55 protein-coding genes, 1 pseudogene and 1 riboswitch (1 of these 57 cut by a window edge) are annotated in these 57,046 nt (G+C 67.5%); of the genes and pseudogenes, 25 read left to right on the plus strand and 31 right to left on the minus strand.

Annotated elements, in window-relative coordinates; genetic code table 11:
• Window positions 1–216: 216 nt before the first annotated feature.
• Genes QH196_RS20895 through QH196_RS20925 form a run of 7 tightly spaced genes read right to left on the minus strand, consistent with a single transcriptional unit; the run spans window position 217 to window position 6,651 of the window.
• On the minus strand, window positions 217–600 hold the full coding sequence (locus tag QH196_RS20895) for a metal-sulfur cluster assembly factor (protein WP_280417500.1): 384 nt from the start codon (window positions 598–600) through the stop codon (window positions 217–219).
• On the minus strand, window positions 597–1,103 hold the full coding sequence (gene sufU / locus QH196_RS20900; RefSeq protein WP_280417501.1) for a Fe-S cluster assembly sulfur transfer protein SufU: 507 nt from the start codon (window positions 1,101–1,103) through the stop codon (window positions 597–599). The genes QH196_RS20895 and sufU overlap by 4 nt, the downstream gene beginning before the upstream one ends.
• A 3-nt stretch (window positions 1,104–1,106) precedes the next feature.
• A complete protein-coding gene (locus QH196_RS20905; RefSeq protein WP_280417502.1) occupies window positions 1,107–2,360 on the minus strand; it encodes a cysteine desulfurase in 1,254 nt (417 codons plus the stop codon).
• A 1-nt stretch (window position 2,361) separates the two neighbouring features.
• Window positions 2,362–3,132, minus strand: coding sequence for a Fe-S cluster assembly ATPase SufC (gene sufC, locus QH196_RS20910; RefSeq protein ID WP_280417503.1), 771 nt, complete (start codon window positions 3,130–3,132; stop codon window positions 2,362–2,364).
• Between the two features lie 41 nt (window positions 3,133–3,173).
• On the minus strand, window positions 3,174–4,352 hold the full coding sequence (sufD, locus tag QH196_RS20915) for a Fe-S cluster assembly protein SufD (protein WP_280417504.1): 1,179 nt from the start codon (window positions 4,350–4,352) through the stop codon (window positions 3,174–3,176).
• Window positions 4,352–5,788 carry a Fe-S cluster assembly protein SufB gene (gene sufB / locus QH196_RS20920; protein WP_280417505.1) on the minus strand — a complete coding sequence of 479 codons (1,437 nt, stop codon included), beginning with the start codon at window positions 5,786–5,788 and terminating at the stop codon, window positions 4,352–4,354. The genes sufD and sufB overlap by 1 nt, the downstream gene beginning before the upstream one ends.
• Window positions 5,785–6,651, minus strand: a complete 867-nt coding sequence (locus tag QH196_RS20925) for a helix-turn-helix transcriptional regulator (protein ID WP_280417506.1) — start codon at window positions 6,649–6,651, stop codon at window positions 5,785–5,787. The genes sufB and QH196_RS20925 overlap by 4 nt, the downstream gene beginning before the upstream one ends.
• Window positions 6,652–7,186: 535 nt before the next feature.
• On the opposite strand from QH196_RS20925, the gene mptB reads away from it, so the two are divergent.
• The 4 genes from mptB to QH196_RS20945 all read left to right on the plus strand — a co-directional run bounded on the left by mptB (window position 7,187) and on the right by QH196_RS20945 (window position 11,729).
• Entirely contained in the window at window positions 7,187–8,848 is a 1,662-nt protein-coding gene (gene mptB / locus QH196_RS20930) for a polyprenol phosphomannose-dependent alpha 1,6 mannosyltransferase MptB (protein ID WP_280417507.1), read from the plus strand.
• On the plus strand, window positions 8,845–9,780 hold the full coding sequence (locus QH196_RS20935) for an ABC transporter ATP-binding protein (protein WP_280417508.1): 936 nt from the start codon (window positions 8,845–8,847) through the stop codon (window positions 9,778–9,780). The genes mptB and QH196_RS20935 overlap by 4 nt, the downstream gene beginning before the upstream one ends.
• A 117-nt stretch (window positions 9,781–9,897) precedes the next feature.
• Window positions 9,898–10,689, plus strand: a complete 792-nt coding sequence (locus QH196_RS20940) for an ABC transporter permease (protein WP_280417509.1) — start codon at window positions 9,898–9,900, stop codon at window positions 10,687–10,689.
• Between the two features lie 65 nt (window positions 10,690–10,754).
• A complete protein-coding gene (locus QH196_RS20945; RefSeq protein WP_280417510.1) occupies window positions 10,755–11,729 on the plus strand; it encodes a COX15/CtaA family protein in 975 nt (324 codons plus the stop codon).
• Window positions 11,730–12,014: 285 nt separating this feature from the next.
• Here QH196_RS20945 and QH196_RS20950 read toward each other — a convergent pair whose 3' ends face one another.
• Window positions 12,015–13,244: a PucR family transcriptional regulator gene (locus tag QH196_RS20950; RefSeq protein ID WP_280417511.1), complete on the minus strand. Its 1,230-nt coding sequence runs from the start codon at window positions 13,242–13,244 to the stop codon at window positions 12,015–12,017.
• A 152-nt stretch (window positions 13,245–13,396) separates the two neighbouring features.
• On the minus strand, window positions 13,397–13,747 hold the full coding sequence (locus QH196_RS20955) for a hypothetical protein (protein WP_280417512.1): 351 nt from the start codon (window positions 13,745–13,747) through the stop codon (window positions 13,397–13,399).
• A gap of 104 nt (window positions 13,748–13,851) precedes the next feature.
• Between QH196_RS20955 and QH196_RS20960 the strand changes: the two genes are divergently transcribed.
• Window positions 13,852–14,817 carry a quinone oxidoreductase family protein gene (locus tag QH196_RS20960; RefSeq protein ID WP_280417513.1) on the plus strand — a complete coding sequence of 322 codons (966 nt, stop codon included), beginning with the start codon at window positions 13,852–13,854 and terminating at the stop codon, window positions 14,815–14,817.
• A 62-nt stretch (window positions 14,818–14,879) separates the two neighbouring features.
• Here the strand turns inward: QH196_RS20960 and QH196_RS20965 are convergent, their stop codons facing one another.
• A complete protein-coding gene (locus tag QH196_RS20965; protein WP_280417514.1) occupies window positions 14,880–15,485 on the minus strand; it encodes a TetR/AcrR family transcriptional regulator in 606 nt (201 codons plus the stop codon).
• 90 nt (window positions 15,486–15,575) lie between these two features.
• Here QH196_RS20965 and QH196_RS20970 point away from each other — a divergent pair, with 90 nt between their 5' ends.
• Window positions 15,576–17,009 carry an FAD-dependent monooxygenase gene (locus tag QH196_RS20970; RefSeq protein WP_280417515.1) on the plus strand — a complete coding sequence of 478 codons (1,434 nt, stop codon included), beginning with the start codon at window positions 15,576–15,578 and terminating at the stop codon, window positions 17,007–17,009.
• A 2-nt stretch (window positions 17,010–17,011) separates the two neighbouring features.
• On the opposite strand, the gene QH196_RS20975 is transcribed toward QH196_RS20970, so the two are convergent.
• Entirely contained in the window at window positions 17,012–17,908 is an 897-nt protein-coding gene (locus QH196_RS20975; RefSeq protein WP_280417559.1) for a heme o synthase, read from the minus strand.
• Window positions 17,909–18,395: 487 nt separating this feature from the next.
• Here QH196_RS20975 and tkt point away from each other — a divergent pair, with 487 nt between their 5' ends.
• Genes tkt through pgl form a run of 5 tightly spaced genes read left to right on the plus strand, consistent with a single transcriptional unit; the run spans window position 18,396 to window position 24,910 of the window.
• Window positions 18,396–20,537, plus strand: a complete 2,142-nt coding sequence (gene tkt, locus QH196_RS20980) for a transketolase (RefSeq protein WP_280417516.1) — start codon at window positions 18,396–18,398, stop codon at window positions 20,535–20,537.
• Window positions 20,538–20,543: 6 nt separating this feature from the next.
• Window positions 20,544–21,677: a transaldolase gene (gene tal / locus QH196_RS20985; RefSeq protein WP_280417517.1), complete on the plus strand. Its 1,134-nt coding sequence runs from the start codon at window positions 20,544–20,546 to the stop codon at window positions 21,675–21,677.
• Window positions 21,678–21,682: 5 nt separating this feature from the next.
• Window positions 21,683–23,257: a glucose-6-phosphate dehydrogenase gene (gene zwf / locus QH196_RS20990; protein ID WP_280417518.1), complete on the plus strand. Its 1,575-nt coding sequence runs from the start codon at window positions 21,683–21,685 to the stop codon at window positions 23,255–23,257.
• The gene (gene opcA / locus QH196_RS20995; RefSeq protein ID WP_280417519.1) at window positions 23,254–24,171 is read left to right on the plus strand and encodes a glucose-6-phosphate dehydrogenase assembly protein OpcA; all 918 of its coding nucleotides are present in this window, start codon (window positions 23,254–23,256) and stop codon (window positions 24,169–24,171) included. The genes zwf and opcA overlap by 4 nt, the downstream gene beginning before the upstream one ends.
• On the plus strand, window positions 24,155–24,910 hold the full coding sequence (gene pgl / locus QH196_RS21000) for a 6-phosphogluconolactonase (RefSeq protein ID WP_280417520.1): 756 nt from the start codon (window positions 24,155–24,157) through the stop codon (window positions 24,908–24,910). The genes opcA and pgl overlap by 17 nt, the downstream gene beginning before the upstream one ends.
• A gap of 310 nt (window positions 24,911–25,220) precedes the next feature.
• Here the strand turns inward: pgl and QH196_RS21005 are convergent, their stop codons facing one another.
• A complete protein-coding gene (locus QH196_RS21005) occupies window positions 25,221–26,429 on the minus strand; it encodes an FAD-dependent monooxygenase (protein ID WP_280417521.1) in 1,209 nt (402 codons plus the stop codon).
• A 152-nt stretch (window positions 26,430–26,581) separates the two neighbouring features.
• On the opposite strand from QH196_RS21005, the gene QH196_RS21010 reads away from it, so the two are divergent.
• Window positions 26,582–27,310: a TetR/AcrR family transcriptional regulator gene (locus tag QH196_RS21010; protein WP_280417522.1), complete on the plus strand. Its 729-nt coding sequence runs from the start codon at window positions 26,582–26,584 to the stop codon at window positions 27,308–27,310.
• 330 nt (window positions 27,311–27,640) lie between these two features.
• A complete protein-coding gene (locus QH196_RS21015) occupies window positions 27,641–28,021 on the plus strand; it encodes a hypothetical protein (protein ID WP_280417523.1) in 381 nt (126 codons plus the stop codon).
• Window positions 28,022–28,296: 275 nt separating this feature from the next.
• On the opposite strand, the gene QH196_RS21020 is transcribed toward QH196_RS21015, so the two are convergent.
• The 3 genes from QH196_RS21020 to QH196_RS21030 form a co-directional block, all read right to left on the minus strand.
• Window positions 28,297–29,334 carry an alpha/beta hydrolase family protein gene (locus tag QH196_RS21020; protein WP_280417560.1) on the minus strand — a complete coding sequence of 346 codons (1,038 nt, stop codon included), beginning with the start codon at window positions 29,332–29,334 and terminating at the stop codon, window positions 28,297–28,299.
• Window positions 29,280–29,423 (minus strand): hypothetical protein, encoded by a 144-nt coding sequence (locus QH196_RS21025; RefSeq protein ID WP_280417570.1) that lies wholly within the window; start codon window positions 29,421–29,423, stop codon window positions 29,280–29,282. Before QH196_RS21025 ends, QH196_RS21020 begins: the two co-directional genes overlap by 55 nt.
• A gap of 424 nt (window positions 29,424–29,847) precedes the next feature.
• The gene (locus QH196_RS21030) at window positions 29,848–30,354 is read right to left on the minus strand and encodes a carboxymuconolactone decarboxylase family protein (RefSeq protein ID WP_280417524.1); all 507 of its coding nucleotides are present in this window, start codon (window positions 30,352–30,354) and stop codon (window positions 29,848–29,850) included.
• Window positions 30,355–30,490: 136 nt separating this feature from the next.
• Here QH196_RS21030 and QH196_RS21035 point away from each other — a divergent pair, with 136 nt between their 5' ends.
• From QH196_RS21035 to QH196_RS32370, 5 genes and pseudogenes are all read left to right on the plus strand, one after another.
• Window positions 30,491–31,378, plus strand: coding sequence for a LysR family transcriptional regulator (locus QH196_RS21035; RefSeq protein ID WP_280417525.1), 888 nt, complete (start codon window positions 30,491–30,493; stop codon window positions 31,376–31,378).
• Between the two features lie 134 nt (window positions 31,379–31,512).
• Window positions 31,513–31,656 (plus strand): annotated as a pseudogene (locus QH196_RS21040) ((R)-hydratase); the annotation flags it as partial.
• Between the two features lie 229 nt (window positions 31,657–31,885).
• Window positions 31,886–31,966, plus strand: a riboswitch (ZMP/ZTP riboswitch).
• A 22-nt stretch (window positions 31,967–31,988) separates the two neighbouring features.
• The gene (locus QH196_RS21045; protein WP_280417526.1) at window positions 31,989–32,549 is read left to right on the plus strand and encodes a GNAT family N-acetyltransferase; all 561 of its coding nucleotides are present in this window, start codon (window positions 31,989–31,991) and stop codon (window positions 32,547–32,549) included.
• 63 nt (window positions 32,550–32,612) lie between these two features.
• Window positions 32,613–33,542 (plus strand): class I SAM-dependent methyltransferase, encoded by a 930-nt coding sequence (locus tag QH196_RS21050; RefSeq protein ID WP_280417527.1) that lies wholly within the window; start codon window positions 32,613–32,615, stop codon window positions 33,540–33,542.
• 59 nt (window positions 33,543–33,601) lie between these two features.
• On the plus strand, window positions 33,602–33,877 hold the full coding sequence (locus QH196_RS32370; RefSeq protein ID WP_348538096.1) for a MerR family DNA-binding transcriptional regulator: 276 nt from the start codon (window positions 33,602–33,604) through the stop codon (window positions 33,875–33,877).
• Here the strand turns inward: QH196_RS32370 and QH196_RS32375 are convergent.
• Window positions 33,766–34,047 carry a hypothetical protein gene (locus tag QH196_RS32375; protein ID WP_348538097.1) on the minus strand — a complete coding sequence of 94 codons (282 nt, stop codon included), beginning with the start codon at window positions 34,045–34,047 and terminating at the stop codon, window positions 33,766–33,768. The two genes, QH196_RS32370 and QH196_RS32375, sit on opposite strands and share 112 nt — an antisense overlap.
• Before the next feature lie 167 nt (window positions 34,048–34,214).
• Here QH196_RS32375 and QH196_RS21060 point away from each other — a divergent pair, with 167 nt between their 5' ends.
• Window positions 34,215–34,622, plus strand: a complete 408-nt coding sequence (locus QH196_RS21060) for a hypothetical protein (protein ID WP_280417528.1) — start codon at window positions 34,215–34,217, stop codon at window positions 34,620–34,622.
• 288 nt (window positions 34,623–34,910) lie between these two features.
• Here the strand turns inward: QH196_RS21060 and QH196_RS21065 are convergent, their stop codons facing one another.
• Window positions 34,911–35,711: an alpha/beta fold hydrolase gene (locus QH196_RS21065; RefSeq protein ID WP_280417529.1), complete on the minus strand. Its 801-nt coding sequence runs from the start codon at window positions 35,709–35,711 to the stop codon at window positions 34,911–34,913.
• A gap of 300 nt (window positions 35,712–36,011) precedes the next feature.
• Here QH196_RS21065 and QH196_RS21070 point away from each other — a divergent pair, with 300 nt between their 5' ends.
• Window positions 36,012–38,183: a thiamine pyrophosphate-dependent enzyme gene (locus QH196_RS21070; protein ID WP_432279525.1), complete on the plus strand. Its 2,172-nt coding sequence runs from the start codon at window positions 36,012–36,014 to the stop codon at window positions 38,181–38,183.
• Window positions 38,184–38,210: 27 nt separating this feature from the next.
• Here QH196_RS21070 and QH196_RS21075 read toward each other — a convergent pair whose 3' ends face one another.
• The 4 genes from QH196_RS21075 to QH196_RS21090 all read right to left on the minus strand — a co-directional run bounded on the left by QH196_RS21075 (window position 38,211) and on the right by QH196_RS21090 (window position 42,896).
• Window positions 38,211–39,170: a protocatechuate dioxygenase gene (locus QH196_RS21075; protein ID WP_280417530.1), complete on the minus strand. Its 960-nt coding sequence runs from the start codon at window positions 39,168–39,170 to the stop codon at window positions 38,211–38,213.
• Window positions 39,171–39,304: 134 nt separating this feature from the next.
• Window positions 39,305–40,252 carry a phosphotransferase gene (locus QH196_RS21080; RefSeq protein ID WP_280417531.1) on the minus strand — a complete coding sequence of 316 codons (948 nt, stop codon included), beginning with the start codon at window positions 40,250–40,252 and terminating at the stop codon, window positions 39,305–39,307.
• Window positions 40,249–42,030, minus strand: coding sequence for an APC family permease (locus tag QH196_RS21085; protein ID WP_280417532.1), 1,782 nt, complete (start codon window positions 42,028–42,030; stop codon window positions 40,249–40,251). Before QH196_RS21085 ends, QH196_RS21080 begins: the two co-directional genes overlap by 4 nt.
• A 266-nt stretch (window positions 42,031–42,296) precedes the next feature.
• Window positions 42,297–42,896, minus strand: a complete 600-nt coding sequence (locus tag QH196_RS21090) for a TetR/AcrR family transcriptional regulator (RefSeq protein WP_280417533.1) — start codon at window positions 42,894–42,896, stop codon at window positions 42,297–42,299.
• Window positions 42,897–42,966: 70 nt separating this feature from the next.
• Here QH196_RS21090 and QH196_RS21095 point away from each other — a divergent pair, with 70 nt between their 5' ends.
• Window positions 42,967–43,794 (plus strand): class I SAM-dependent methyltransferase, encoded by an 828-nt coding sequence (locus tag QH196_RS21095; RefSeq protein ID WP_280417534.1) that lies wholly within the window; start codon window positions 42,967–42,969, stop codon window positions 43,792–43,794.
• Between the two features lie 79 nt (window positions 43,795–43,873).
• On the opposite strand, the gene QH196_RS21100 is transcribed toward QH196_RS21095, so the two are convergent.
• Complete coding sequence (locus QH196_RS21100) at window positions 43,874–44,542, minus strand: HAD family hydrolase (protein ID WP_280417535.1); 669 nt, start codon at window positions 44,540–44,542, stop codon at window positions 43,874–43,876.
• A gap of 90 nt (window positions 44,543–44,632) precedes the next feature.
• Window positions 44,633–45,556, minus strand: a complete 924-nt coding sequence (locus QH196_RS21105) for an alpha/beta fold hydrolase (RefSeq protein ID WP_432279527.1) — start codon at window positions 45,554–45,556, stop codon at window positions 44,633–44,635.
• Between the two features lie 96 nt (window positions 45,557–45,652).
• Here QH196_RS21105 and QH196_RS21110 point away from each other — a divergent pair, with 96 nt between their 5' ends.
• Entirely contained in the window at window positions 45,653–46,501 is an 849-nt protein-coding gene (locus QH196_RS21110) for an SDR family NAD(P)-dependent oxidoreductase (RefSeq protein WP_280417537.1), read from the plus strand.
• Window positions 46,502–46,504: 3 nt separating this feature from the next.
• Here the strand turns inward: QH196_RS21110 and secG are convergent, their stop codons facing one another.
• The gene (secG, locus tag QH196_RS21115; RefSeq protein WP_280417538.1) at window positions 46,505–46,738 is read right to left on the minus strand and encodes a preprotein translocase subunit SecG; all 234 of its coding nucleotides are present in this window, start codon (window positions 46,736–46,738) and stop codon (window positions 46,505–46,507) included.
• 14 nt (window positions 46,739–46,752) lie between these two features.
• Entirely contained in the window at window positions 46,753–48,360 is a 1,608-nt protein-coding gene (locus tag QH196_RS21120; protein ID WP_280417539.1) for an MFS transporter, read from the minus strand.
• 52 nt (window positions 48,361–48,412) lie between these two features.
• Here QH196_RS21120 and QH196_RS21125 point away from each other — a divergent pair, with 52 nt between their 5' ends.
• Entirely contained in the window at window positions 48,413–49,210 is a 798-nt protein-coding gene (locus tag QH196_RS21125) for an META domain-containing protein (protein WP_280417540.1), read from the plus strand.
• Window positions 49,211–49,282: 72 nt separating this feature from the next.
• Here the strand turns inward: QH196_RS21125 and QH196_RS21130 are convergent, their stop codons facing one another.
• Both QH196_RS21130 and QH196_RS21135 read right to left on the minus strand, forming a co-directional pair.
• A complete protein-coding gene (locus QH196_RS21130) occupies window positions 49,283–49,576 on the minus strand; it encodes a hypothetical protein (RefSeq protein ID WP_280417541.1) in 294 nt (97 codons plus the stop codon).
• Between the two features lie 140 nt (window positions 49,577–49,716).
• Window positions 49,717–50,310 (minus strand): TetR/AcrR family transcriptional regulator, encoded by a 594-nt coding sequence (locus tag QH196_RS21135; RefSeq protein WP_280417542.1) that lies wholly within the window; start codon window positions 50,308–50,310, stop codon window positions 49,717–49,719.
• Window positions 50,311–50,594: 284 nt separating this feature from the next.
• Between QH196_RS21135 and QH196_RS21140 the strand changes: the two genes are divergently transcribed.
• Window positions 50,595–52,223 carry an MFS transporter gene (locus QH196_RS21140; protein ID WP_280417543.1) on the plus strand — a complete coding sequence of 543 codons (1,629 nt, stop codon included), beginning with the start codon at window positions 50,595–50,597 and terminating at the stop codon, window positions 52,221–52,223.
• Here QH196_RS21140 and tpiA read toward each other — a convergent pair.
• The 3 genes from tpiA to gap are packed head-to-tail and all read right to left on the minus strand — an operon-like array spanning window position 52,165 to window position 55,200.
• Window positions 52,165–52,950: a triose-phosphate isomerase gene (tpiA, locus tag QH196_RS21145; RefSeq protein ID WP_280417544.1), complete on the minus strand. Its 786-nt coding sequence runs from the start codon at window positions 52,948–52,950 to the stop codon at window positions 52,165–52,167. The two genes, QH196_RS21140 and tpiA, sit on opposite strands and share 59 nt — an antisense overlap.
• Window positions 52,950–54,173 (minus strand): phosphoglycerate kinase, encoded by a 1,224-nt coding sequence (locus QH196_RS21150; protein WP_280417545.1) that lies wholly within the window; start codon window positions 54,171–54,173, stop codon window positions 52,950–52,952. Before QH196_RS21150 ends, tpiA begins: the two co-directional genes overlap by 1 nt.
• Window positions 54,174–54,180: 7 nt before the next feature.
• Entirely contained in the window at window positions 54,181–55,200 is a 1,020-nt protein-coding gene (gap, locus tag QH196_RS21155) for a type I glyceraldehyde-3-phosphate dehydrogenase (protein ID WP_280417546.1), read from the minus strand.
• A gap of 283 nt (window positions 55,201–55,483) precedes the next feature.
• Here gap and QH196_RS21160 point away from each other — a divergent pair, with 283 nt between their 5' ends.
• Complete coding sequence (locus tag QH196_RS21160) at window positions 55,484–56,092, plus strand: GNAT family N-acetyltransferase (RefSeq protein WP_280417547.1); 609 nt, start codon at window positions 55,484–55,486, stop codon at window positions 56,090–56,092.
• Between the two features lie 212 nt (window positions 56,093–56,304).
• Here QH196_RS21160 and whiA read toward each other — a convergent pair whose 3' ends face one another.
• Window positions 56,305–57,046, minus strand: the 3' portion of a protein-coding gene (gene whiA, locus QH196_RS21165; RefSeq protein ID WP_174375588.1) for a DNA-binding protein WhiA. Its footprint extends 236 nt past the window's final position; the window shows 742 of its 978 coding nt (coding positions 237–978); its start codon lies beyond the right edge, outside the window; it ends in the stop codon at window positions 56,305–56,307.

A 57,046-nucleotide genomic window follows, 5' to 3' on the forward strand; every position in this document is an offset into this window, starting at 1 on the left:
GGGTTCCGCCGCCGGGCGGTTGCCTCCGGCTTCCGGAGCGCCTTGCGGCTGCCCGGAGCCGCCGGGTTCTGCAATAGCGGGCCGCGCCGCGTCCGTCGGCTGCGATGGTCCCGCGGGCCCGCCGCCTACTCAGATGGTTTATCTCCTTTTGGCGGGGGCGCCCCTTGCGGCCGCCCCCCCGTTAATGCGGCGTCGCCGATGCTGTGCGAGGTCCGCCTAGACGGTGAAACCCAGCGCCCGCAACTGTTCCCGCCCGTCCTCGGTGATCTTGTCGGGACCCCACGGCGGCATCCAGACCCAGTTGATCTTCAGATCGTCGACCAGCCCGCTGCGCACCAGCGCATTACGCGACTGATCCTCGATGACATCGGTGAGCGGGCAGGCCGCAGAAGTCAGAGTCATATCTAGTACCGCGGTGCTCTCCTCGACCCGCATGCCGTACACCAGGCCCAGATCCACGACATTGATACCGAGCTCGGGATCGACCACATCGCGCATCGCCTCCTCGAGATCGGCGAGCTGCGCGAGATCCTCGGCCGACAGTTCGGCCTCGGTGGGTGCGGGATCCGCGGTGGATTCGGTGGCGGACGTTTCGGTCATGATGTTTCCCCGTTCCGTACTCGGTCGGTCTCCGGCGTCGCGGCGGCCGGGGCGACGGCATCGGCGGCACCGTCGATCCGGAGCACCGCATCCTTGAACGCCATCCAGCCCAGAAGAGCACATTTCACGCGGGCCGGATACTTGGCAACACCGGCGAAGGCGATCCCGTCGCCGATGACGTCCTCGTCGCCCTCGACGGTACCCCGGCTGCCGATCATCTCGTTGAACGAGTCGACGACACCCAGCGCCTCGCCCACCGGCAGGCCGATCACCTGATCGGTGAGCACCGAGATCGACGCCTGGCTGATCGAACAGCCCTGCCCGTCGTAGGACACGTCGGCGACATCCCCGGCATCGCCGAGATGCACCCGCAGGGTCACTTCGTCGCCACAGGTCGGGTTCACATGGTGCACCTCGGCGCCGTACGGCTCCCGCAACCCGCGATTGTGCGGGTGCTTGTAGTGATCCAGGATCACTTCCTGGTACATCTGTTCCATACGCATGTTCTAGGCAACCCCGAAGAAGCTCTGGGCCTTCCGCACCGCGGCGACCAGTTTCTCCACCTCGTCCACGGTGTTGTACAGCGCGAACGAGGCCCGCGCGGTCGCGGCGATACCGAAGCGCCGGTGCAGCGGCCAGGCGCAGTGATGGCCGACCCGGATGGCGACGCCCTCGTCGTCCAGGATCTGGCCCAGATCGTGCGCGTGGATACCGTCGGCGACGAAGGCCACCGCACCACCGCGGTCGACGTTGTCGGTCGGCCCGACGATCCGGATCCCCGGCACCGCGCCCAGGCCTTCCAGCGCCGCCTCGACCAGGGTGTGCTCGTGCGCGGCCACCGCATCCATGCCGATTTCCCGCAGATAGCGCACCGCGGCCCCGAGCCCGACCACCTGCGAGGTCATCGGCACCCCGGCCTCGAACCGCTGCGGCGGGGGCGCGTAAGTGGTCTCCTCCATGGTGACCGTTTCGATCATCGAACCGCCGGTGATGAACGGCGGGGTCTCGGTGAGCAGATCCCGTTTCCCGTACAGCACACCCACACCCGACGGACCGAGCATCTTGTGCCCGGAGAACGCGGCGAAGTCCACGTCCGGGGCATGGAAATCCACCGGCGCGTGCGGTACCGACTGGCAGGCGTCCAGCACCACCAGCGCACCGACGGCGCGGGCCCGGCGGACAAGCTCGGCGACCGGCGCCACCGCCCCGGTGACATTGGACTGGTGAGTGAAGGCCACGACCTTGGTAGCCGGCGAGAGTTCCAGCGACGACAGATCGATCCGGCCGTCCTCGGTCACCCCGTACCAGCGCAGGGTCGCGCCGGTCCGCCGCGCCAGCTCCTGCCACGGCACCAGATTCGCGTGGTGTTCGAGTTCGGTGATCACGATCTCGTCACCGGGACCCACGTGGTACGGAAACCGCGCGTCGGCGAAGGAGTACGTCACCAGATTCAGCGATTCGGTGGCGTTCTTGGTGAACACGATCTCGTCGGCCTCGGCGCCGACAAACCCGGCGATCTCCGCGCGGGCCGCCTCGTAGGCGTCGGTGGCCTCCTCGGACAGCTGATGCGCGCCCCGGTGCACCGCCGAATTGCTTTCGAGCAGGAAATCGCGTTCGGCGTCCAGCACCGCCAGCGGCCGCTGCGAGGTGGCACCGGAATCCAGGTACACCAGCGGCTTCCCGTCCCGGACCGTACGGTTCAGGATCGGGAAGTCGGCCCGGATCCGGGCGACGTCGAAGGCGGGGAGGGTCGCTGTCATATCACGCTCCGGCGGTGGCGGTCTGAGTGAATTTCACATAACCGTTGGCATCCAGTTCCTCGGCCAGTTCCGCGCCGCCCTCGGCGACGATGCGGCCGCCCACGAAGACGTGCACGAACTGCGGCTGGATATAGCGCAGGATGCGGGTGTAGTGGGTGATCAGCAGAACGCCGCCGTTCTCCCGCTCCTTGTAGCGGTTGACGCCCTCGGAGACGATACGCAGCGCGTCCACGTCCAGGCCCGAATCGGTTTCGTCGAGGATGGCGATCTTCGGCTTGAGCAGGCCCAGCTGCAGGATCTCGTGCCGCTTCTTCTCACCGCCGGAGAAGCCCTCGTTCACACTGCGGTCGGCGAAGGCGGCGTCGATATCGAGTTCGTTCATCGACTCCTTCACCTCCTTCACCCAGTGCCGCAGCTTCGGCGCCTCGCCGCGCACCGAGGTGGCGGCGGTCCGCAGGAAGTTGGACATGGAGACCCCGGGAACCTCGACGGGGTACTGCATCGCCAGGAACAGGCCGGCGCGCGCCCGCTCGTCCACCGACATCTCCAGCACGTCCTCACCGTCGAGGGTGATCGAACCGCTGGTGACGGTGTACTTGGGATGTCCGGCGATCGCATAGGACAGGGTCGACTTACCCGAGCCGTTCGGACCCATGATGGCGTGCGTCTCACCGGATTTCACGGTGAGGTTCACGCCCTTGAGGATCTTGACGGTATCGCCGTCCGGGGTGGCGACCTCGGCGTGCAGGTCCTTGATTTCCAGGGTGGTCATCGGTTTCTGAATTCCTTCGGTGGCTGTGGCTGGGTGGTCGGTCAGGCGCCGATGGCGGCGAGTTCGGCCTCGATGGCCGCCTCCAGCCGCTCGGCGACCTCGGGGACCCCGATCTTCTGGATGATCTCGTGGAAGAAACCGCGCACCACGAGACGACGCGCGGCCTCTTCCGGAATACCGCGCGCCCGTAGATAGAACAGCTGCTCGTCGTCGAAGCGGCCGGTCGCCGATGCGTGCCCGGCGCCGACGATCTCGCCGGTTTCGATCTCCAGATTCGGCACCGAATCGGCGCGCGCCCCGTCGGTGAGCACGAGATTGCGGTTGATCTCGAAGGTGTCGGTGCCCTCGGCGGCAGCACGGATCAGCACATCGCCGACCCATACTGTGCGGGCGTCGCCCTTGCGCGAATCGGGGTCGCCCTGCAGCGCGCCCTTGTACAACACGTTCGATTTGCAGTGCGGTTCCGCGTGATCGACCAGCAGACGCTGTTCGAAATGCTGGCCGGCGTCGGCAAAGTAGAGGCCGAGCAGTTCGGCGTCACCACCCGGGCCCGCATAGCGGACGGTGCCGGTGAGCCGGACCAGATCGCCGCCGAGCGTGACCGCGGTATGCCGTAGAACGGCATCGCGACCGAGATTCGCGTGGTGGGCGGTGGCGTGTACGACATCGTCGGCCCAATCCTGCACCGCGACGACGGTGAGCTTGGCGCTGTCGCCGAGGACGAATTCGACGTTCTCGGCGTAGGTCCCGCTACCACGCTGGTCGATAACGACCGTCGCGACGGCGAATTCGGCCAGCCGCACCTGCAGATGCCCGTAGGCCGTCTTTCCCTCGCCGGGGCCGGTGATCCGCACGACGACAGGGTCGGCGACCTCGGTCTCCTTGCCCACCGAGACGATCGTGGCCTGTGCGAACCCGGAGTACGCCTGAGCCGCGACCCGATCGGCAGGGGTACCGCCGGCACCCAGCCGGGTATCGTCGCGACCCACGGTCTCCACGGTCACGCCGGGGGCGTCGGTCACCTCGACACGAGCCTGTCCGTCCGCGGTGGCGGTGCCGTTGTGCAGCCCACGTAGCCGGCGCAGCGGGGTGAACCGCCACGCCTCGTCCTTACCGGAGGGGATCTCGAAGGCGTTCACATCGAAGGACGTGAACACCTCGCCCTTGTTGATCGCCGGTGTACGAGCCTCCGCGGCCTCGGCAACGTTATCGACGGCCATCAGCCGACGGCTCCTTCCATCTGCAGTTCGATCAGGCGGTTGAGCTCGAGCGCGTACTCCATCGGGAGTTCCTTGGCGATGGGCTCGACGAACCCGCGCACCACCATCGCCATGGCCTCGTCCTCGGTGAGACCGCGGCTCATCAGGTAGAACAGCTGGTCCTCCGACACCTTCGAGACGGTCGCCTCATGCCCCATGGTCACGTCGTCCTCGCGGATATCGACATAGGGGTAGGTATCGGAACGGCTCACGGTATCGACGAGCAGCGCATCGCATTTCACCGTCGACTTCGACCCGTGCGCGCCCTTGTTGACCTGGACCAGGCCGCGGTAGGAGGCCCGGCCACCGCCGCGCGCCACCGACTTGGAGACGATGGTCGAGGAGGTGTGCGGCGCCAGGTGCACCATCTTGGCGCCCGTGTCCTGATGCTGGCCCTCGCCGGCGAACGCCACCGAGAGCACCTCGCCCTTGGCGTGCTCGCCGGTCATCCACACGGCCGGGTACTTCATGGTGACCTTGGAGCCGATATTGCCGTCGATCCACTCCATGGTCGCGCCGGCCTCGGCCTTGGCCCGCTTGGTGACCAGGTTGTAGACGTTGTTCGACCAGTTCTGGATGGTGGTGTAGCGGCAGCGGCCGCCCTTCTTCACGATGATCTCGACCACGGCCGAGTGCAGCGAATCCGATTTGTAGATCGGCGCGGTGCAGCCCTCGACGTAGTGCACGTAGGCATCCTCGTCGACGATGATCAGCGTGCGCTCGAACTGGCCCATGTTCTCGGTGTTGATCCGGAAGTAGGCCTGCAGCGGGATATCGACGTGCACGCCCGGCGGGACGTAGATGAACGAACCACCCGACCACACCGCGGTGTTCAGCGCGGAGAACTTGTTGTCACCGGCCGGGATGACGGTGCCGAAGTACTCGCGGAAGATCTCCGGGTGCTCCTTCAGCGCCGTATCGGTGTCGAGGAAGATGACGCCCTGCTGTTCCAGGTCCTCGCGGATCTGGTGGTAGACGACTTCGCTCTCGTACTGCGCGGCGACACCCGAGACCAGCCGCTGCTTCTCCGCCTCCGGGATGCCCAGCTTGTCGTAGGTGTTCTTGATGTCCTCGGGGAGATCTTCCCAGGTCTCGGCCTGCTTCTCGGTCGAGCGCACGAAGTATTTGATGTTGTCGAAGTCGATACCGTCGAGGTTGGATCCCCAGTGCGGCATCGGCTTGCGATCGAAGATGCGCAGCGCCTTGAGCCGGTTCTCCAGCATCCAGGAGGGTTCGCTCTTCTTGTCCGAGATATCGCGTACGACCTCTTCGGACAGACCACGCTGCGCACTGGCGCCCGCCACGTCCGAGTCGGCCCAGCCGTAGCCGTAGTTACCCAGTGAGGCGATGGCCTCCTCCTGGGTCAGCTGCGGCACCTGGTCGGTGGTGGTCGTCATTCGGCACTCCTTCCGGAGTCGTTCGTTACGTCCGTTGCGGGCTGTGCAACGGTTGATGGTGAAGCGTTGTTCGGTTGGGAGCCGCCCGTCCGGTCCGGCAGGACGGTGAGCGGGACATGCGTGGTGCAGGCGCAGTCGCCGTTGGCGATGGTCGCCAGCCGCTGCACATGCGTGCCGAGCACTTCCCGGAAGGCCTCGAGCTCGGCCTCGCAGAGCTCGGGGAATTCCTCGGCCACATGCGATACCGGGCAGTGGTGCTGGCAGATCTGCACACCCGCACCCACTCGCCGGGTACTCGCGGCGAACCCGGCATCCGAGAGTGCCGTGGCGATCTCGTCGGCCTTGGCCACTGTTTCGGACCGAACGGTATCGTCTCCGGTCGCGCCGGGATCGGCCGCCTGTCCCTTCCGCTGGGCGGGCAGGGGATCGATGCCGTCGACCAGGGTGCGTGCCCGTTTCCGGGCGAAGGCCGTCACGGCATCCTCGCCACCGATCTCACGCAGCTGCCGGATGGCCGCACCGGCGAGATCGTCGTACGCATGCCCGAGCATGCTGCGCCCGGCGGCGGTGAGCTGGTACTGCTTGGCCGGACGTCCACGCCCCTTCTGCTGCCACGGCGCCGACCGGCCCGCCCGCGCCTGACCGGATTCGATGAGCGCGTCCAGATGGCGCCGCACACCGGCGGGAGCCAGCCCCAGCGCGGCACCGATCGCGGTCGCGGTGATCGGGCCCTCCTCGAGCAGCAATTGGATGATCGCCGCCCGGGTCTGCCCCTCGCCGCCGATCACGGGCGCGCCGACGGACCCGGTACCGGCCCGGTGACCAGCCCTTTCGTCCACATTCGGCAAACCCACAGTTTTCACAACATCAGTGTGGCGGAATTCGTTCCCGAAATCTAATAAGGGTCCCCTGACCAGGGGGGCCGTGGTAGGGCCACCCGTCCCGGCGGGAAACCGGAAACCCCTGTTCCACCGAGAAAGTCCCGTTCGCCCGGACCGGACCGAATACCTACAGTGATCTGCTTCACTCCGCCTTCGAGGCGACCGCGAACCGGATCCCGCCCGCCCGGTAACTGTCCGGCTGCACAGGGCAGGCACTCGGCCACGAACGAGACGGGACCCGCATCCGCGAACCGATACGACTCCACGTCCTGCCCGGTGCCGACCCGGGAGGTTACCCACCGCAGAGCGGACCATATGCGATAACTGAGCGGTTTCCGGACGCGGCACCGAAGAGGCCGGCGGCGGCCTCCCCGGCACGAGCCCGCCGATTCGGCACACCGTGTGCCGCGACCCGGGGTCCACCGCGGACTCCGGCGAACTAGTCTCGGTGGCCGTGGCAGGACAGGCAGGCGCCCCGGGCGCATCGGCATCGCTCCGGCAGCGTGCGCTGCACCTGATGCGACGCGCTCTAGGGCTGGATGTCAAAGCCTCGGATCACACCATCGCCGTCCTGCACAGCGACGAATCCTCCGAGGCACCGGGACTCGACCGCCGGGAACTGCGGCAACTGGACCGGATCCGGTTGATGGGCACCACCGGCACCGTGCTGATGGCGATCAGCGCCCTCGGTATCGGCGCACAACCCGTGCACCAGAACCCCACGTCCGGCATGCGGGTGCTGGGTATCTTCGCGCGGGCGCACACCGGATCGCTGGCGATGTGCATGGTCGGGACGGTCACGGTCGTCCTGGCCTGGTTACTGCTCGGCCGGTTCGCCATCGGCGGCCTCGGCGGCTCACCACTGCGCCGGATCACCCGTCGTCAGCTCGACCGCACTCTGCTCGTATGGATCATCCCGCTCTGCGTCGCACCACCGATGTTCAGCAACGATGTGTACTCGTATCTCGCGCAGAGCGAGATCACCGCACGCGGGATCGATCCCTATGTGGAGGGCCCGGTCGCGGGCCTCGGCATCGACAATGTCCTCACCAACAATGTCCCGAACATCTGGCGCGAAACCCCGGCACCGTACGGCCCGCTGTTCCTGTGGATAGGTCACGGTATCGCCGAGATCACCGGCGACAACATCCTCGCCGGGGTCTGGGTACACCGGCTGCTGGCGCTGGCGGGGGTCGCGCTGATCGTCTGGGCGCTACCGCGCCTGTCGGTGCGCTGCGGGGTGGCACCGGTGAGCGCCCTCTGGCTGGGGGTGGCCAACCCGCTGGTGCTCTTCCACCTCATCGGCGGGGTGCACAACGACGCGCTGATGCTCGGGCTGATGCTGGCCGGGCTGGAACTCATGTTGCGCGCCATCCACGGCATACCGGGTGACGGGGGGCCACCGCCGTTGGACGCGCGCGGCTGGGCGTTGCTGATCGGCGGTGCGATCACCGTCAGCCTGTCCTCGTCGGTCAAGATCACCTCGATCATCGTGCTCGGGTTCGCGGGTATGGCGCTGGCGCGGCGCTGGGGTCCGGGGATACGACCGGTCATCAAAGCCGCGGCGACACTCGGGGTCGTCGCCGCGCTGACAACGCTGGTGATCAGCACGGCCAGCGGTCTCGGATTCGGCTGGCTCGATACGGTCAGCGTGGCCAACGCGGTACGCAGCTGGATGTCACTGCCGACGGCACTGGGGATCATCACCGGCTTCGGCGGTGTGCTGCTGGGATTGGGCGACCACACCACGGCCCTGCTGAGCATCACCCGGCCCATCGCCGGGGTGATCGCGGCCTACATCACCGTGCGTATGCTCGTCGCGACCTGGACCGGCCGCATCCATCCCGTGGGCTCGCTGGGCGTATCGCTGGGTGCGATCGTGCTGCTGTTCCCGGTGGTCCAGCCGTGGTATCTGCTGTGGGCGATCGTGCCCATGGCGGCCTGGGCCACCAAACCGGTGTTCCGGGTTCCGGCCATCGGTATCTCCGCGGTGGTCAGCGTGATCCTCATGCCGCGCGGCGCCGACCTCGAGGTTTTCCAGATCGTCGGATCCGCGGTCGCAACGGTGATCGTGTCCGTGCTGTTCATCGTGGTTACCCGCAACGCCTTGCCGTGGCGCGCTCAGCAGGGGGTGTCGGCCCCGTCACAGCCGGCCGGGGCATACGGTGTGACCTCGTGACGACCGCTTCCCGTGTACCCGCCGTCCAGGTGGACCACGTCGCCAAACACTACGGCGAAACCGTCGCAGTGGACGGTATCGGTTTCACCGTCGAGCCGGCGCAGGTATTCGCCCTGCTCGGCCCGAACGGGGCCGGCAAGACCACCACGGTGGAGATGTGCGAGGGATTCGTCCGCCCGGACGCGGGCTCCGTCCGTGTCCTGGGGCTGGATCCGCACACCGAGTCCGAGCGGCTGCGGCCGCGGATCGGGGTGATGTTGCAGGGCGGCGGCGCGTATCCCGGGGCCCGCGCCGGCGAGATGCTGGATCTGGTCGCCTCGTATTCGGCGAATCCGCTCGACCCCGATTGGCTGCTGGGTGTGCTGGGATTGTCCGACAGCCGGCGTACCCCCTACCGGCGGCTGTCCGGCGGTCAGCAGCAGCGGCTCTCGCTGGCCTGTGCGCTCGTGGGCCGGCCCGAGATCGTCTTCCTGGACGAACCGACCGCGGGAATGGACGCGCAGGCCCGGATCATGGTGTGGGAACTGATCGACGCGCTGCGCCGCGACGGGGTCAGCGTGCTGCTCACCACCCACCTGATGGATGAGGCCGAAGAACTGGCCGACCATCTGGTGATCATCGACCACGGGCGGATCGTCGCCTCCGGCACACCCGCGGAGGTCACCGCGCACGGCGCGGCCGGGCAGTTGCGATTCGCCGCCCCGCCGCGGCTGGACCTGGAGCTGCTGCAGCGTGCGCTGCCGGAGGGGTTCGCCCCCACCGAAACCAGTCCCGGTTCCTATCTCGTGGAGGGCGAGATCAACCCGCAGGTGCTGGCGACGGTGACCGCCTGGTGTGCCCGGGTGAACGTCCTCGCTACCGATATCCGCATCGACCAGCGCCGGCTGGAAGATGTTTTCCTGGAACTCACCGGACGGGACCTGCGCGCATGATGCGGTTGAATCTCCGCCTCCGCCGACCGTATCCGTCGGGTTCGAAGGAGATCTGGTGATGCGATACCTCCGCTCCGGCCGCCGCGCACCGCATGTATCACCGTCAAAGGAGGCCTGGTGACCAAACCGGATCTCTCGGCCAACCGGTTCGAACCGGGTATTTTCGCCCCCGCGCCCCAACCGGCACCGCGGGCGGCCATGTTGTTCGCGCAGACCCGCCTCGACCTCGTACTGCTGCTGCGCAACGGCGAGCAGCTGCTGCTCACCATGTTCATCCCGATCACGCTGCTGGTGGGACTGGCGCTGCTGCCGTTCGGCGATATGGGCCCGGACAAGATCGACAAGATCGTGCCCGCCGTGATGATGGTGGCCGTGATGTCGACCGCCTTCACCGGACAGGCCATCGCCGTCGGATTCGACCGGCGCTACGGGGCGCTCAAACGGCTGGGCGCCACTCCCCTGCCGCGGTGGGGCATCGTCGCCGGTAAGAGCGGCGCGGTCCTACTGGTGGTGATCCTGCAGGCGGTACTGCTCGGGGCGATCGGGGTCGCCCTCGGCTGGCGGCCCGGCCTCGCCGGGCTGGCACTCGGCGCGGTGCTGATCGCCCTGGGGACCGCCACGTTCGCGGCCATGGGGCTGCTGCTCGGCGGCACGCTCAAAGCCGAAATCGTGCTCGCACTGGCCAATATCCTCTGGTTTGTCATGCTGGGTATCGCCAGCGTGGTCTTCGCCTCCGAAGAGCTGCCCGAGATCGTGCACACCCTGGTCCGGCTGGTGCCCTCGGGGGCGCTGGCGGTCGCCCTGGAACACGCGCTCAGCGGTAGTGTCGACTGGCTCGGCGTGGTGGTGCTGCTCGTCTGGGGAATCGTCGCCGGGCTCCTGGCCGCCCGCTGGTTCCGCTTCGAATGAGTGACCACGACAACTTGTAGTAGTCCGGCTGCGGCCGTCGCAGTACCGCCCGCTACCATCGTGACGTGCTCTATCGCGCATTCCTGCGAGTCGTGGACCGGCTCCCACTGCCCTCCCGGCGCGTCCAGCTGCTGATCGCCCTCTCGGTACTCGGCACCCAGGCCGGGATCGCGGTGACCGGTGCCATCGTGCGGGTCACCGCCTCCGGGCTCGGCTGCCCCACCTGGCCGCAGTGCTTCCCCGGCAGCTTCACCCCGGTCGGGGTTTCCGAGGTGGCGGTGTTGCATCAGGTGGTGGAGTTCGGCAACCGGCTGCTCACCTTCGTCGTCACACTGTGCGCCGCGCTCATCGTGCTCGCGGTCACCCGGGCCCGGCGGCGCCGAGAGGTCCTGATCTATGCGTGGCTGATGCCGGCCGGCACGGTGCTGCAGGCGATCATCGGCGGTATCACCGTGCTGTCCGGGTTGCTGTGGTGGACGGTCGCCCTGCATCTGCTCGCCTCGATGCTCATGGTGTGGGTGGCCGCGGTGATGTACGCCAAGGTCGCCGCCCCCGACGATGGAGTCGATACGGTCCGCGCGCCCGCGCCGCTGCGCTGGCTCACCGTGCTCAGCGGTATCGCCCTGGCCGGTGTGCTCGTCGCGGGCACCCTGGTCACCGCCGCCGGACCACATGCCGGCGACAAGAGCATCGAACGCCCGGTGGCCCGGCTCGAAATCGAGATCACCACACTGGTACATCTGCACTCGCAACTGCTGATCGGCTATCTGGCCCTGCTGATCGGCCTCGGCTTCGGCCTGTACGCCACCGGTATCACCGCACCGGTCCGCAATCGTTTCTTCGTGCTGATCGGGTTGGTCCTGGCGCAATCGCTGGTCGGGGTCGTGCAGTACTTCACCGATGTCCCCGCGGCGCTCGTGGCGATCCATGTGGGCGGCGCGGCGCTGTGCACCGCCGCCACCGCGACCCTGTGGGCATCGCTACATACACGTGAGCGCCTCCCCGTCGGCGCGCCCGAACCCGACACTCAACCCGCCTGAACCTTCGGCGGGGCACACGTGCCCTGCTGTAGCGGTGCGGACCGGTCGGCCCCGCAACCGGCAAGCACACGGCTGGATATCGAGGAAACATCAGACCGGTCGGATACTGTCCCGGTGCGGACCCGGTCCCGAGCCGGGAGCTCATCTACACCACGGCACTGTCAGCCGGCCGATTCCGGTCTCACCGGAGACCGGCGATCGTCCATCGGCCGAGCGCAACGACCGGCGCACAGTGACCCGTCCGCTTTCCAGCGCACTCGGCTGCCGGACAACGGGGGCGTCTTGTCATTCGCTGGGGCGCCTCTGATAACTGCGCGCGACCAGAGCCGAGGTCAGGTACCACAGGCCGTTGGGTATGGCCGGGTCGTAACCGGTGAGCAACCGGACCCGTTTGAGGCGGTAGTCGAGGGTGTTGGTGTGCATATGCATGAGCCGGGCGGTGCGCTGGCGGTTGAAATTGTTGGCGATGTGCTGACGCAGCGTTTCCAGTAGTTCGGGATGCTCGTCCAACGGGTCCAGGATGGCGCTGAGATGTTCCCGCGCCGGACCGGGCCGGGTGATCTGGAATTCCAGCGCCAGATCCGAGAACCGGTGCAGCCCACCGCCGGTGGTGATCCGCGAGACGATATCCAGGAGTTCGTGCGCGCGGTCGGTCGCACCGGGGATATCGGCGGTCTCCGCGGTGACGACGGTGGCGGTGACCGGTACCTGAGCGGCCTGCGACAGCCGGGCGATCAGTTCGTCGAGAGCGTCCTCGGGGAACATATGCGCCGGCAGCAGTACCGTGCCGCCGTCGATACTGAGCAACGACAGGGCCCGCTCACCGCAACTGCGCGCCAGTTCGGCCTGCACCCGGCGCAATTTCCGGCGCGCGACGATACGGCCGTCCACCCGCGGCGCGGATTCGTCCGGATGCGGCGGCAATCCCAGGGCCAGCACCTGATACGACGGCGCGATCTCGATCCCGCATTCCCGGGCCATGGTCGCGGTACTGTGCCCGCCGAGCAGTGCGGAGATCAGGGTGTGTACCGCGGTGTGGTGTTCGGCGACCACTCCGCGATATTCGCTCACATAGGCCAGCGCGACTTCCGAGGTGATCGTGTCGAGGATTTCCAGCATCCGGCGGGCGGTGGCGACCAGGGTTGCCGAATCCGCCGGGCCGGCGGTGGACATGATGTGGTCGAAACCGAGTTTGAAGCCCTCGTGGATGGCGTGGTTGATGGTGTCGACCGGAATACCCTCGCGCGCCCATTCGGCGGCGGCCTCACGCACCTGTTCGATCTCGTGCGGGAGTTCGCGGCCGTCGAGCCGGCCAAGGGTGAGTTCGAGGCATAGGCGGGTCACCGCGGTGACATCGCCCTGTAGCGCATCGCCGGGCAAGGTGCCGCAGGGCGCCACATTCTCGACGAAATGCCCGACCATCTGACGCGAGAGGGTCGACACATCGCGTAGATGGTTCGAAATCGGACGGCCGGACACCGTAAGTCGGGAACGGGTCGGACTACTGACCGTCATATCGGCTCCTTCTACCCCGGGCTGACGCTCGAAGCCCTAACGGTAGCGCGAAGCGGTTACTCGCCAGTAGTTTTTGGCCGGGAAACTGTCCGAGCTACCTGCCGCCCGGACCGGCGGCCTGTGAGGACACACAGAACCGCTGCCGCGACAACTCAGTTCTCGTTACGCGCCCGGGGGAACCGGGTCTGCTTCGCGACCCAGCCCGCCATCTTCTCCCAGTGCCCGGTGCGCGGCGTCGTCTTGGCCACCAGATCCCGCTCCCAGCCGTCGGCAGCGGTCAAACCGTCCACGGCCTCGATCACGGCCTGCGCCGTGGCCGTATCGGCGACCATCCGGTCACCCAGCACACCGTCGGCACCGACCAGCGTGATCCGGACGCCCCGGCGCCCGACCGGCTGCGGGACGGCCTCGGCCGAACCGCCGTGCGCGGCGACGAACTTACGCACCGAGCCGACGATTTCCTTCGGCGCGCGGACGGTGGCGGTTGCGGTATCTGCACTCATGTCCCGGAGTTTACCGGCGGGTAGTACTGCCCACCCGAGCCCGTTGCCGCCGTACCCACCGGACCCGCGTATTGCCCGCCCGGGCACCCGTGTAGAACTGGACCATGCGCGCCATCCAGGTGGACCGGCACGGCGGTCCGGAGGTCCTGACCCTCACCGAAGTTGCCGACCCGTCGCCCGGGCCGAATCAGCTACTGGTCGAGGTCGACGCCGTCGGTGTGAACTACATCGACACCTATTTCCGGACCGGCACCTACCCGAGACCGGTGCCGTACATTCCGGGGTCCGAGGGCACCGGCGTCGTCACCGAAATCGGCGCACAGGTCACCGCATTCGCCGTCGGCGACCAGGTGGCGTGGGCCGCCGGACCGAACAGTTACGCACCGCGCACGGTGGTGGACGAGGCGGTCGCGGTGGCGGTCCCCGAAGGGGTCGATCCGCCGGTCGCCGCCTCGGCGCTACTGCAGGGCATGACCGCGCACTATCTGATCGAATCGGTCTACCGGCCGGAACCGGGTGAGACCGTGCTGGTCCATGCGGGTGCGGGTGGAGTCGGGTTACTGCTCACCCAGCTGGCGGCGGCCCGCGATATCCGGGTGATCACCACGGTGTCCTCGGACGAGAAGGAGACCCTGTCCCGCGGCGCCGGGGCCTGGGAGGTCCTGCGCTACGGCGACGATCTCGCCGACCGGGTCCGCGAACTGACCGGCGGCACCGGCGTGGCCGCGGTCTACGACGGAGTGGGCGCGGCGACGTTCGACGCCAGCCTCGCCTCCTTGCGGGTCCGCGGCATGCTTGCCCTGTTCGGCGCGGCCAGCGGACCGGTACCGCCGGTCGATCTGCAGCGCTTGAACGCGGCGGGCTCGGTCTTCGTGACCCGACCCAATATCGCCCACTACACCCGCGATCGTGCCGAACTGGATTGGCGCGCGGGCGATATCTTCGAAGCCGTCGCCGACGGTTCGCTCACCGTCCGCATCGGCGCGACCTATCCGCTCGCCGAGGCCGCACAGGCCCACCGCGACCTGGAGAGCCGCAAGACCACGGGTTCGATCGTCCTTCTCCCCTGACCCGGACGCGGGCGTGGACAGTCGCGCCCGGCGGTGTGTCGACGGTTGGCCCCGGCGCGGTGTCAGTAGTCGCGCCCGGTCAGCCCTCGATAGACGAATCGGGTCAGCCCCTCCACAGCTTCGGCGTCGGACAGTTCGACCGAGCCCTCCTCGACCGCGGCGAACAGCGCCTGGGCGAGCAGGAAGAACATCGCCAGGCTGGCATCGGGAGTGCTGGGCAACCGCATCCCCTTCGCTACCAACCCGTCGAGGTGGTCGGCGATATCGAGCCGCTGTTCGGCACCGAACCGCGCCATCTCGCGGCCGAATTCCTCGTTCACCAGGGCAGCCTGGTTCACCGACCGCATCACGACGGCATGCTCCCGGGCGAAGCGCCAGTACCCGGCGAGGTGATAACGCACGGCCTCCGGGTCGCTGAAATCCGGGCTGTGGCCGGGCTGCAGGGCTTGTTCGTCGCCGGCTTCGCCCAGATCGGCCAGTAGCGCCCGGAGCAGCTGTTCCTTATCGGAGAAATGGTTGTAGAACGATCCCGCCGACCGTCCCGCGGCGGCGGTGATATCGGTGATCTTGGTGTTCAGATAGCCGCGCTCGGCGAAGACCTGCCGCGCGGCGGCCTTGAGCGCCTGTTCGGTTTCCTCCGCGCGTTCCCGCCGGCTCGTTCCCACCACCGCACCTCCTTGACACGGCAACCTACCAACCCGAATAATGAATTCATATTCAGTGAATCTTAATTCATCCAATGCTCGTCAGGAGTCTCCATGTCGCCTTCTGTCCTCATCGCCGGCGCCGGCCCGGCCGGCCTCACCCTCGCTATCGACCTCGCCCGCCGGAACATCCCGGTACGCATCGTCGACCGGGGCGCCGAGTTCCCGGTCGGCTCCCGCGGCGACGGTATCCAGCCCCGCACCCTCGAAGTGTTCGACGACCTCGGCGTCCTCGATGCCGTCCATTCCGCCGGAGCCCCACCCCCGGCATTCCGGGCCTACTTCGACGGGCTGCCCGTCGGTGAACGCCGGATGAGCGAGATCGTCGAGCCGAGCCCGGCCACGCCCTACCCCAACGGGTGGTTCCTCGGCCAGGCGCAGACCGAGGCGATCCTGCGCGAGCGATTGGCAGGGTTGGGGGTCCGGGTCGAGCTGGGCACCGCACTGGAGTCGTTCGACCAGGACTCCTCCGGTGTCACCGCACGCCTGTCGGCGGCGCACGGCACCGACATCGTGGAAACGGCGTACTTGGTCGGCGCCGACGGCGGAAGCAGCACAGTGCGCCGGTCGCTCGGTATCGCCTTCACCGGCACCACCGACGAATCGATCCGGATGCTGCTCGGCGATATCCGCGCCGACGCGCTCGACCACGATTTCGGCCACTGGTTCGCCACCGCCGACAGCCCCATGAACGGAATCGGCCTCTCACCGTTACCGGGTGGTGCACACTTCCAGTTCGCGGCGCCGCTGCCGGGCGACACGGATCCCACCCTGGAGAGTTTGCAGCGCCGGCTGGACCGTTTGACCGGCGAGCAACGCATTACCCTGACCGACCTCACCTGGGCCACCGTGTGGCGGCCCAATATCCGGCTGGCCGAACGGTTCCGGGTGGGGCGGGTATTCCTGATCGGTGATGCCGCCCATGTCCACCCACCGACCGGCGGCCAGGGGATGAACACCGGTATCCAGGACGCCTACAACCTGGGCTGGAAGCTCGGCGCCGCGCTGGACGGCGACGCGTCGCTGCTGGACACCTACGAACCGGAACGGCGGGCCGTGGCGGCCCGGGTTCTCGGGATCAGCACCGAACTGCTCGGCAAACTGATCGACGGCGCCGAGGACGCCATGAAACGCGGAGCGGACACCGACCAGCTCGGTATCACCTATCGCGACCCCGCCGATCCCCGCCGGATCGCGCCCGGTGACCGTGCGCCCGATGCCCCGCTGAAGAACGCCGCCGGGCAGGCGGTGCGCCTGTTCGACCTGTTCCGCGGCCCGCATGCGACGCTGCTGTGTTTCGGATCCGCCGGGCACCCGCCCGCCGGGCCGGGAACCCACCGGTACACCGTGGTCCGTCCCGGCGTGCCGGCCGGCGCCGACGAGCTGATCGATGTGGACGGTCACGCATACGCCGCCTACGACGCCGTCGACGGAACGCGGATCCTGGTGCGGCCGGACGGGTATCTCGGCACCGCGCCCGCCGCGTAGGGTCAGCCGAAGAAGACCTCGCCGAGGGTGGTCCAGCCGAGGACCGAATCGACGGCCAGACCGCAGAAGACCACGGCGAGGTAGTTGTTGGACTGCAGGAACAGGCGCAGCGGTTTCACCGATTCGCCGCGGCGGACACCCGAGTAGAGCTGGTGCGCCATGAGCAGGAACCAGGCCCCGGCGACCAATGCCACCGCCGCGTAGATCACGCCGGTCGCCGGGACCAATGCCAGGGTGGTGAGGACTGTGAGCCAGGTGTAGATGACGATCTGCTTGGTCACGGCCTGCTCGGTGGCCACCACAGGCAGCATCGGCACGCCGGCGGCCCGGTAGTCCTCCTTGTAGCGCATGGCCAGCGCCCAGGTATGCGGCGGTGTCCAGAAGAAGATCACACCGAACAGGGCCAGCGCGGGCCAGCCGATGGTGCCGGTCACCGCGGACCAGCCGACGAGCGCGGGCATACAGCCGGCGGCGCCGCCCCAGACGACGTTCTGCGCGGTGCGCCGTTTCAGGCCCAGGGTGTAGACGAAAACGTAGAAGAGGATCGTGGCGATCACCAGCAGACCGCTGAGCAGATTCGCCTGCCACCACAGCCACGCGAAGGAACCGATTCCCAGGGCGACGCCGAAGACGAAGGCATGCGAGGTGGGAACGGCATCGCGGGCCAGCGGACGTTTGGCGGTCCGCTTCATCACCTTGTCGATATCGGCGTCGGCCACGCAGTTCAGCGTGTTCGCGCTCGCCGCGCCCATCCAGCCGCCGAACAGGGTGGCCAGGATGAGCCGGATATCGACGTGTCCGCGGTCGGCCAGCAGCATGGTGGGAATGGTCGCCACCAGCAGCAGCTCGATCACGCGCGGTTTGGTGAGCGCGATATACGCCAGCGGGCGACGGGCGATCCGGGCGAGTTTCGCACTGCCGAGGACGCGGTCCGCAGGTGCCGGGGCGGAGTCGTGGGCGCCGCCGACCCCCGGGTCATGACCGATCCGCACTGTCTCTCCTCGCACACTGTCGAACGGGCGCAGCCGGATCCACCTCGCTCGCAGCCACACCGGCCGGAGCGGAGCCGGAGGCCGCTGCGCATCGCATCCGGTTCGCGGGCGAGCAGCGCGCGGCTGCGACGCGGCTACTACTACACACGATGGTAGACCCCGGACCGCGATGCCTTGCCGCGCGGCCCCTGCGACCCCGCCCACAGTCCCGGGCTACGCCCCGCGGGTACCCGGCGGGACCGGCGGGTCCTTCTTCGCCGGGGGCCGTGCGCAGGGGCGGCCGGACGCATCTAGGGTATGGGGTGTATGCGGCGCCGCCGTCACCGCGCCGTACCGGTTCGCCGCCCTGCCCGCCCCTTTTCGACGCCTCGAAAATGTCAGGAGAAACACGGTCGTGTCAGTGACAGACGACATCCGCGCCCTCACCCAGCCGAACCTGCCGGACGACTGGACCGATCTGGACACCAAGGCCGTCGATACGGTCCGTGTTCTGGCCGCCGACGCCGTACAGACCGCGGGCAACGGCCATCCGGGCACCGCGATGAGCCTGGCGCCGCTGGCGTACACGCTGTTCCAGCGCACCATGCGGCACGATCCCGCCGACCCGGAATGGGTCGGGCGCGACCGGTTCGTGCTGTCGTGCGGCCATTCCAGCCTCACCCTCTACATCCAGCTGTACCTGGCGGGTTTCGGGCTGGAACTCGACGATCTGAAGAATCTGCGCAAATGGGGTTCGCTGACGCCGGGACATCCGGAATACCGGCACACCAAGGGCGTCGAGATCACCACCGGTCCGCTGGGCCAGGGGCTGGCGTCGGCGGTGGGGATGGCGATGGCGGCCCGCCGTGAGCGCGGCCTGTTCGATCCGGAGGCCGCGACCGGCGCTAGCCCGTTCGACCATCACATCTACGTGATCGCCTCCGACGGCGATATGGAGGAGGGCGTCACATCCGAGGCCTCCTCGATCGCGGGCACCCAGCAGCTGGGGAACCTGGTGGTGATCTACGACGACAACAAGATCTCCATCGAGGACGACACCACCATCGCTTTCACCGAGGATGTGGCGGCCCGCTACGCGGCGTACGGCTGGCATGTCGAGGTGGTCGAGGGCGGCGAGGATGTCGTCGCGATCGAGGCGGCGCTGGCCGCGGCGAAGGCCGAGACCGGTAAGCCGTCGCTGATCCTGCTGCGCACCATCATCGGATATCCCGCGCCGAACAAGATGAACACCGGCGCGGCGCACGGTGCGGCGCTGGGCGCGGACGAGGTGGCCGCCGCCAAGCGCGCCCTGGGCTTCGATCCCGAGCAGACCTTCCAGGTCGACGACGATGTCATCGCGCATACCCGCAAGGCCGCCGAACGCGGCGCGAAAGCGCATGCCGACTGGACCGTCGAATTCGACGCCTGGGCCCAGCGGGTGCCGCAGGGCAAGGTGCTGTTCGACCGGCTGTTCAACGGTCAGCTGCCGGACGGCTGGACCGACGGCCTGCCCACCTGGGAGCCGGATGCCAAGGGCCTGGCCACCCGGAAGGCTTCGGCCAAGGTGCTCGCCGCCGTCGGCCCGGTACTGCCGGAGCTGTGGGGCGGTTCGGCCGACCTCGCCGAATCCAACAACACCACCATTCCGGAATCGATGAGCTTCGGTCCCGAATCCATCTCCACCGGAATGTGGAAGGCGAGCCCGTACGGCCGCACCCTGCACTTCGGTGTCCGCGAGCACGCGATGGGGTCGATCCTCAACGGTATCGCCCTGCACGGGCCCACCCGCCCCTACGGCGGCACCTTCCTGGTGTTCAGCGACTACATGCGCCCCGCGGTACGGCTGGCCGCGCTCATGCGGGTACCGGTGACCTACGTCTGGACCCACGATTCCATCGGTCTCGGCGAGGACGGCCCCACCCACCAGCCGATCGAGCATCTGGCCGCGCTGCGCGCCATCCCCGGCCTGTCGGTGGTGCGCCCGGGTGACGCCAACGAAACCGCCTACGCCTGGCGCGCGGTGATCGAGAAGCACAGCGGTAAGCACAATTCGCCGTTCGTCTCCAGCGATGCCGTGGGCACCGGTGGCCCGGCCGCGCTGGCCCTGACCCGCCAGGACCTGCCGGTGCTCGAGGGCACCAGCCTCGACGGCGTGTCCAAGGGCGGTTACATCCTCGCGGAGGCCTCCACCGGCGTTCCGCAGGTGATTCTGATCGGCACGGGCTCCGAGCTCCAGCTCGCCGTGGCCGCGCGCACTACCCTGGAGGAGCAGGGCATCGGCACCCGGGTGGTCTCGATGCCGTGTGTGGAATGGTTCGACGCGCAGGACAAGGCCTATCGCGACGAGGTGCTGCCCCCGGCAGTGGCCGCCCGGGTCGTGGTCGAAGCCGGTATCGCCATGCCGTGGCACCGGTTCACCGGCGACGCGGGCGAGATCGTGTCGATCGAGCATTTCGGCGCCTCGGCCGATTACAAGACCTTGTTCCGCGAGTTCGGCTTCACGCCGGAGGCTGTCGTGGCCGCTGCACAGCGCACGCTCGACAATGTGAAGGGATAAGGGTTCATGGCACAGAACGAGAACGTCGCCGCCCTGGCCGCGGCCGGGGTGTCGGTGTGGCTGGACGATCTGTCACGCGACCGGATCAACTCCGGCAACCTCGCCGAACTGATCGCCACCCGCGGGGTCGTCGGGGTCACCACCAACCCGACCATCTTCCAGGGTGCCCTCAGCAAGGGACACGCCTACGACGAGCAGGTCCGGGCGCTGGCCGCCCGGGGCGCCGATACCGACGCCGCCGTCCGCACCATCACCACCGACGATGTCCGCGCGGCCTGCGATGTGCTGGCCCCGGTCTTCGAGCAGACCGGCGGCGTGGACGGGCGGGTCTCCCTCGAGGTCGATCCGCGGCTGGCCTTCGACGCCGACAAAACGGTGGCCCAGGCGGTCGAACTGTGGAAGATCGTCGACCGGCCCAACCTGTTCATCAAGATCCCGGCCACCGAGGCCGGCCTGCCGGCCATCACCGCGGTCCTCGAGGAAGGCATCAGCGTCAACGTGACCCTGATCTTCTCGGTGCAGCGGTACCGCTCGGTGATGGGCGCCTATCTGGACGGGCTGCGTAAGGCCCGGGTCGCGGGGCACGATCTGGCCAAGATCCATTCGGTGGCTTCGTTCTTCGTCTCCCGGGTGGATACCGAGATCGATAAGCGGCTCGAGGCAATCGGTACGCCCGAGGCCCTGGCGCTACGCGGTAAGGCGGGCGTGGCCAACGCCCGGCTGGCCTACGCCGAATACCTGGATGTGTTCGGTTCCGCGGGTGACCACGCCTCGACCTACAACCATCTGGCCTCCGCCGGCGCGAACCGGCAGCGGCCGCTGTGGGCGTCGACCGGGGTGAAGAACCCCGAGTACCCCGACACCATGTACGTCACCGAACTGGTCGCCACGAATACGGTGAACACGCTGCCGGAGAAGACGCTCGAGGCCGTCGCCGATCACGGTCGGGTCCGCGGCGACACCGTCTCCGGGACCGCCGACGAGGCTGCCGGGGTATTCGAGCAGCTCCGCGAGGTGGGCATCGATCTCGACGATGTGTTCGCGGTCCTCGAACGCGAGGGCGTGGACAAATTCGAGAAGTCCTGGCAGGAACTGCTGGACGCCACCACAGCCGAACTGGCCGCCGCAGGAGGTAACTGACCCCGATGGCCGGCGCTCCGGAGAGCACAGGGACGGCATCCGGCACCCCGTGGCGTAATCCGCTGCGGGACAGCCGGGACAAACGGATACCGCGGATCGCGGGCCCGTGCAGCATGGTGATCTTCGGCGTCACCGGAGATCTCTCCCGGCGCAAACTCATGCCGGCCATCTACGACCTCGCGAACCGGGGGCTGCTGCCCCCGGGGTTCGCGCTGGTCGGTTTTGCACGCCGCGAGATGTCGGACCGGGATTTCGGCGATATCGTGCACGATGCGGTGCGCGCGCATTCGCGCACCCCGTTCCGCCAGGAGGTCTGGGATCATCTGGCGGAAGGGTTCCGCTTCGTGCAGGGCACCTTCGAAGACGACGCTGCCTTCGCGACACTCGCCGATACCCTGGCCCGGCTCGATGCCGAACGGGGTACTGGCGGCAATCACGCCTTCTACCTGTCGATCCCGCCCGATTCGTTCCCGGTCGTACTCGACCAGCTGCACCGGCACCGGCTCACCAGCCGGCATTCCGAGCAGGGCCCGGCGCCGTGGCGGCGGGTGGTGATCGAGAAACCGTTCGGGCACGATCTCGACAGCGCCCGCGAACTCAACGCCCTGGTGAACCGAGTGTTCCCCGAGGAAACCGTCTTCCGGATCGACCACTATCTCGGTAAGGAGACGGTGCAGAACATCCTGGCGTTGCGTTTCGCGAACCAGCTGTTCGATCCGATCTGGAACGCCAACTACGTCGACCACGTGCAGATCACCATGGCCGAAGATATCGGCCTCGGCGGCCGCGCCGGCTACTACGACGGCATCGGCGCCGCCCGCGATGTGATCCAGAACCATCTGCTGCAACTGCTCGCGCTCACCGCCATGGAGGAGCCGATCAGCTTCGAACCCCGGCAGCTGCAGATGGAGAAGATCAAGGTTCTTTCCGCCACGAAGCTCGTGGAACCACTCGACGAAACCACCGCCCGCGGCCAGTACGCGGCCGGCTGGCAGGGCGGGCAGGAAGTGGTGGGGTTGCTGGACGAGGAAGGTTTCGACCCGCAGTCGCGCACCGAAACCTATGCCGCGCTGACCCTCGAGGTCGATACCCGGCGCTGGGCCGGGGTCCCGTTCTATCTGCGGACCGGTAAACGCCTGGGCCGGCGGGTCACCGAGATCGCGGTGGTGTTCAAACGCGCCCCGCACCTGCCGTTCGACCAGACGATGACCGAGGAACTCGGCGAGAACGCACTCGTCATCCGCGTGCAGCCGGACGAGGGCATCACCATGCGCTTCGGTTCGAAGGTGCCCGGATCGTCCATGGAAGTACGCGATGTGAACATGGATTTCAGCTACGGCGAATCGTTCACCGAATCCTCCCCGGAAGCCTACGAACGTCTCATCCTCGACGTCCTGCTCGGTGAACCCTCCCTTTTCCCGGTCAATGCGGAGGTTGAATTGTCCTGGCGCATCCTCGATCCCGTGCTCGCCCATTGGGCAGCCGACGGGAAGCCCGAACAGTACGAGGCCGGGACCTGGGGCCCGGATTCCGCCGCCGAGATGCTGGCCCGCACGGGCCGGGAATGGCGGCGGCCGTGATCATCGATATCCCCGACACCACCACCGGCGCCGTCACCAAACGGCTGGTCCAGCTGCGTGAGAGCAATGGCGTGATCACCATGGGCCGGGTGCTGACCCTGGTCGTGTGCACGCTGGACAGTTCCGAAGCCGAAGGCGCCATCGACGCCGCCAACGACGCCAGCCGCGAACACCCCTGCCGGGTGGTCGTACTCGCCCGCGGGGACCGCTCGGCCGAAACCCGGCTGGACGCGCAGATCCGGGTCGGCGGGGATGCCGGTGCCGCGGAGGTGATCGTGCTGCGCTTGCAGGGGCAGCTGGTGAACCACGAAAGCAGCGTGGTGATCCCGTTCCTGCTGCCCGATACCCCCGTGGTGGCCTGGTGGCCGCGGGGCGCACCGGAATTCCCGTCGAAGGATTCGGTGGGCCGCCTGGCGGCGCGCCGGATCACCGACGCCACCTTCGCGCGCGACCCGCAGGCCACCATCAAGAAACGCCACGGTTCCTACGCCCCCGGCGATTCCGATCTCGCGTGGAGCCGGATCACCTACTGGCGGGCCCTGCTGGCGGCCGCGATGGACGAGGCCCCGCACGAACCGGTGCAATCGGTGACGGTCTCCGGACTGCGTGAAGAACCCGCGCTGGATATGCTCGCCGGCTGGCTCGCCCGGCGACTCGACTGTCCGGTGTACCGGAAAACCGGAGATCTGGTGGTCGAACTGCATCGCCCGACGGTGTCGATCGCCATCGCCCGCCCGCAGACCGGGGTCACCGCGACACTCACCCGCACCGGCGAACCCGAACAGCGAATTGCGCTGGCCCGCCGCGAGACCCGCGATTGCCTCGCCGAGGAACTGCGCCGTCTGGACGCCGACGAAATCTACGCCGAAGCCCTCGCCGGAATCGAAAGGGTGACCTATGACCACCAGCCGTGACGCCGCCCCCGCCGCCACCGTGGATGTGCATCCCGACAGCGACGCCCTGACCACCGCCGCCGCCAGGCGTTTCGTCGAGGTCCTCGTGGCGGCGCAGGCCGAACGCGGCACCGCATCGGTGGTGCTGACCGGCGGCGGTACCGGTATCACCCTGCTCGAGAAGGTTCGCGCCCAACCGGGCGAACTGGACTGGTCGAAACTCGATATCTTCTGGGGCGACGAACGTTTCGTCCCCGCGGGCGACCCCGAACGCAACGAACTACAGGCCCACCGGGCACTGCTCGACCACGTCCCCGTCGACCCCGCCCGCGTCCACACCGTGGCCACCTCCGACGGCGAATACCCGGACCCGGTCGAAGCAGCCGCCGAGTACGCCACCGCGGTCCGCGCCCACCTCGCCGCCTCCGGCGGTTTCGACCTGCATCTGCTCGGCATGGGCCCGGACGGTCATATCAATTCACTGTTCCCCGGGCACGCCGACACGATCGGCGAAGAGCGCGAGCCGGCCGTCGCGGTCACCGACTCCCCCAAACCACCCCCGGTCCGGGTCACCCTGACCTATCCGGCGATCCGGCGGTCACGGCACGTGGTCCTGGTGGTGTCGGGCGCGAACAAGGCCGACCCCGTCGCCGCCGCGCTGAACGGCGCCGACCCGCTCGAGATCCCCGCCGCGGGCGCCCACGGCACCGAATCCACCACCTGGATCCTCGACAAGGACGCGGCTGCCGCGATCCGCTGAACCAACCGATCGGGGGTGGCGGTGTTACGGCTCCACACCCGGAGGTTGCGGGACACCTGACCGGCATGCCACCTCGTCGGGCGGGAGCGCGGCGCCGGCACAGTATCGCTGCTGCGGAGCGAGCGGCGGTCGAGGTGGTCCGGTGGAGGCCGACTATCGGGCCGCACCCGACCACCGGCATGTGCTGATCACCGTCTGGGAAGCCTTCCTGCACCCACTGCGGCGGCGTGCGTCCGCTTCGCTCGAAGCACCGGTCCCGTTGCCCTCGAGCGGTCCGATCCTCGCAGGGGCCACTGGTCCCGGGGGTGCTTCACGTGCGTGGGCAGGAGTAGGCGCCGAGGTCGATGTCGTTGGCGGCTTCCCGGATCGGCTGCATGATCTTTTCTAGCATTCTGTGTTTGCCCGGCAGGTAGGGCATGGCCCGCATCATCGCCAGTTGCATACCGGCTTGTAGACGGGTCGGGGGTACGAGTTTGTCGACTACGTCGCGGGCCAGCTGCTGGTTGCGGTGAACGAATGGCCGCATCTTTTGTTCGTATCGTGGCAGGGCGGTGTGATGTGCCCCTTGGGCGGCGGCGAGTTCGCCGGCCAGTATGTAGGCACCGACCAGGGCGAGGCTGGTGCCTTGGCCGGAGGCAGGGGACGGGCTGTAGGCGGCGTCGCCCACCAGCGACACTCGGTGATCGGACCATGTGGGCATGCTGATCTGGGCGAGGGTGTCGAAATAGAAGTCGGTGGCGTCCGGCATGGCGTGCAGCAGTGTCGGGATTTCCCATCCATGCCCGGCGAAGGCATGTGTCAGTGCCCGGAACTGGGCAGGTGGGTCGTTGCGGCCGGGCTCGGGATCGGGGGCAGGGAAGAAGAATTGGGCGGTCGCGGCGGTATCGGGTTGCAGGCTGTAGACGTTGACGATGCGGCCGGCCGAAGTGCACGCCATCTCCCAGCGGTCCAGGCCCATGTGGTTGGGCACGCCGAAGACCGCGACAGTGAGCCCGAGCCGGTGGGTGAACTGGGATTCGGGGCCGAATACGAGCTCACGGACACGCGAGTGCAGGCCGTCGGCGCCTACGACCAGGTCGAAGGTGCGAGGTGCTGCCTGTTCGAAGCCGACATACACTCCGGTGTCGTCCTGGTCGATGGATTCGACGGTATCGCCGAAGAGGTATTCCACCTGCCCGCGTGTTGCGCGGTGCAGGATTTCGGCCAGGTCGCCACGCAGTATCTCGAGGTCTTCGGGATCGCGGAATCCGATGAGGTCGGGGCCCAGGACGGCCATCGGCCGGCCGGTTCGGGTCAACCAGGTCCCGCCGCGGATATCGGTGGCCCGGCGGCGCACGGAGTCCCCGAGTCCCATCCGGTCGATGACCTCGACGGCGGCGCCGCGCACGTCGACCTTGTAGCCGCCCGGCCGGAGCGCGGGGGCGCGCTCCACGACAGTGACGTCGAAGCCGTACCGGTGAAGCCAGTACGCCAATGCCGGACCGGCGATGCTCGCTCCGGAGATAAGGATTTTGCTCATCGACATCTGACTCCCGCCGGTTCTCTGTCACCCTGCCCGAGCCGCGAAACGACTCCGCAGCGTAACCCTCACACTTAATTGTGTGAGGCTCAAACTAATTTGCGTATGGTACACACAAAGTGGATGTCGGAGTCAACAACGAAAGGCCGGGCATGAGCGATGACGAGTTGCCGGCGAGCATCGAAGCGGCGTGGGGTCTGCAGGTCCGGCCCGGACCGGGACGCAGGCCCGGGCTGAGCCTGGATCGGATCGTCGACGCCGCCGTGGACCTCGCAACCCGCGAGGGCTTGGCATCGGTGTCGATGGTCCGGGTCTCCAAACAGCTCGATGTCTCGACGATGGCCCTGTACCGCTACGTCGGCGCCAAGGACGAACTACTGGACCTGATGCTGGACGCCGGTATCGGCCCACCCCCGGCTCCCGATGCGGAAACCGGCTGGCGGCAAGGCCTGTCCAGCTGGTCGTGGGCCTACCTGGCCGCACTGCGCCGAAACCCCTGGATGCTGCACATCCCTATCACCGCACCGCCGATCACTCCCAACCAGATCGCCTGGCTCGAAGAGGGTCTCACTCGCCTGCGCGACCATGCGATCGCCGAGAACGAGAAGGTGTCGGTGATCATGCTGCTGTCGGGCTTCGTCCGGAACTGGGCCGGCCTCACCCTCAGCTCGCACGCAGCCGACGACAAGCGTCCCCGAGTGGCCTACGGAACCGCTCTCGTCCGACTCGTCGACGAGAACCGTTTCCCGGCAATCAGTGCCGCCATCGCCGCCGGCGCCCTGGACGACAACTGGGACGATATCGACGCCGAATTCACCTTCGGACTCGGCCGGATCCTCGATGGGGTCGCCGCTCTGCGCAGTTCCCCGAAGCAAGACTAAAACCCGCCGCCCGCCGTTCGCCCAGCGCTCGACGAAGCGGCAGCGATGTCGAATACAGGTAACCGACGGCCTGTTCGACCGTCCACACACGCTCGAATCGGTAAATCCGCCGATCAACACTGCGAAACTGCGACCGACGCAATATCTCCTCGCGAGTCAGGTGGTCTGCGTCGTCCGCACGACTGGACGACTGGACCGGTGCCGCGAAGTCCGGAGGGTGGTGAGCTATCTGAACATTTGTCGCGGTCCGCTGATCGCCTCCCGCTGCCCGGAGCTCGGCGGCGAACTGCGCGATCCGCCGAGCCCAGTCGATCACCCAGGAGGAAAAGAATGTTCGCCCCACCCTCGATGCCGCCGAGCGCTCTCGCCCTCGTCGAGTCGGGACGGCTACCCGGGTCGTTGACCGAATACTTCGATCCTGCCCATCAGTCATCGAACGATCCCGGCAAGTGGGAGGAAGTCGCCTGGAGTGTCAACCTTCAGCTCGACAACCCGGCACTCGATCCCGAGGTGCGCGGACCCCTGGCGCTTCTGGGCGCCTATGCCTTCATCGAAACCTGTGACTACGAGTTCCTGGAGCTGGTGAAGCGCTCGGAGCTGGCGATGAAGCTACTCGATCGGGCCGAAGAGCATGGAATCGACGAAGAGGAGATCGCCCCCTTGTACAAGTGGGCCTACGACACATACGAGGCCGGCGCCGGCATCAGATGAAGAAACCCGGCGGACTCGCGCCGGGTGTCCGCCGCAGTGTCGCCCGGCGAGATGTCCAAAATGGGTCAATGCCGATTATGGACACTACGACTTTTACGACACGTTTCTTGAACAGTTGCCGATTTTGATCGACCTGGGCTTTCGTGCGCCGAAGACCGTTTCGGTCGGACTGTTCAAGAAACGATCAGTTGTTGCACAGCGCCGACAGACTGCACTGAGTGCCAGAACCTCTCCTCTTATCCGAGGAGGCCGCCCCTGGTGTCCAATAGATCAAGTCAGGGCCGAGGAAGTATTTCGGGTTGCATCAGGCCGGTGATGGTTCTGATGATGTCCGTTCCGACTCGTCCGAAGGCGGCGTCGAAGTAGGCGCGCAAATAATTGCGCTGCAGATCGATCGACCGGTCCGGGTCGATACTGCCCACAGTTCGCGTAGCTGCGTCCGCAGGGATCAAGCCGGCCGCGGCGAGCTGTGGCAGGATCGCTTGCTGGTCGCAGAAGGACATGTGCTCGGTGCCTTCCAAGCGCAGCGGGACCTTCAGCCCAGTGTTGTTCGGCCAACCCGGCTGCCAGCCCGGATCCTCGGACCACGGAAACCTGCCGCTGGCCAGCATCAGCAGCGGGCGGTCGACGCCGTCGTCGGCGACCGAACCAAGGATCGGACCGTCGAGGTCGACACCGGCGCGGATCCGGGGGTCGTCGTGGATCGCCTGGGCTGTGGTCGACCCACCGAGTGAATGGCCGAACATCCCGACCTTCGACAGATCCAGGTGGGCGGCCAGGGAAGTCGGAAGTACCTGTCGCCGATCAGATCCGCCGGCGAATTCGGCGAGCTGGTCCAGCACGAACCTTGTATCGGCTACCCGGGTCGGCAGCAGGAGGTCGCGCAGCACTTCCTGCGGAGAGTCCAGCGGCACCTCGGTCACTGCTTCCCGGCCGTCGGGGAAGTGCACCGAGAACGCTTCATGGGTGTGGTTGATGGCCACCACCGCGTAGCCGTGGCTGGCGAGGTCCTCGGCTTGGGTAGTGCTCCAGCCGGTGGTGTCGGTCATCCCCGGGGAATTCAGCAATATCGGAAACCGGCCGTGATCGGGCAGGGCGGGCGCGTCCCGGTAGCTGTGGCTGGGCGCGAGAGTCCAGCTCTCCTCGGGCACCCCGAGCTTATCGAGATAGGTGTGCTGCGCTTGCCGACCGCCGGGCGGCATCCACGGTGCCCGCGGCGCCGTGTGATCCGAGATAGCGGGGTACCAGATCTGGACCATCAACTCCCGGCGCTGATCTGGATGCCATGGATCAGCGCGCCCTGAATCGACCAGATGAACTCCCGTGACGCCCACCGGATATGACCCAGTGGGCGCTGGAAGCGTGAGCGCCACTGCTGTGGCCGGCGGCCCTGGATCGGCATGTGCCACACCCGCGCCACTTGTGACGACCGCCAGGACAGCAGACAATACGGTCCCGAATCGCCGTAACTTCATGCGCATCAATCCAAACCCCCGAACCAACTGCTGTTGGCCGGAACCCTACAAGATCGACGGCCGGTCCCCGACGGCGTAGCGGCACAGTGTCCACAAATAGGTGGTTGTTGGACGGACCTCTTGAGGTAATCATCGCTGACCAGCGATGATTACCTCCTCGGCTGTCCAAGAATGCATCGAATTATGGACAGTAAAAGCCGTGTAGGGGCGGAGGTGGTCCGGACGCGCGGATATGCCAGGACCACGTCAGCCGTGGGCTGTGCCAACCTCGATGCTCGAGGCTGTGCCGGCAGCGAGGGAGTCGAAACCTGCACTGGCGGTGGGTGGAAGGTCAAGCCCGCCGCGCGACCGCTACCGAGGCGTTGCCGGAGTCCACTGCCGTGCCGGTGATACGCCGGGCAGTGGTTTTCCGATCACCGCCAGTGGGACGTAGAAGTTCACCTCACCGATCACCATGGCGAGCGTGGCGATCTCCCGGTCGCTGTAGTGGGCTGAAACCTCCTCGTAAAGGGCATCGGTGACGCGTTCGCTCCCGGGCGAGGGCTGGAGCACCGCTTCGACCAAGGCCAGCGCGGCGCGCTCGGCCTCGGAGAAGTACGGCGAGGTCGGCCAGGTGGCCACCGCGGCGATCCGTTCCTCGGACTCGCCCTGCTTGCGCAATGCGCCGGTGTGCAGGATGGCGAGATAAGTACTCCCGACGATCTGCCCGGCGCGGAGCTGTACCAGTCCGACAGTGGCCGGTGCGATCGTGCCGTTACCGGTCACGCTGCGCAAGGCGGCGGCGGTCTGACCCATCTCCGGGACGAGCTGCACCGGATTCGGCATCCGCGAGACCCGCACCTGCTCCGCAGTTGTCATTGTCATTGTCCTTCCATCCTTCGACAGCCGATGGCGAAGCTGTCGTCCGACCTCAACGATCAGCTCGGGGAACTGGAGAAACAACGGCGAAGTGTGCAACGCTGCGTTAACCGCTGTGTTGACATGCGAGGTAGACGTGGAGATTCGTGATATCGAGATCTTTCTGACGCTGGCGGAGGAGTTGCACTTCGGTCGCGCTGCCGCCCGGTTGCATGTCTCGGTCGCACGGGTCAGCCAGGCGATCAAGAAGCAGGAGCGTGCGATCGGTGCGCGGTTGTTCGATCGGGACAATCGCACTGTTCGGCTCAGCGCGGTAGGTGCGCAGCTGCGTGACGATCTCGTTCCGGTCCGCGCCGGCCTGGAGGCGAGTCTGCGCCGGGCGCGCCTGTCCGCGACCGGTAAAGCGGGGGTGCTCCGGGTGGGCTCGCTGATGCTCAGCGGCTATGACCTCGAGAAATACTGGGTTCGTTTCCGCGACCGGTATCCGCAGTGGAACGTCCAGTTGTCGTTCGCGCGTTTCGTCGATCCGTTCGCCGGTTTGCGCCGAGGTGATCTCGACATCTTGATCGCATGGCTGCCGATCGAGGAGCCGGACTTGACCATCGGGCCGACGATCACTGTCGAGCGGCGTGTCCTCGGGGTGGCAGCGGATCATGAACTGAGCATCGAAGCGTCGGCCTCCTCCACCGTGCTACGGGATTTCTGTCACCCGACCACGGAATCGGCGCCGGATTATTGGGTGAACAGTTTCATATCGGCACAGGCCCGGAAGGAGGCACACATCGAACGCACCCGCGTCGTCGCCAATACCGAAGAACTGGTTCACCTCGCCGCGACCGGAGATATCGTCACAGTCCAGCCCAGGCACGCGGCCCGCTACTGGAATCGCCCGGACCTGCGCTGGTTACCGGTCCCCGATATGCTCCCGCTCAGCTACGCGCTGGTGTGGCGTACCACCGCGGAAACCGACGCGATCAGGGCGTTCGCCGATATCGTGCGCGAACTCGGGCCACGGTACGAGTAGTGGTCGCGACAGTGCCGGGAAGCTGTGACGGTGCCGCGTGCCATGGCGCGGAGGTAACAGATCCTGGGGTGCCGACGACGAGGGGCCAGGCCCTATATCCGTTGTTTTCTCGGCAATTCCTGCCGGAACCTCGAGCCGCCTCCACTGGAACCGTGGAGTTCACCGTCCGGATCAAATCGATCGATCCGGATACCCGGTCGGCCGTCGTGGTCATCGTCGCGAAATCGGCCGGCCGCAAAATCTTCGGCCTCGCCACCGCCGAAACCCGCCTCGCGTAGCCACCGCCGCGATGGTCGGGTCCGATGCCGGGCGGTGAAGCGTCGGCCGTCCGGGGCACCTGTCGGGTGCTGGGATCGAGTGTTCATCATTGGGGTATTCATGGACGCGTATCCGCAGATAACCATCGTTGAACAGCGATGATGTGCAGCCACTCTGTTCAGAAAAACATCAATTGATGGACAGGGCATATCGGGCAGGGTGCTGGGTTATCGCTTGGTCGGTAGCGTGGCGTTGTATCGCGACTGGCGTCGGGTGGTTGACCACCGGGGAGCATGAGAGCAGCGAGCATCGACCGCCTGGGTGCTTCGCGCCGAAAGGGCGGAGGGGTCTCATGCTGGATATCGGCGTTGCTCGGGCGGAAGATGTCGGCGAGATCATTGCGCTGCGGCATGCGGCCGAGGATTGGCTCTGTTCCAACGGTATCGATCAGTGGCCCCGTCGGGAGATTCCGGTAGCGCGGTTCCACGATGAGGTCGCCGAGGGTGAGTACTATGTTGCCCGCCGAATCGGGTATCGGCCGATTGTCGGTGCATTCCGGCTCGTGTGGACCGACCGGGCGGTCTGGAGTGACGACGGTGTCTGTGCAGGCTATGTGCATTCCCTGGTCATCGATCGGCAGCACGCTGGGCAGGGTGTCGGTCGCGTCATGCTCGACTGGGCCTCTCGCGCCGCCGCTTCCGCTGGCGCAACGGTGCTCAGATTGGATTGCGTCGAGAACAACGCCAGACTGTGTGACTACTACCTCGATCTCGGGTTCGGCCAGGTTGGACGCCGAGATCTCGCCGGGTACGCACACGGTGTGGTGCTTTTCGAACGTCGACTCACCTCGCCGCCCTCGCCTGCCAGTGGCAGGACCGTCGAACGCGAGATGCCGTCGGGCCGTAGTTGGTAGTAGTTGTCATCGACGGCACGTCACATCCGGTGGCCGCCGTGACGAGCGCGCAGTGAGGTGAGAGTGGCCGATTCGATCGACGGCTTGTTCGCGGGAACAGCCTGGCACTATGCGCGCTATCGGCCCGGCTATCCGGAGGTGTTCTTCGCCGACTTGATCCGGCGATTCCGTCTCGACGGGACCGGCCGACTCCTGGACTTGGGTTGCGGTACAGGCCAGCTGACCCTCCCCCTGGCGGCGCACGTCGACGAAGCTGTCGGCGTGGACCCTGCCCCGGAGATGCTCGCAGAGGCCGCACGGCAATCCCGCGTCACGGGCGTCACCAACGTGACCTGGACACAGGGCAGCTCAGCAGATCTCGGGGGCGAGTATGGGCGCTTCAGTCTGGTGACGATGGGCAGGTCCTTTCATTGGATGGACCGCCGCCGCGTGCTTGCACTTCTGGAAGACATGGTCGACGACGGTGGCGGATTGGTGATCGCCAACGACAGTTGCCTTGTGCGGCCGGCCATCCACTGGCAGCGAGCGATCGAACGGGTCCAAGCTCGGTTTCTTCCCGCGGACTTCACGCCGCCTGTGCCGCCATCAGGCCGTGCGGACGACGCCGGACACTTGCCCCACGAGGAGATTCTGGGTCGATCGCAATTCTGCAGGGTCGATCGGCGGGTCTACGAATTCGAGCGTGTGTGGACGACCGAACAGGCCATCGGATACCTGTACTCGACATCGCTACCGTTTCGTCGAACATTGGGCGAACAGCGGACGGCGTTCGAACACGCCGTCCGCGAGGAGCTGCTCACGATCGAGCCGAGTGGACGGTTCGTCGAACCGGTGGCCCTGGAAGTGTTGACGGCCACGCGGCCAAGGGGCGATCGGATCGGGGCGGAACAATCGCTTGCGTTCCGGTCCGGCAACCACTGGCGCTGCGCCTGCACAGGAGTGTCGCAGTGGCTGTTCATCAAAGGGGGCTTCACGGGCATTCAGGACCCCTGAATCATCGTTTAGCAGCGATGACGCACCCCGGCAGTGTCCAGGAATGCATCGGTTGATGGATGGTTACCGAGTTCCATGAAGCCGGCGATGTCACGCTGGTTCGGCAGCGACTCGAGTCTCCTGCAGGAGGAGACCTCATGCTCGGAGTCATGGATGACGAGATGCTGTTTCCGATCGGGGTCGTGGCCGAACGCACGGGGCTTGCGGTCAAAACGATTCGGTTCTACTCCGACAAGGGGCTCGTTCCGCCGTCCCCGTACACCCCGACCGGCTCTACGACATTGCTGCCTTGTCCCGCCTGGAACTGGTCCGCACACTGCGCGAACTCGATATAGACCTGGCCACTGTGCGGCGCATCCTGGCCAGCGAGACTTCGCGGGCGGAGGTCGCCGCTGCGCACGCGTCCGCCCTCGATGTCCAGATCCGAGGTCTGCGGCTGCGCCGGGCAGTACTGCAGGCGGTGGCAGAACGGAAATCCGACCCCGAGGAGATGGATCTGATGCACAAACTGGTGAACCTGTCACAGGCCGAGCGACACCGCTTCGTCCACGACTTCGTCGACGACACCTTCGGTGGCGTCGACGCCAATCCGGCAATGGTCGAACTGCTGCGCACGAGCATGCCCGACCTACCCGAAGCCCCAGCACCGAGCAGGTCGAGGGATGGAAGGAATTGGTCGAACTCGTCCAGGACAGCGACTTCCGCGCGGCAGTGCGCCGGATGGCCGAATACCAGGCCGCGCAACGCCTCGAGGGCGATACCACCGGCCTGCATCATGCGCTCACCGAAACCGTGCGCGACGAAGTCGGCCGCGCACTCGCCGCGGGAATCTCCCCGGAATCAGCGGCGGCCGCGCCGATCGTGGATACCCTCACCGCCCGCCACGCCGAAACGTTTGGCAAACCCGACGACAGTGCCCTCCGGCATTGGATGCTGCAACGACTGGAGGTGGCCAACGACTCCCGCGTGGCGCGGTATTGGCAGCTCGTAGCTGCCATAAACGGCTGGCCATCCGTAGAGGACCTGGATCCAGTATTCAGCTGGCTCGGCCAGGCGCTGAGGACCCACACCGGGCGATAGCCGCCTCCTGCACACCGGCGGCGACGAATCCGGCAGCTCGCCGTGCGCCCGCTGCCGGCCGTGGCGAGGTATCCGTGGACGACGCGGCACCGAGAAGTTATTCCACATGTCCACGAAAGGTTGATCCTGGACAGAAACGAGGTGGTAATCATCCCGAGCAGCGATGATTACCACCTTTCGTGTCCAAGAATGCATCGGTTGTTGGGCAATGCCCGGCCACCCCACAGAAGTCCGAGAAGAATTCCGTGGGGCGAGGCCGGCAGGTGTGCCGAGGTGGGGGGATGGGGTTCAGACCGATGCGGTCTCGCGGACAGCGCCGGCGACCGCGGGGAAATCCTTGCGCAGGATCTTGGAGTGGTTACTGGCGACCTTCGCGCTGATCGTGATGTTCGGGTTGTGCGCGATGATCGGGTCGAGTACTTTCCGTCCCTCCTCCATCTCATCGTTCTCGCTGCCTAGGCTATCTCCGGTGGCCAGGACGAACCGCACCGGGCGGGTCGCGCGTTCGAGCACCGGAACGCTGGCTGCGGCGATCTCGTTGAGTTCGATATTGGACTCGGCATGCTGGGCGGCGCTCATCCGCGCGGCCATTCCGAACGGGCGTGCCAGCGGCAGCAGGAACCGCATCTTGTGGAACAGTTTGCGGATCCGCTCGGCGCCCTCTTCGCCGGTCAGGCCGTGCGGGAAGGCGTCCACGGTCACCACTCCCAGCATGCGGTCGGGGTTGCGGTCGGCCCAGTGCCAGCTCAGCACCCCGCCGTAGGACCAGCCCACCAGGATGATCGGCTCCGTCACGCCCCTGGCCGCGAGCACGGCATCGATATCGCGCAGGCACGCCTCGAAGGAGTAGTCCGCGGATTGCTTCGATGTACCGCGGGCCCGCTCATCGAAGGTGATGTGCCGGTAGCCGGGGCCCAGATCGGCGATCACTTTCTTCCAGTGCGACCGGTCGGCGTAGGCGCCGTTGAGGTAGACCACCGGCCGGCCCGAGCCGCCGGTGTCGGTCACCGACAGCGCGGTGTCCTCGACCGGCACCATGCCGGTCCACGTCGATTCGGTCGAGTTGTTGCTGGTCGCTGCGTTGCTCATGTCAATACAGTCGCTGGACCGGCTGATACCGGCCTGACAGCGCTCTGACACACCCCCTGACACACGGGCCACGGGCACGTAGATCGTCGGGCATGACCGACGGGTTCCGGCGCGTAAACGCGCAGGTCGACCGAGATCGGCAACTGCTCAAAAGGTGTCGTATGACCCGTCTGTTGTACAACGTCTAATCACCCTCTTTATGTACTGATCCGGAGTGACGCTGCGGTGCGCCGCGACTTGCCGTGTCTGCACACCTCGAGCCTCCGGTCCGCGCTCTAGGCTCGTAACGGTGAGGGTCCGGTGAATATCGACGAGGCCGAACAGCGGTTCCGCGCGGAGATCGCGGGGCTGCGTCCTGCAGCGACTTCACCCGGTCACGAACTTGCGCCCGGGATCACCGGTGCGCGCTGCCTCGGCCTGTTCACCGCGCAGGTGCTGAGCAGGCAGGCCGATCTTGCGGCCCGGCGGTTGGGGGCGAGCGGGCAGGGCTTCTACAGCATCGGATCGTCGGGGCACGAGGGCAATGTCGCGTTGGCCGCCGCGAGCCGGGTCACCGATCCAGTCCTGCCGCACTACCGTTCCGGTGCACTGTTCGTCGAGCGGGTGCGCCGGGCAGGCGGTGCAGACCCGGTACGGGATCTGCTGCTCGGGGTGGTCGCCGCGGCCACGGACCCCATTTCCGGCGGCCGGCACAAGGTGTTCGGCAGCGCGGCGGCCCATATCATCCCGCAGACCTCGACGATCGCTTCCCAGCTACCGCGCGCGGTGGGGCTGGCGTTCGCGATCGACCGCGCCGCCCGGCTCGGCCTCGACTGCCCTTGGCCACGGGATGCGGTGGTGCTGTGCGGGTTCGGCGATGCCTCGGCAAATCACTCGACCGCCACCGGGGCGATCAACACCGCGGTGTATACGGCCCATCTCGGTGTGCCGGTTCCGGTATTGTTCGTCTGCGAGGACAACGGGATCGGGATCAGCGTCCCCACGCCGCCGGAGTGGATCGGGCACGCCTACGGTCATCGGCCGGGCCTGCGCTATTTCAGTGCGGACGGATGCGATCTGCTCGACGCGGTCACCGCCGCGTCCGCCGCCGTGGAATGGGTGCGCGCACAACGGCGGCCGGCGTTCCTGCGCCTGCGTACGGTGCGGTTGTTCGGGCATGCCGGGTCCGATGTGGAATCCGCCTACCGCGACAGCGCCGCGATCGCCGCCGATCTGGCCCGCGACCCGGTGACCGCCACCGCTCGACTACTGATCACTGCGGGAATCCGGACTCCGCGGGAGATCCTCGATCACTACGACCGCTTGGCCGCGCAGGTGGCCGCCACGGCCGAAGACGTGTGCCGGGAACCGAAACTCGGCTCGGCGGACCAGGTGATCGCACCGTTGGCGCCGTCCCGCCCGGACGCGGTGCGCACCGACGTCCTGCGTTCCGGTCCGCCACAGCACCCGGTGACGCTGGCCCAGGCACTCAACCAGACCCTTGCCGAATTACTCGCGCGCGATCGCGATGTCCTGGTTTTCGGCGAGGACGTCGCGCGCAAGGGCGGTGTCTACGGAGTCACCAAAGGACTCCGTAAGAAATTCGGCGCGCGCCGGGTGTTCGATACATTGCTCGACGAACAGAGCATTCTCGGGACCGCACTCGGCGCCGGACTCGCGGGGTTCGTCCCGATCCCGGAAATCCAATACCTCGCCTACGTGCACAACGCCCTGGACCAGTTGCGGGGCGAGGCGGCCACCCTGCCGTTCTTCTCGGCCGGCTGCTACCGCAATCCGATGGTGGTACGCATCGCCGGCTACGGCTACCAGCGCGGTTTCGGCGGGCATTTCCACAACGACAATTCCGTGGCCGCGCTCCGCGATATCCCCGGGCTCGTGGTGGCTTCGCCGTCTCGTCCCGACGATGCGGCGGCCGTACTCCGCACCTGTGTTTCGGCGGCACGGGTGGACGGGCGGGTCTGTGTACTGCTCGAACCCATCGCGCTGTATCACACCCGCGATCTGTATGAAGCGGGTGACGACCGATGGGCGGCACCTGTCACCGGCGCTCATGTGCCGATCGGGCGGGCCCGCGTGTACGGCGAAGGGACCGATCTGACGATCGTCGCCTGCGCCAATTCCGTCCCCATGAGCCTGCGGGTGGCCCGCCGGCTGGCGCAGGACGGTATCACCGCCCGTGTTCTCGACCTCCGCTGGCTGTCACCGCTCCCCTACGACGATCTGCTGCGGCATGCCGAAGCGACCGGTCGCGTTCTCGTCGCCGACGAGACCCGGCGCAGTGGCGGTATCAGCGAATCGGTGTGCGCGGCATTGGTGGACGGCGGGTTCACCGGGGCGCAGGCCCGGGTGACCAGCGCGGACAGCTTCGTTCCCCTCGGGCCGGCCGCCGCGTCGGTCTTGCTGAGCGAAACCGATATCGAAGCTGCCGCCCGCCGGTTGCTCGCCGGCACCGGCCATCACCGGCCCGGGTGAATCCCGGCCCGCCCGGCCGCGCCGACGTCAGATATCTATGCCGAGGTTGATCGCCGCCAGATACCCGTCGCCCTGCCGCGCAATGGCGAACATTCCGGACTCATCGAAGATGAAATCGTCCGAGTTCTGAGTGTTCTCCTGCCAGCCCGCATGATCGGTGTACGGCGCGGTCGCGTACACCGCTTTCTTGGTGTCGTCGTCGAAGTAGAGCTGGGTGGTCAGCACCGTTTTCTTGTCGATATGCACCTTCACGTGGATATGAGTGGTCCGGCCGATGTACCAGCCCGGGAAGATCGTGGTGAAGTACGCGATACCGGCGGCATCGGTGGGCTGCGCACCGCGCAGGTAGGTGCCGTCGTCGGTGGTCGCCGATTCCGCATCGCCGGAGCTGTAGGAGCCGTCGGAGGAACCACCCGAACCGGTTCCTTCCACATCATTGCCCGCGCCCGGCGGCATACCCGGCGGTGGCCCGCCTCCCGGTCCGCCCTCCGGCGGCTCGCCTCCCGGCCCGCCTACCGGTGGTCCACCCGGCGGCGGCGCATCGCCCGGCCCGGAACCGGCCGCCAGGGAACCCTGCTCGAAACCGGAGTAGACACCGCCGGCGTCACAGTGCCAGAGTTCGACCACCGCGTTCGGCACCGGCTTCGCCGCGCCGCCGGCGGAACATTCCGAGACATCGTGGACCCGCAGTGCCAGGTTCAGCTGTGTCCCGGGGCGGTCCTCGCGGATATCGTCACGAATATCGTCGACATCGAACCAGTACGGTCCGACGATCGCTGCCGAGGTCATCACGCACGTCGGCGCCGTGGCGAGCAAATTCTCGACCGCATCGCCGGGCGCCGCCGTGGTCGGCGCTGCTGAACCGCCACCCGTCCGGTCGTCGCCGCACGCGGCGGCCAGCAACGCCCCGACGCTGAGGGTTCCGCCCAGGGCGAGCGCCCGCCGCCGGCTCACTCGGCGCCGGCTCACCTCGACCTCTTCGTTCATCCGCAGTCTCCTTCGCAACCCCGGCCCGCCGGGAACAACGGAACGAGCACTTCACACGCTAGAACCGGATAGGGGTCGCAAACTCACCGCCGGCTGCGAATCGGCTGGGAGTCTGCTGTGAGCACGGGGCCGGGCTATCCGGCGATTCCACCGGCGAACGGCGACTCACGCCACTGTGCGAGAGCGGGCGTCAGATAGTCGTGCAGGACCGGCTGCTGCGGTACGAGGGCCAGGCAGGCGACCACCCGCAGCATGCCCACGGCGTTCACGAAACGCAGAACACCGGCGTCCAACGAGCGGATACCGTTACGCCGGGCACCGTTATCGTAGGCGGCCTCGAGTTCGGGCCCGAGACCCGCCAAGTCCCATTCGACCGGACCCAGCGTGACGAGTTCGAAGTCGGCGAACAGGTGTCCGTTCACACCGGAGAAGATGTTGGCCGGCGGCGAGTCCCCGTGCACGGGTTGCAGGCCGATCCCGGGAAAGAAATCCTCGAAGCGCTGCCGGGACCGGACGAGCGGGGCGAGAACACGCCACTCGCGGCGAGCCCGATCCAGATCGGCGGCGTCGAGCAGATCCGGGTATTCGCCGAGTACCGTGAGACTTTCGGTGACGAAATCCGGTTCCGCCGCCGACAGGAACGGCAGTGACCCCGGGTACGCCCGCAGCGCGGCGTGCAGATCGGCGACGAGATCGCAGTTCGCCGCATAGTCGGGCGGTGCACCCCGGTCTTCTTCTACGTACTGCCAGAAAGTTATCGAGAATCCGTCCCGCCGGACAGGTTCTCGCGGTATGGCCGCACTCGGGGCGATCACCGGAACACCCTGCCCGCCAAGCCAAGCCGTCACCTCCAGTTCCGCCTGCTGACGCCTCTCCAGCAACGCCATCTGGGCCGGCGACAACACAGTGGGGACCCGCGCCACCACTGGCGCGGGCCCGAGATGCACCACCACCGAGAACATATCGTGCAGCACAGCGGCGTCTGTCACGACGAGCCCCAGATCGCGGGCAGCGCCCACCGCGGCATCGACAGCGGCGGACGTACGGCGGGCAAGCTCCTGCGGCGTCGCGAAATCGGTCACGCCCGCATCGTCGCACGCCCCGCGCCGACGCCCGGACAACGGAGGCTGCCAGCGGGTCGAGTCTGGAGATGGAGGCGGGTGATCAGTGTGCCGGGGATGCGGCGCAGCTGGCGTTCCAGTTCCTCGCTGCGATGGCTGGGCAGGATATGGTTCCAGCCGGTGGGCGGGTCGATTTCGGCGATGACGACGATCGTGGTGCGTTCGGCGAAGTTTTCCCGGATGAACCGGGCGACGGGTTGTCCTACTGTAGCGTCGTCGTCGAGGAGTACCAGCGGGACGCCGGGATGCCAGTTGTTCCATTTCTCGGTGAACAGCCGGGGATCCGAATCGGGCAGGCGGACATGGACCGCGACCACATCGTCGCCGAGGGACAGTGCGGCAGACAGGGCTTCGCGGCCGAGTTCGGATACCTCCGAGATGGGGACGACGACCACCGGTTCGCCGCGCCGAGGGAGCGTCGGCACGGTATTCGCTCCGCGGCATTTCCCGATCCGCCCGTAGGCGGCGCGTACCCGCTGCATGGCGACGACGAGCAACGGCAGTATCACAACGATGAGCCACGCCCCCTCGGTGAACTTCATCGCCGTGGTGACGACGGCGGCCGCGGCGGTGAGCACTGCCCCGAACCCGTTCAGTGCAAGCCGGGCCCGCCAGCTACCGCTGCGGTGCTGCCACCAGTGGCGCACCATCCCCGCCTGCGCAATGGTGAATCCGACGAAAACGCCGATCGCGAACAACGGGACCAGGGCGTTCATCTCGCCGCCGGAAGCGATCAGCAGGATCACGGCGCAGAGCCCGAGCAGTACCACTCCGTACCGGTAGACCCGGCGGGGTGAGGCGACGGCGAAGCGGTGCGGGAGGCAGTTGTCATCGGCGAGGATTCTGGTCAGTGTCGGCAGTCCGCCGTAGGAGGTGTTCGCGGCCAGTGCGAGCAGCACGATGGTGGCGAATTGCACGATGTAGTAGGCGGTTCCGTCGCCGAGCGAGGCGGCGGTGAGCTGGGCGAGGACCGTGGCGTCCGCGGTGGGGCCCACTTCGAATTTCTCGATCAGCACGGCCAGGCCCAGCAGCATGGCGCCCAGGAGTACACCCAGCGCGACCTCGGCGCGTTGGGCGCGGCGTATCCGCGGCTGCGCGAAGCTCGGCACCGCGTTCGCGATCGCCTCCACACCGGTGAGCGCGGCGCACCCACTGGAGAATGCCTTCAGCAACAACAGGACACCCACTGTTTGCATATCCCCCATCCCGAACCCGGCCGCCGGGGCAACGGCCGGTTCCGCGCGCAGCAGACCGCCGATGATCACCGCGAAGATCCCGGTCACGAACACGATGGTGGGCAGCATGAAAGCCCGGGCGCTGTGCACGATCCCGAACAGGTTCAGCACGGTGATACCGACGGCGACGGCGACGCAGATCTCCACCGTCGCCCCGTGTAACCCAGGAAACGCGGAGGTCAGGGCGGCTACACCGGCGGCGACCGAGACCGCGACATTGAGGATGTAGTCGACGATGAGCGAGGCCGCCGCGACCAGTCCGGTGCGGGCGCCGAAGTACCGTTTCGCCACCGCGTACGCACCGCCACCGTCGGGGAAAGCCTTGATCACCTGCCGGTAGGAGGCGATCAGCACCGTGAGCAGCGCCGCGATGGCCAGGGTGACCGGCAGGGTCATCCCGAGCCCCACGGCTCCGGCCGTGGCGAGCACCAGGACGATCGCTTCCGGACCGTAGGACACCGATGCCATCGCGTCGAGCGAAAGCCCCGCCAAGCCGGTGGGCACGGTCAGACCCTGTGCGGCAGCCCGGGGCGGCGGGCCGGGGACAGGCTCGGCAGGGGGCGAGAAAACAGTCACGAAGGCGAGTGTCGGACGGCGGGCCCGGAAACCGAGCCGGCGTTGACGCAACTTTGATTGCGGTGTGACAGACCGCACCGACCGGGGCCGGGACCGTCGAACCGTGCGCCGAGCAGCAGCCCAGTGCCGCATATCGCTGCGAACAACCACTCGCCGAGCGGCGCGTTTGCCGGATATCGGTTCGCTGAATCAGCTCAGAGGAGCCGCCGCTGTACGGCATCGGCCATAAGTGTGTCCACGATCCGGCCGACCGCCGCGGTATCCGGAGGTGCCGGGGTTCCCGCGAACAGCAGATGTCCGGCACCGATCAGCGACAGCGCCAGCGTTTCGGTATCCGCATCGGCCGCGATACGGCCCTGCGCGCGTTCCTCGGCCAGGTAGTCGGCGATCATGGTGCCGGCCTCGGTGAGGACGGGCAGGCCGGGTGTCGTCCGGTTCCGGCGCAGTCGCGCGCGCAATTCGTCCCGGGCGACGATCAGGGCGACGATCGCCACCGCGACCGGGTCGAAAAGTTCGAGCAGGGCCTCGGTGAGATTGCCCGTGACGGTCCCGGTGCCGGTGGACCCACGCAGGGCCACCGCCTGGTCCGCGAGCCGGGCGAGCCGGTCTTCGACGAGCTCGGCGAGAAACGCGTCGAAATCGGCGAAATACCGGTGCAGGACACCTTTCGCCACGCCGGCTTCGGTGGTGACGGCGCGACTGGTCAGCGCGCTCACCCCGTCCCGCAGCAGGATTCGTTCGGCCGCGTCGAACAACTGCTGACGCGCGTCTCGGATATGTACACCGGTCGGCACCGAGTCCGTCCCTTCGCCTGTTTCCGGCCCACCGATTGCCTAGTGGGCACTTGCCCATTAATGTGGGCGCATGCCCACTCTACCGCGTGACTCCGCTTCGTCTCCTCAGCCCGAGCCGCACCGGCACCGCGAGGTCGCCGAATCGTTCGGCGTCGATCCACAACGCTACGACCGGGCCCGCCCTCTCTACCCCGACGCGCTGATCGCCCGGATCATCGCCACCAGCCCCGGCCGCGATGTTCTCGATATCGGATGCGGCACCGGTATCGAAGCCCGGCAATTCCAGGAGGCCGGTTGCACGGTGCTCGGTATCGACCCGGACGATCGGATGGCCGAATTCGCCCGCGGCACCGGGGTCGAGGTCGAAACCTGCACGTTCGAAGCCTGGGATCCGGCCGGCCGCACCTTCGATGCGGTCGTCGCCGGCCAGGCCTGGCACTGGGTAGACCCGGTCGCCGGACCCGCGAAGGCCGCGCAGGTCCTGCGCCCGGGCGGCCGGATAGCCGTGTTCGGACATGCTTTCGACGCCCCCGCCGAAGTCACCCGGGCACTGGCCGCGGCCTTCGCGAAGGTCGCACCCGATTCCCCCTTCACCCGTGCGGCCGCGGACGCGAAATCCGCGCTCGAAACCTACCGGGAGATGTTCGCCGCGGCCGCCGACGGTATCCGCCGGGCGGGCCGATTCGACGAACCCGAGCAGTGGCGTTTCGACTGGGAGCAGTCCTACACCCGGGACCAGTGGCTCGACCATCTGCCCACCACCGGCCCACTCACCCGGCTCACACCGGACCAGCTGGCTATCGTGCTCGACAGTGTCGGCGCCGCCATCGACGAGATCGGCGGCGGTTTCACCATGCCGTACACCACGCTCGCGGCGACTGCCACGCGGACCGGCTGAGCCCGCCACCGAGGCGCCCCGGGCCCGGGCCTGCGCAGGTCACCGGTTCGTCGAACACTTCGGCCGAAACCGCTGGGCCTCAGCGGATCCCGTACTCGGCGAGCGCATCCACCAGGGCGCACGGCCGCTGGTCGACGGGGCCGGGCTCCACCAGGGTGACCGCACAGCCCAGTTCGGCGGCGGCACCGTCCGCCTCGGAGCTGTCACCGATCATCAGTACCTCACCGGGGGCGATACCGATACGGCGACAGGCGATATCGAAGAGCCGCGGGTCGGGTTTCACCGCCCCCTCGGCATACGACAGAACGAATTCGGTGACCTGTTCGGCCACCCCGGCACGTTTGAACACCGGCCGGATATCCCAGGCGATATTGCTGACCACGGCGATCGGAATCCCGGCCCCTGCCACCGCGGTCAGGGCGGCCTCCGTATCCGGGAACGGCCGCCAGGCCTCCGCCGACAGCAGTTGTTCGTACAGATATTCCGGATTACCGACCCCGGACCCCCGCAGCACCGCCAGATACAGTTCGCGATGCAGCGGCGGGTCCAGGTCCCGTCGTCCCCATTCGTCGCGCAGCCGCTCCGGGAGACCGCCCGGCCGCCCGACCGGTGCCGTCATCCGCCGCACCACCTCGGCCTGGGCTTCACCGTCGAGAGCTTCTCCGTCGTGTCCGACCAGCCCGTCCAGTTCCGGCTCGAATCGGAAGAGGGTACCGGAGAAATCGAACAGCACACCGCGGACAGTCATACCGGCCAGGTTACGGAGCACCCACAGCGTGCGGACGAGCGGTTTCCCGGCGGCCGTGGACGCGCCGTTCGCACCGGGTCCGGCGGAACCTCAGGACCCCAGGTCGCGGAGGCTGTCGAGCAGGAAAGTATTCACCGCATCGGTGGCTTCCAGCTGGACCAGATGACCGGCTCCGGGGATGCGCCGGACCGCCCGCAGGTCCGGGAGCGTCGCACGCATGGTGTCGAGCGGATCGCGGCCGCTGAACCCCTCCATATCCGGATCGTTCTCCCCGTAGACGAAATACACCGGCGCGGCGGGGGCGGCCTGCGCGTATTCGGCGGTCAGCTCCCAGTTGCGGTCGAGGGCGCGGTACCAGTTCAGCCCGCCGGTGAAACCGGTGCGTTCGAATTCCGTGGCCAGGACGTCGAATTCCGCTTCGGGAAGCCACGGCCACGGTAATTGCGGGGCCTGCGGCAGCGCATCGATATAGCGCATACCCGGCGGGTTCTGCCAGACATCGAGGTAGTGGTAATCCCCGCTCAGCGCGTAGTACACGCGGGACAGGAATTCGCGCGGCTGCTCGGCGAGATGGGCGTCGGCGACGCCGGGCTCCTGAAAGTACTGCATATGCAGGAAGTGCCGTTCGGCCATTTTCGCCCAGTAATACCCGGGCGGTTTCGGCGAGCGCGGCGCGAACGGATTGTTCAGAACCATCAGGCCGCGCACCCGTTCCGGTGCCCGCATGCCGAGTTCCCACAGCAGGGCAGCACCGAAGTCGACACCCACGAACACCGCTCGTTCGGCGCCGATATCGTCGAGCAACGCCAGCAGATCACCGATCACGGCCCGGTTGGTGTACTCCTCGACGGCCGCGGGTGCGTCGGTGCGCCCGGCGCCGCGCAGATCGGGAGCGATCGCGCGGTATCCGGCCGCCGACAGGGCGGCGAGCTGCCGGTGCCAGACGTACCCGGTGTGCGGGAATCCGTGGCAGAAGATCACCGGATCGCCCTGCCCCTGTTCGGTGATGTGCATCCGCACACCTCCGGTATCGATGGACCGGTGTATCGGCGTCACGGAACCTCCCGAATACTAGAACGCGTTACAGTTTCACGGTAACGTCCCGGGACTGTGAGCGGAACACCACATCCCCTGAAAAACCGGATCGCCGTGGTCACCGGTGCGAGTCGCGGTATCGGCAAAGGTATCGCGCTGGAACTCGGCGCGGCCGGCGCGACCGTATACGTCACCGGGCGATCGCAGCAGCCCGGCAAGCTTCCGGGCACGGTGCACGAAACGGCCGCGCAGATCGACGAACTGGGCGGGACCGGCGTACCCGTCGTCTGTGATCACGGCGACGACGAGGCCACAGCGGCCCTGTTCGAGCGCATCGGCACCGAACACGACCGGCTCGATGTCCTGGTCAACAACGTCTACAACTCCCCCGCCGCCGCCCGCTGGCTGGGCCGCAAATTCTGGGATGTCCCCCCGAAAGCCTGGGACGAGACGTTCCGGATCGGGGTGCGTTCCCATTACGTCGCGGCTGTGTACGCGGCACCGTTGCTGCTGAAAGCGAGCGGTCTCCTCGTGAACGTATCCTCGCCCGGCGCGCAGCGCGCCATGCACAACGCCGTCTACGGGGTCGCGAAAACGGCATTGGACCGGATGACCGCCGATTTCGCCCGCGACCTCGCCGATACCGAGGTCACCGCCGTCTCGATCTGGCCCGGTCTGGTGGCCACCGAACTACTGCAACTGGTGCCCGCCGATGACACGGGTAAACGCGTCGTGACCTTGCCCGGTGAGGGCAGCTTCGACCTGGACGAGGCCGAAACGCCCCGATTCGCGGGCCGCGCGGTGGTGGCGCTGGCCGCCGACACCGACCGCAAGAAGCGAGCGGGTAAGGCCTGGAAAGTCGCCGATCTGGCCGAAGACTACGGATTCACCGATATCGACGGGCGGATACCCCGGACCGACTGACGATCAGGCGAACTTGATCTCCAGGCCGATCCCCAGAATCGCGATGAACCAGATCAGCCCGGTGAAGATGGTGATGCGGTTGAGGTTCTTCTCCGCAACGGTCGATCCGGACAGCGCCGACTGCGTCCCACCGCCGAACAGGCTGGACAGACCTCCGCCCTTGGCGCGGTGCAGCAGCACCATCAGCACCAGCAGCAGGCTGGTGACGATCAGGAGGATATCCAGGAACATCCGCATGCCGGACAGTGTATCTATGCGCGCGGTCCGACCGACACCAGGTGGGTGAGCGTCTCGTCGTGGGCGAATTCCGCGACCGCGCGTTCGCGCATCAGGTCCTGGGCGGTCAGCCGCACCTTGTGCTGCTGCATATGCTCCGACCAGGAGCGCACCACGAAGGCCTCGACGTAGCGGTCCTCGGCGCCGACATCGCGGTACAGCCGCCATTCCATGGCACCGGTGCGCTGCCGGGACCGGCCCACGTAACTCATGGCGTCGAGGAATTCGGGGACCCGGTCCGCCGGTACGTCGTAGTCCTTGAGCACCAGCACCGGGCCGTCGTCCGGCTCCGGTTCCACCACCAGCTGCGGTTCGGGCCAGTACGCCTGCGGCGTCAGATCGAAACCCGCAGCGAACTGGCGCATGGGCAGCCACACGGTGCTGAGCGCGGCCAACCCGAGCAGCGCACCGGCGATCAGCAGGGCGGTGACCGCACCGTAGGCGCCGGCGACCAGACCCCACGCCACCGAACCGATCGCCTGACCGGCCATGAAGACCAGCATGTACACCGACAGTCCACGCGCCCGCACCCATCCGGGGAGCAGCAGCTGCATGGTGGCGTTCATGGTCGAGAGGGTGAGCAGCCAGGCCGCACCGGCGAATACCAGCAGGATCAGCACCAGCGCCTCGACCCGCAGCAGCGCGGTTCCGACGCAGGCCACACCGAACATCAGCGCGGCGACGGCGACCTGCTGGGTGGGGGTGAGCAGGGCCCGCACCCGCGCCAGGCTCACCGCGCCGAGCACCGCCCCCACTCCGAGCGCGCCGAGCATCACGCCGTAACCGGAGGATCCCAGGCCCAGCTGATCGCGCGCGATCACCGGTAGCAGCGCCCACAACGCGCTACCGGGGGCGACGAACAGCGCGGTGCGCAGCAGCACCCGCCGGATGGCCGGTGCCGATTTGATGAACCGGGTCCCGGCCTGCAGCGCCGCCAGCGGGCGTTCGGTGGGAAATTCGCGCGCCACCTTCGGCCGCCGCCACATCAGCAGCGCCCCGACGATCGCGCAGAAGGAGAAGGCGTTCAGGGTGAACACCAGCGCCGGCCCGGACAGCGCGACCAGCACGCCCGCGACCGCCGGGCCCACTGCCCGCCCGATATTCATATTCATACTGCCCAGCGCCGCCGCGGACGGAATCTGGTCGCGTGGGACCAGTTCGGGCTGGATCGCCTGCCACGAGGGAGCGACCACCGCCTGACCGCAGCCGAGCAGGAACAACAGGATGAGCAACACCGAGGGCGTGGTGTGGCCGGTGGCGGTCGCGATCGCCAGGACCGCCGCCAGCACCGCCATGGTGGACTGCGCGCCGAGCAGCAGGCGCCGGCGGTCCAGTAGATCCGCGAGCACCCCGGACGGTATCGACAGGATCATCACCGGCAACGTCGTCGCGGTCTGGACGAACGACACCAGCGCCGCCGCATTGGGTTCGTCGACCAGCACCCACTGGGCGCCCACCATCTGCATCCAGGTGCCGAGATTGGAGACCAGCTGGGCGATCCAGAGCGCCCGGTAGACCGGGGATCGCAGCGGCGCCCATGTGGAAACTGGTTTCGGCGCGGCTGTAGTCACTCGGGACAGCATAGCCGCGTGCTCTGGCCGGGATTTCGCACGCTCGCCGGGTAGCATCGGCGGCATGCCCGGACGACTGCTCCGATTCGGTGCGGCCCTCGCGCTGATCCTGCTGGCCGCCACGGCCTGCTCGAACGATGAGGAGCCGGAGCCCGCGGCCCCCGAGGCGACGCCGATGGGCCACACCTATATCTCCACCGAGGTCACCGGCACGGCGATCCCGGGCGGTGGACCGCTCACCCTGGTTTTCGCCGACGGCCGGATCACCGCCGACGCCGGCTGCAACAAACACAGCGGCGCCGTGGATCTCCACGATCACGTGCTGCACGTTTCCGAACTCGCGAGCACCCTCGCCGCCTGTCCCGGTGAACGCGCCGGATCCGATACCTGGGTGGGCGAACTGCTGCGCGGCGAGCCGACGTGGGAGCTCGACCGCGACCGGCTGACGCTGGTCGGCAAGAAGTCGACGGTGGTCCTCACGGATAAGAAAGTGGTGCAACCGGACCGGCCGATCCGCGGTACCGAATGGGGCGTCACCACGCTGCTCACCCCGCAGGCCCGCGTATCGTCGCGCACGATCGACGAAGTGCGGCCCCACCTCACCATCGCCGAGGACGGCGGGCTCACCGGGTTCGCCGGCTGCAACCGGCTGACGGGCCGCGCCGAGATCACCGAAACCCCGGCCGGCGCCGATATCGCGTTCACCGCGGCCACCACCCGGATGATGTGCACGCCCGAGGTCATGGAGGTGGAACGCGCGGTACTCGCCGCCCTGGACGGCACGGCACAGGCCACCGTCGATGCCGATACCCTCACCCTGCGCAACGCCAACGGCCACGGTCTTGTGCTACGCGCCCGGTAGGCCGACTGCCGGAACGGCTCGCACACGACCGGGTTCGCACCTCCGTAACGGCGGCCGCGATCCGGTCGCGGGCTACGGGCTGAACACCACGCTCTCGAATGCCCGGGTTTCGGCGTCCATGGGCACACCTTCGCAGTTGGGCCCGGGAAACGCTGCCACGTGCATATCGGTGTCGTTGGCGAGAACTCCGGCCGCGCCCGGTGTGTTGTAGCAACGGTCGGGGTCGAGATCGTCGAGCACGGCCGGGCCCCCGAGCTGTGAGCGGTAGACGAATTCCCCCGACGCCGCGTGGGCGCCGAGCGGAACGGTCAGGGTGATCGCGGCGCCGACGGCGAAGGCACCCACGGTTTCGACGATATATCGCACGCACTGGTCCTTTCGCTCGGAATTGCGGGCTGTTCGCGTCCAGCACCGCAGTATTCCGGACCCGCACCCGGGTCTGCGGTAAGCGGGCGGAACCGCCCGTCGATGGGCCCGTCGCACCATCCCGGAACACCCTGGCGAACTCACCGGGCGCGCGGCGCGGCCGGGTATCCGGTGTCGCCCGGATCTTCCCACCGGTAGAGGGCCGGGATGAGAAAGCGTTGCAGCAGCTGCGATTCCGATTCGGCGTCGGCCGGCCACAGCAGCAGCGACAACACCGACCGGATGAACCAGACGCCGGTGAGCGGGTCGTCCGGGCGCGTGCCCAGCATTTCGGAAACGATCCCGAGCAGGGCCGGCGATTCGGCGAAGGTCACCACCGACCGGGGTCCGTGCTGCGAGGCGAGGAACGCGATAACGATCGGATCGGAACGTACCTCACGCAGCGTGACGGTGAGGGCCGCGTACACGCGTTCGGGGCCGGTGAGGTCACCGAGCGCGTGCTCGACTTCACCGGCGATACGGTTCGCCGCGCGCGCGAGGACGGTCTCACGGAGATGGATCACACCACCGGTATGGCGGTAGACGGTGGCGCGCGAGCAGTGCGCGTGCCGTGCCACCGTATCGACGTCGAGACCGTCGAAACCGCGCCGCGTGATCAGATCCGCGGCCGCGGCGTAGATGTGGTCGGCCGCGGTGTCGTGGCGGTCTGCGCCGAGTAGCCAGTCTCGCGCCATCGCTTCAGTATGAGACATTCATGCCGTCGAAGGATCCGATATCGCCCAGTTCACGAGCATGTGCTGAGACAACAAGGGGCGAAACGACTGTCCGATGTGTATCGACTTCAGTCGCAGATCTTGTCCGGGCGCTACCCGGGGAGAACTGTGGAGGCGGGGTGCGGCGCCGGTGACCGATGGACGCCGGGCCGGGCCGCCGTTACTCGGCGCGGCGTACTGCCGGCTTTCGGCTACCACCCGGTATCCGAAAACCGGCGGCGCTTCGGATTGCGAACGGAGATCGGATGTCGACCACCGAATTGCTGGATCGCCCTGTCGGTGGCTGGTCGTGGACGCAACGCCGGACACTTGTCGTGTCCTGCCTCGCCGTCACCTTGGTGATCGCGTCGATGGCCGCCCTGTACACCTCGTTGGCGCAGATCTCGATCGCCACGGGCGCAGACCACACCCAGGCGACCTGGATCGTCGACGGTTACACCCTTGCCCTGGCCTGCCTGGTCCTGCCCGCCGGCGCCCTGGGCGACCGCTACGGCCGGCGCCGGCTGCTGGTCAGCGGGTTGCTCGTCTTCGCGGCCGCCTCGATGATTCCCACGGTCACTTCGTCGGTCGACTGGATCATCGGCGCCCGCGTGCTCGCCGGTATCGGTGCCGCACTGGTCATGCCGTCCACCCTGTCCATGATCACCACCGCATTTCCGCCGGGGGCCTCGGCACGGGCAGTCGGGGTCTGGGCCGGGGCCGCCGGCTCCGGCGGCCTGCTCGGTCTGATCGGCTCCGGGCTGCTGTTGCAGTGGTGGTCGTGGCAGTCCATCTTCATCGGCATGGCTGCCGCCGCGGCAGTGCTCGCCGCCGCGGGATTCACCCTGGCCGAATCCCGCAGTACCGCGCCGACCGGACTGGACCCACTCGGCGCGTTCACCGGGGTGACCGCGATCGCGCTACTGGTCTGGTCATTGATCTCGGTCGCCGACCGCGGATGGAGTGATCCCTACATCCTGGCCGGTCTGGCGGGCGCCGCGCTCGCCACCGAGCTGTTCATCCTGGCCGAACTCCGCGTCCGGTATCCCATGCTGGATTTGCGGCTGTTCGCACGGCGCGGCTTCGGCTGTGGCGCCGCATCGCTGGCCGTCCAGTTCCTCGTCACCTTCGGACTGTTCATGATCGTCGTGCAGTATCTGCAGCTGATCCTGGGATACAGCCCCCTGCACGCCGCCGTCGCCGTCCTGCCCATGGGGGTTGCCGTCGTCGGACTGTCGTTGTTGTCTTCCCGGCTCACCGCCCGCTACGGGCTTCGGCTGCCCACGATCGCCGGCCTGATCGTTCTCGCCACCGGACTGCTGCTCCTGACCCGCCTGACAGCCGAAGCCGGTTATCCCGGTGTACTGATCCCGTTGTCCATCGTGGGCATCGGAATCGGCCTGGCCGCGGCACCGGCCACCACCGCGATCATGACCGACGCCGATCTCGATATGCACAGCGTCGCCGCCGCGGTCAACGACGCCGCTCGCGAGATCGGCGCGGCCATCGGTATCGCCGTGGCCGGCACCGTCCTGGCCACCGGCTACCGCACCGGTATCGCCCCCAGCCTCCCGCAGCTGCCCGCACCGGCTCGTGAACCCGTCGCGCACTCTCTCGCCGCCACCACCCAGCTCGCCGAGCAGGCCGGCCCGCAAGCGCAACCACTGCTCGACCTCGCCCGGGCCGCCTTCCTCGACGGCTTGCACCAGACGGTGTTCGTCCTCGCGGTCATCAGTCTCGTTGCCGCGGCCCTGTTCGCCTTCTGGGCACCCGGACCACCGCAAACACCGAGGCCCGCCGGGTCGGTATCCGGCGGGCCTCGAATTCTTCAGCTGCTCAGGGCAGCGGACCACCCGCGGCAATTGCGGACAGCGTGGCGAACTCGTCGCCCTTGAGCGACGCTCCGCCCACCAGTGCACCGTCGATATCGGTCTGCTTGCTCAGCTCACCGACATTCTTGGCGTTCACCGAACCGCCGTAGAGCACCCGCACGGTCTCGGCGACCTCGCCTCCGGCCAGCCGGCCGAGCTCGCCACGGATGGCGCCGCACACCTGCTGCGCGTCGTCCGGGGTGGCGACCTTTCCGGTGCCGATCGCCCACACGGGTTCGTAGGCGATGACGACCTTCGCGATCTCCTCGGGCTTCAAGCCCTTCAGCGAGCCCCGCAACTGTTCAAGGTTGTACTCGACATGGGTGCCCGCCTCACGGACGTTGAGGCCCTCACCGATGCAGACGATCGGGGTGATCCCGTGCTTCAGCGCCTGCTTCGCCTTGGCAAGCACCGTGGCGTCGTCCTCGTTGTGGTACTGCCGGCGCTCGGAATGCCCGACCACCGCGAACCGGCACCCCAGCTTGGCCAGCATGGCCGCGCTGACCTCGCCGGTGTAGGCACCGGATTCGTGCACCGAAACATCCTGCGCACCGTAGGTGATCCGCAGTTTGTCGCCTTCGATCAGCGTCTGCACGCTGCGGATATCCACGAACGGCGGAATCACCGTGACATCGACCTTGTCGAAGTACTTGTCCGGCAGCGCGAACGCGATCTTCTGCACCAGGGCGATGGCCTCGAGGTGATTGAGGTTCATCTTCCAGTTGCCCGCGATCAGCGGTTTCCGAGCCATTACGCGTCCTCCGCATCGTCGAGCACGCTGATGCCGGGCAGCGTCTTACCTTCCAGGTACTCCAGCGAGGCACCACCACCGGTGGAGATATGCGAGAAATCGCTCTCCGGAATACCGAGTGCCCGCACGGCCGCCGCGGAATCGCCACCACCGACAACGGTGAACGCGCCCTTACCGGTGGCCTTGGCGATCGCCTCGGCCACACCGCGGGTACCGGCCGCGAACTTGTCGAACTCGAACACGCCCATCGGGCCGTTCCAGAACACCGTGCGCGCCTCGGTGAGCAGTGCGGCGAAACGCTGCACCGATTCCGGGCCGATATCCAGGCCCATCCAGCCGTGCGGGATCTCGTGGCACGGTACGACCTTCGATTCCGCGTCCGCGGCGAAAGAATCGGCGACAACGATATCGCGCGGCAGATGGATGACATCGGCGTAGCGGTCCAGCAGCTGCTTACAGGTATCGATCATCTCCTCCTGCAGCAGCGAGGAACCGACGGACAGCCCCTCCGCGGCCAGGAAGGTGAAGCACATCCCGCCGCCGATGACCAGGGTGTCGACCTTGGGGGCCAGTGCCTCGATCACGGCCAGCTTGTCCGAGACCTTCGACCCACCGAGCACGACCGCGTAGGGGCGGTCGGTGGATTCGGTGAGCTTGGCCAGCACATCGGCCTCCGCGGCGACGAGCGTGCCCGCATAGTGCGGCAGCAGTTTCGCCACGTCGTACACCGACCCCTGCTTCCGGTGCACCACACCGAAACCGTCGGAGACGAACGCGCCGTCGTCGCCGACCAGTTCCACCAGCGCGGCGGCCAGTTTCGCGCGGTCGGCGTCGTCCTTGCTGGTCTCGCGCGGATCGAACCGGATGTTCTCCAGCAGCAGTACATCGCCGTCGGTGAGGCCCTCGGAGCGCGCGAGCGCGTCCTGCCCCACCACATCACCGGCGAGCTGCACATTGCGGCCCAACTCGGCGGCCAGGCGGGCCGCCACCGGCGCCAGCGACAGCGCCGGATCCGGGGCACCCTTCGGACGGCCGAGATGCGCGGTGACGACCACCTTCGCACCGGCTTCCACCAGTGCGCGGATGGTCGGCACCGAGGCGATGATCCGGCCCGGATCGGTGATCTCGCCGTTGTCGAGGGGCACGTTGAGGTCGGAACGCACCAGTACGCCGCGGCCCTCGACGCCCTCGGCGAGGAGATCGTCCAGAGTTTTGATGCTCACGCCGGTCCTAGAGGGACTTGCCGACGAGGCCGATGAGGTCGGCGAGGCGGTTGGAGTAGCCCCACTCGTTGTCGTACCAGGAGTAGACCTTCACCTGGTCGTCGATGACCTTGGTCAGCGGCGCGTCGTAGATCGAGGAATGCGGATCGGTGACGATATCGCTGGAGACGATCGGGTCCACGTTGTATTTCAGGATGCCCTTCAGCGGACCTTCCGCGGCGGCCTTGAACGCCGCGTTGATCTCGTCGACCGTGGCCTTCTTCTGCAGATCGGCGGTCAGGTCGGTGATCGAACCCGTGGGGATCGGGACACGCAGCGAGTAGCCGTCGAGCTTACCGTTGAGCTCGGGCAGCACCAGGCCGATGGCCTTGGCCGCACCGGTGCTGGTCGGCACGATGTTCACCGCGGCGGCGCGGGCGCGACGCAGATCCTTGTGCGGGCCGTCCTGCAGGTTCTGGTCCTGCGTGTAGGCATGGATGGTGGTCATCAGACCCTTGACGATGCCGAACTCGTCGTTCAGCACCTTCGCCAGCGGGCCCAGGCAGTTGGTGGTGCAGGACGCGTTGGAGATGATGTTCTGGCTACCGTCGTACTTGTCGTCGTTGACGCCCATCACGATGGTGATGTCCTCGCCCTTGGCGGGCGCGGAGATGATGACCTTCTTGGCACCGGCGGCCAGGTGGCCCTTGGCCTTGGTGGCGTCGGTGAAGATACCGGTGGACTCGACGACGACATCGACACCCAGATCGCCCCACGGCAGCGCCGCCGGGCCCTCCTTGATGGCCAGCGCCTTGATGCGCTGGTCACCGACCACGATGGTGTCCTCGCCGTCCAGCGAAACATCCTTCGGCAGCCGGCCGAGGATCGAATCGTATTTCAGCAGGGTGGCCAGAGTCGCGTTGTCGGTGAGGTCGTTGACCGCCACGATCTCGATATCGGTGGTGCCGAGCGCTTTCTGCGCCTCCACCGCCCGGAAGAAGTTACGTCCGATACGGCCGAAGCCGTTGATACCTACCCGGACAGTCACGTTTCTCGCTCCTCAGCTGTCAAGCGGATGATTCCGACACCACCCACACTAATGCCTGTGGGTCCTCTCTCCGACACACCCCTGGTGTTCGTGAGCACCGGCTATCCGGGCAGGCCCGGACCTCGTCCGGGGCGCTACCTCCGCGTGTCGGGCCGGGGCGTGCCGGATCCGGCGGGCAAGCGCAGCTCCGGCCGGAATCCGCAACTCCGAAGGCGGCATACGACCGGGACCGGCTCCGTAAATCGCTGGCAACTCCGGGGCGCCGCACCGCAGGATGGTGGGGATGTCCAATTCACCTCGCACCGATTCCGGGCCGCACGTGCGTCCGGCCACTTCCGCCGATATCCCCCGGGCCACCAGAAGCCTCACCCGGGCCTTCGCCGACTACCCCTGGACCCGGCACACCATCGCCGCGGACGGGCACGAACGCCGGCTGGCCGAGTTCCAGGAACTCTTCCTCACCCGCATCGGCTTACCCCACGGCAGGGTATGGGTCGCCGACGACGGTGACGCGGTCGCCGTCTGGACCACCCCCGCCACCGATGCCGGCGCGGTATTCACCGAACTCGCACCCCGCTTCACCGAATTGGCCGGTGACCGCGCCGAGGCGCATGCGGCGGCGGAGGCGGCGATGCAGCCGCACCGCCCGGCCGAACCCGTCTGGTTCCTCGGCACCGTGGGCGTCGACCCGGCCCGCCGCGGCAGCGGACTGGGCCGCGCCGTGATCGAGCCCGGCCTGGCCGCCGCCGAACGCGAAGGTGTCGCGGCGTTCCTGGAGACGTCCACCCCGCAGAACGTGCGCTTCTACGAACACCTCGGTTTCCACGTGACCGCAGAAGTGGATATCCCCGACGGCGGCCCCCTGACCTGGTGCATGCTCCGCCGGCCGTAGCGGTTCCTGTCCACCAGGCAGCCGAAAGCGAACCCTGCGGGTGAGACGGCCACCGACGCCGCCGTGGCTTCCTCGACACGGTCGCGCCCGGGTGAAGTCCCGTGTACTCGGACGCCGAGGGCTGCGGCCGCGCGCCGGGAAGCCCAGGACCACCGGGCCCGCGCACCACCGCAACGCAACGCCCCGGCCACCGGTCCGGGGCGTACGGCGGCTCAGGCGTCGTCGAGTAGTTCGGCCGTAACCGCCGATTCGGTATCCGGCACGCCGAGTTCCTTGGCCCGCCGGTCGGCCATGGACAGCAGGCGCCGGATCCGTCCGGCCACGGCGTCCTTGGTCATCGGCGGGTCGGCGAGCTGACCGAGTTCCTCGAGGGAGGCCTGCCGGTGTTCGACACGTAGCTTCCCCGCCGCCGCCAGATGGTCCGGAACGTCGTCGCCGAGCAGTTCCAGCGCACGCTCGACCCGGGCCGCCGCCGCAACCGCGGCGCGTGCCGAACGCCGCAGGTTGGCGTCGTCGAAGTTGGCGAGCCGGTTGGCGGTGGCGCGGACCTCACGCCGCATCCGGCGTTCCTCCCAGGTGAGCCGGGTGTCCTGCGCGCCCATCCGGGTGAGCAGCGCCCCGATCGCCTCGCCGTCGCGGACCACGACCCGGTCGGTGCCGCGCACCTCCCGCGCCTTGGCCGAGATACCGAGCCGCCGCGCGGCGCCCACCAGCGCCAACGCCGCCTCCGGCCCCGGGCAGCTCACCTCGAGTGCCGAGGAGCGGCCGGGTTCGGTGAGCGAACCGTGGGCCAGGAAGGCGCCGCGCCACGCTGCCTCGGCATCGGCGACACTGCCGCCGACGACCTGGGCGGGTAGCCCGCGCACCGGCCGGCCGCGCACATCCAGCAGTCCGGTCTGGCGCGCGAGGGCTTCGCCCTCTTTCGCCACCCGGACCACGTACCGGGAGGATTTG

The sequence above is a fragment of the Nocardia carnea genome (genome assembly GCF_029868325.1).
GTDB lineage: Bacteria > Actinomycetota > Actinomycetes > Mycobacteriales > Mycobacteriaceae > Nocardia > Nocardia carnea_C.

Coding starts and splice junctions, on each gene's coding strand:
- QH196_RS20895 (WP_280417500.1), bottom strand. CDS start 600: ATGACCGAAACGTCCGCCACCGAATCCACCGCGGATCCCGCACCCACC.
- sufU (WP_280417501.1), bottom strand. CDS start 1,103: ATGCGTATGGAACAGATGTACCAGGAAGTGATCCTGGATCACTACAAG.
- QH196_RS20905 (WP_280417502.1), bottom strand. CDS start 2,360: ATGACAGCGACCCTCCCCGCCTTCGACGTCGCCCGGATCCGGGCCGAC.
- sufC (WP_280417503.1), bottom strand. CDS start 3,132: ATGACCACCCTGGAAATCAAGGACCTGCACGCCGAGGTCGCCACCCCG.
- sufD (WP_280417504.1), bottom strand. CDS start 4,352: ATGGCCGTCGATAACGTTGCCGAGGCCGCGGAGGCTCGTACACCGGCG.
- sufB (WP_280417505.1), bottom strand. CDS start 5,788: ATGACGACCACCACCGACCAGGTGCCGCAGCTGACCCAGGAGGAGGCC.
- mptB (WP_280417507.1), top strand. CDS start 7,187: ATGCGACGCGCTCTAGGGCTGGATGTCAAAGCCTCGGATCACACCATC.
- QH196_RS20950 (WP_280417511.1), bottom strand. CDS start 13,244: ATGACGGTCAGTAGTCCGACCCGTTCCCGACTTACGGTGTCCGGCCGT.
- QH196_RS20955 (WP_280417512.1), bottom strand. CDS start 13,747: ATGAGTGCAGATACCGCAACCGCCACCGTCCGCGCGCCGAAGGAAATC.
- QH196_RS20960 (WP_280417513.1), top strand. CDS start 13,852: ATGCGCGCCATCCAGGTGGACCGGCACGGCGGTCCGGAGGTCCTGACC.
- QH196_RS20970 (WP_280417515.1), top strand. CDS start 15,576: ATGTCGCCTTCTGTCCTCATCGCCGGCGCCGGCCCGGCCGGCCTCACC.
- tal (WP_280417517.1), top strand. CDS start 20,544: ATGGCACAGAACGAGAACGTCGCCGCCCTGGCCGCGGCCGGGGTGTCG.
- zwf (WP_280417518.1), top strand. CDS start 21,683: ATGGCCGGCGCTCCGGAGAGCACAGGGACGGCATCCGGCACCCCGTGG.
- pgl (WP_280417520.1), top strand. CDS start 24,155: ATGACCACCAGCCGTGACGCCGCCCCCGCCGCCACCGTGGATGTGCAT.
- QH196_RS21005 (WP_280417521.1), bottom strand. CDS start 26,429: ATGAGCAAAATCCTTATCTCCGGAGCGAGCATCGCCGGTCCGGCATTG.
- QH196_RS21010 (WP_280417522.1), top strand. CDS start 26,582: ATGAGCGATGACGAGTTGCCGGCGAGCATCGAAGCGGCGTGGGGTCTG.
- QH196_RS21015 (WP_280417523.1), top strand. CDS start 27,641: ATGTTCGCCCCACCCTCGATGCCGCCGAGCGCTCTCGCCCTCGTCGAG.
- QH196_RS21025 (WP_280417570.1), bottom strand. CDS start 29,423: ATGCCGATCCAGGGCCGCCGGCCACAGCAGTGGCGCTCACGCTTCCAG.
- QH196_RS21030 (WP_280417524.1), bottom strand. CDS start 30,354: ATGACAACTGCGGAGCAGGTGCGGGTCTCGCGGATGCCGAATCCGGTG.
- QH196_RS21045 (WP_280417526.1), top strand. CDS start 31,989: ATGCTGGATATCGGCGTTGCTCGGGCGGAAGATGTCGGCGAGATCATT.
- QH196_RS32370 (WP_348538096.1), top strand. CDS start 33,602: ATGGTTACCGAGTTCCATGAAGCCGGCGATGTCACGCTGGTTCGGCAG.
- QH196_RS21065 (WP_280417529.1), bottom strand. CDS start 35,711: ATGAGCAACGCAGCGACCAGCAACAACTCGACCGAATCGACGTGGACC.
- QH196_RS21075 (WP_280417530.1), bottom strand. CDS start 39,170: ATGAACGAAGAGGTCGAGGTGAGCCGGCGCCGAGTGAGCCGGCGGCGG.
- QH196_RS21095 (WP_280417534.1), top strand. CDS start 42,967: ATGCCCACTCTACCGCGTGACTCCGCTTCGTCTCCTCAGCCCGAGCCG.
- QH196_RS21100 (WP_280417535.1), bottom strand. CDS start 44,542: ATGACTGTCCGCGGTGTGCTGTTCGATTTCTCCGGTACCCTCTTCCGA.
- QH196_RS21105 (WP_432279527.1), bottom strand. CDS start 45,556: ATGCACATCACCGAACAGGGGCAGGGCGATCCGGTGATCTTCTGCCAC.
- secG (WP_280417538.1), bottom strand. CDS start 46,738: ATGCGGATGTTCCTGGATATCCTCCTGATCGTCACCAGCCTGCTGCTG.
- QH196_RS21120 (WP_280417539.1), bottom strand. CDS start 48,360: ATGCTGTCCCGAGTGACTACAGCCGCGCCGAAACCAGTTTCCACATGG.
- QH196_RS21125 (WP_280417540.1), top strand. CDS start 48,413: ATGCCCGGACGACTGCTCCGATTCGGTGCGGCCCTCGCGCTGATCCTG.
- QH196_RS21135 (WP_280417542.1), bottom strand. CDS start 50,310: ATGGCGCGAGACTGGCTACTCGGCGCAGACCGCCACGACACCGCGGCC.
- QH196_RS21140 (WP_280417543.1), top strand. CDS start 50,595: ATGTCGACCACCGAATTGCTGGATCGCCCTGTCGGTGGCTGGTCGTGG.
- tpiA (WP_280417544.1), bottom strand. CDS start 52,950: ATGGCTCGGAAACCGCTGATCGCGGGCAACTGGAAGATGAACCTCAAT.
- QH196_RS21160 (WP_280417547.1), top strand. CDS start 55,484: ATGTCCAATTCACCTCGCACCGATTCCGGGCCGCACGTGCGTCCGGCC.